Raw genomic sequence first — 52,672 nt, forward strand, 5'->3', positions numbered from 1 at the left:
GTTCCCGGTCGTGACGTCGCCGCACCTGCCGCTTGGCGTCTTCGTTGGTGTCCACCTCGCCTCCTTGGTGGACACCATCGTGGCCGTCGCCGACGCGTTACTCAAGATGGGTTCGCCGGACGCTTACCGCGAAGCGCCTGCTGTGTATCCTGCGCTTCGCGGGCTAGGCGCCGCGCCGCTGCGCGCGGCTTAGCTCGAACGTTAGGCCGCACGAGGGAGCCCACATTGCCCATCCGCACGCAAGTCGATGATCTGTCTTCTGCGGAGGCAAGGAGCCTTATTGCGGAGCACCTTGCAGGCATGCAAGAAAACTCTCCTCCAGGCCATGTATATGCCTTGGCCATCGAAGGCCTGCGCGCGCCAGACGTTACGTTCTGGACCGCATGGCAAGACGAGAGACTTTGTGGCTGTGGAGCGCTCAAGGAGCTCAGCGCAACCTCAGGTGAGGTCAAGTCAATGCGCACGCGCCCAGAGTTCCTTCGCCAAGGGGTAGGGCAGGCGGTTCTTGCTTCTGTCGTGGCGGAGGCCAAGTGGCGTGGCTACAGGCACCTCTACCTCGAAACAGGCACAGGCCCAGCGTTCGAACCAGCGCATGCGCTCTATGAGCGGAATGGCTTCGCTTGGTGTGGCGCCTTCGGCGACTACGCGGCCACGGAGTTCAACGTCTTCATGGTCAAAGAACTGTGAGGCGGTGTGTTCACTGGCACAGGCCAAAGAGTGCGGCCTAACACCTCGCTCAAGCGCCGACGGGCTACGGCAGGGCGGCTTGCCCGCGCGGCCGCCTTTGGTCATCATCGGCCGCACGGGCAAGCCGCCCTGCCGCAGCCCGCGGCTTAGCTCGAACGTTAGGCCTCATGAAGCCTGCATCGCGAACATCGGAAGATTGAGGAGATCTCCTTGGCAGAGAAGGAAGCTGGTGAAGATCCGAAAGGAATCGCAGGATGGCTCATTCTCGTCGTCATAGGTTTGGTGGTCAGCCCACTCAGAACACTTCACGCACTGTACGAGAATCATTGGTTGATTATTCGTGATGGCATCTGGCCGGTGCTGACTACCCCTGGAACAGAGCACTATCACCCCTTGTGGGCGCCACTGTTTGCCTTCGAAGTCTTTGCGAACGTGGGATCAGTTCTGCTCGCTCTCATAGCTCTTGCGCTCCTTCTCCAAAAGTCACGTCATGCCCCCAGACTTGCAATCGTCTGGTTAGGTTGGGGCGTGGTATTCGGTGTACTTGACTACGTAATTGCAGGGCAGATTCCAGCAGTGGCAGAGCAAAGTGGGTCTGAGGCGATTCGTGAGCTTTCCCGAAGTGTTGCCGGTGCGGCCATATGGATTCCCTACTTTCTCAGGTCTAGGCGTGTGAAGAACACCTTTGTGCAATGAGGCCTAACCCCTCGCTCAAGCGCCGACGCGCAACGGCACGGCGCCTGGCCCGCGAAGCGCCTGCTGTGTATCGTGCGCTTCGCGGGCCAGGCACCGCGCCGTCGCGCGCGGCTTAGCTCGAACGTTAGGCCTCAGAGGCCGCCCTGCTGCGTGGTACCTGCCTATGGTACTATTGCCGCATGAAGCGCGGTCACCAGAAGACACTTGAGGCTGTCTATTCCCGCCCCACCAGCGCGAACATTGCTTGGAAGGACATCGAAGCGCTCTTCAAGGCACTCGGTGCTGAGGTCTCGGAGCGCGAGGGGAGTCGTGTAGCGGTGGTTTTATTTGGTGAGGTGCGCGTTTTCCATCGCCCGCATCCGTCGCCACACACGGACAAGGGCGCAGTTGCAAGCGTTCGCAGGTGGCTTGAACAACACGGAGTTCGTCCATGAACATCATGACTGTTGAGGGGTACCACGCTCGGATCGAGTATGACGCCGAGACGGACCAGTTTCGCGGTGAGATCCTTGGTCTGAATGGCGGTGCGGACTTCTATGGCCGCAACCCCAAGGAACTTCGGTCCGAGTTCAAGAAGTCTTTGCAGGTCTTCCTGGAGGTCTGCAAAGAGAAGGGAATTGAACCTCGTAGGAACTACTCGGGCAAGTTCAATCTGCGCATCCCACCTGAGCTTCACGAACAGTTGGCAATCGTTGCGCAGGCCGAGGGTAAGAGCATAAACACGGTGGCTCAAGAAGCGCTGGCGCAGCGAGTGGCTGCGTGAGACTGAGGCCTAACACCTCGCTCGAGCCGACCCGCTCCGGCAGGCGGCGCAAGGCTGGCACGCGGCACACGGTGCATCATCACGTACCAGCCTTACGCCGCCTGCCTCCGCGCGCGGCTTAGCTCGAACGTTAGGCCTCACGGATTCCCAGACTAAGCGCAACACTCGTCAATGTACGCCTCCAAAGGCGTTTGGTAGCCCAGAATCTTTCTTGGCCTGTCATTCAAGGCTGATTCGATTTCGTCGCAGTGCTCCTGGGTGAGATCTCGGAAGCACATCCCTTTGGGCAAGTACTGGCGGATCAGTCCGTTGGTGTTCTCGTTCGTGCCGCGCTCCCAGGAGTGGTAGGGCTGGGCGAAGAAGAACTCGGTGCCGAAGCGCTCCTTGAGTTCGACGTAGCCATGGAACTCGGTGCCGTTGTCCAGTGTGATGCTGCGGATGTCCAGCGTACCCAGGAAGTCGAGTTCCTTGCTCAGGGCCTGGTTGACCTCGACGGCTCGACGAGCAGGCAGCTTGATGATGCGGGTGTAGCGGGTCTTGCGCTCGACCAGCGTGAGCAGGCAGTGGTGGCCATCGCGACCGATGACGGTGTCGCCCTCCCAGTGCCCGAAGGCCTGGCGGAGGTTGACGTCCATGGGGCGCATGGTCAGCGGAGGCTTGTCGCGCAGCTTGCCGCGGGAATCTGACTTGCGGTAGCCCTTGCGGTAGCGGCGGCTCAGGCGTCGGGTGCTGCGCCAGAGCTGGCCGCCGCGGCGCTTGTCCTTGCCGATCCAGCGGTAGACCGTGGAAGTGGAGATCAAGAGCAGTTGATCCAGAGCCAGGCGCCCGCTGATCTGCTCAGGGCTCCACCGATCGAGCAGCTTGGCGTGCACGAGCGCTACCTCATCATCAGCGAAGTTGGGACCACGGCGGCACTGGCGCAGCCGCGCCCGGGCGTAGCTGTGTGCCTTGGAGTAGCGGTAGTGGCCAGATGAGCGATCGGCGTTGCGGCGGAGTTCGCGGCTGACGGTGGCCACACTGCGCTGCAACCGCCTGGCAATGGATCGCAAGGACTTCCCCATGGACTTGTCCTGGCTGATCAGATACCGTTCTTCGAGGGTGAGATGGTTATACGACATGGTTGCAACCCCTTCTTGCCGGATGAGGAAGTGGCCAGTATTCCAGCTCACCCCCTTCTCGCTTCTGGTGTTGCACTTGATCTGACAATCCGCCCGGCACTAGACGCGCGGCGGCGAGCTCACATCATTCTGGAATGCCACAAGCACTCGGTCTTGTCTCTGTGATAGTACGCGAGTACGACGAGGCCATCGCTTTCTATGTAGGCGTACTGGGCTTTGAACTCGTCGAAGACACGGAGCTGCCCGAGCAGTCCAAGCGCTGGGTTGTTGTCAGGCCTCCAGGTGGTGGGCAGTGCGCTGTTCTCCTGGCTAGAGCGACAGACCCGGAGCAAGCGCGCCACGTGGGGAACCAGACTGGCGGCCGAGTCTTCCTCTTTTTGCACACAGACGACTTCGAGCGTGACTACACGAACTACAGCTCCAAGGGGGTTGAGTTCACGCGGGCGCCACAAGACATGCCCTATGGACGCGTGGCGGTCTTTCGAGATCTGTATGGCAATCAGTGGGATCTCCTGCAGCCACGGAAAGGGCGGCGTTGAAAGTGCCGCCTAACCCCTCGCTCAAGAGCCGACGTGCCACGGCAGGCCGTCTTGCCCGCGCGGCCGTGTTTGTTCATCATCGGCTGCGCGGGCAAGCCGCCCTGCCGCGTCACGCGGCTTAGTTCGAACGTTAGGCGGAACTAAGGCATCGTCATCCGCGATGCTCAAGAGTCTGCTCAAACTCCTTCCGGGCAAGTCGAGTGCCTCCGAGAAGACCCCAGATCTGGTCTTTCAGGTTTCCGCCCCCACGCATCTCGAAGAGCCGGATTCCTCGGTTCTTGACGTTGCGGCTTCTCTGATCGTCGTGGAAGGCCTTCCAGCGCCAGATTGGAGAGCGGTGGGATCCTGGGTTTCGTCAATCTCCGATCCTGCCGCTCAAGCGAAAGCCTGGTCCGACGCCGAAGTCGCATGGCTCGCTCACATGCAGGAGGCTCTAGGACCGCGTTACCACCTCGCCCAACACGAATACGCAGTCCTGCTGTCCCCGCTCGAGCCCAGAGTAGCCGCGGCGACGGTCCAGTTCATGACCAAGACGTTGTCACGCTGACAGGGCACTCATTCGTTCCGAGCGGGTCGGAGTGCCCGGACAGCGGCGAGTACATCCGTATTGGCACGATTGGAGTGCACGAACTCTCTTACCGGAACAGAGAAAGTGGCCGAAGCGGGGCAGTCGCATCGGATCTGTGGATTCGCAATGCTGACGATGGTCTTACCATCAGTTGGAAAAGTTCGCCGATTCCTTTGATAGCTGGTAGCAATGCGATCACTGTCACGATGAGCGATGGCAAGAGAACATCGGCGGCAACGATCGTAGTAACCCGGTAGGGATCCACGTTGCGACTGCGGCCTACCCCCTCGCTCAAGCGCCGACGCACAACGGCGTGGCGCCTGGCCCGCGAAGGGTCCGTTGTCTATCAAGTCGTTCGCGCGCGAGGTGTCGTGCCGCCGCGCGCGGCTCAGCTCGAACGTTGGGCCGCTGAGAACACCGCGCGTGCATCCGGAGATCAGACAGTCGCTGTTACACGGAAAGATCGGTGAGGCGGCGGTCTACGCGAAGTGCTGGATGCATGGAAATCCTGCGTACTTCTTGGGGGCGGGGCTCCTAGGCAACCTTGCTGGGATCGACCAGATCGTCCAGACAAGGGTTCCGAGGTTCAAGCTTCGGGTGCAGTCGTGTCAATCTTGAGCGTGGACTGATCAGCGCGGCCGGCTCGCCTGGTACGTGCACGACAATGGCACGGTGACTGCTGATGGAACTACCCTGGATCCTGACGAGATCGCCATGCGCATGGCGCTCGATCAGGCGCACAACGCGCTTCTTGTCGGCGAGGTGCCTGTGGGCGCGGTCCTGATGCGGCAAGGGCAGGTGATCGCCACCGGCTACAACAGGCCCATCACCACACACGACCCTACCGGCCATGCAGAGATCGTTGCGCTGCGGCATGGAGCCATGCTGCTGGGCAATTACAGGCTGCCCGAATGCGAACTTTTCGTGACGCTGGAGCCGTGCGCGATGTGTGCAATGGCGATGCTTCACGCGCGGCTCAAACGCGTGATCTTCGGCGCACCGGATCCGAAGACCGGCGCGGCCGGCGGTGTGTTGGACGTCTTCGCCGACCCTCGGCTCAACCATCACACGCAGGTCGTCGGTGGCGTTCTGGCTGAGCCCTGCGGCGCACTGCTGCGGGAGTTCTTTGCCGACAAGCGCGCCCGCCGCCGGTCCGAACGGCGACTTCCGGCCGCCGGTGCGCCGACGTCGATCCCTACTGGCGATGCCACCGAACTGGACAGCGCACCGTGAAACTTATTATTTTCTCGCCAGCCGGTGTGGTCCTCAAGGCGCCTCCGCTGCGTCTGGCCTGCCGGCGGCTTCAGGCGCTGGGGTTCGACGCCGTGCTGGACGAGTCGGCCTTGGCGCGGCATCAACGCTTTGCCGGTGACGACGACACCAGGCTGGCGGCGCTGCACCGGGTGGCCGAAGATGCGCCATCGGTGGCGATGGCGGCCCGTGGCGGCTACGGGCTGATGCGCCTGCTCGACCGCATCGACTGGCCGCTGATGGCGCGCAGTGTCGAGCGCGGCACGCGCTGGGTGGGGTACAGCGATCTGACCTGTCTGCAGATGGGGTTGCTCGCGCATGCGAAGCAGCCCAGCTGGGCCGGCCCCCTGGCTGCAGACGACTTCGGCCGCGCCGACGACGCTGGCGGCGTCGACGAGATCACGCGCGACGTCTTCTGCGAGGCGATGGGTGGCGAACTCGAGGCCATCGGTTTCCGCACCGATGCGGGGCGAGATGGCCTGGCGGTGCGTGGCACGTTGTGGGGCGGCAATCTGGCCACCTTGTGCAGCTTGCTGGGCACGCCGCACTTCCCGCGGGTCCGAGGCGGGGTGCTGTACATCGAGGAGGTCAACGAGCACCCCTACCGGGTCGAGCGTTGCCTGCTGCAGCTGCTGCAGGCGGGCGTGCTGTCGGCTCAGAAGGCGGTGCTGGTGGGGGCGGTCAGCGCCTGGAAGCCGGCGCCGACGGACCGCGGCTACTCGTTGGCGAAGGCGCTGGCCGCGGTGCAGTCCCGTACCAAGGTCCCGCTGTTGACCGGTCTGCCTTTCGGGCATGTGCCCACCAAGGTCTGCCTGCCTCTGGGGCGGCGGGTGGACCTCGTGGTGGAGGGGCGCCAGGCGCTGCTGGCCTGGGGACACGGGCGCTGAAGACATCGCCCAGGCCGGGCGCAGCGGCTTTGGCGCGCGCACCACGGTCGTGCGTGCGCATCCCTGTGTTACAGGGGTGTGTTGCGAATGGCCAACGCCTTGTGACCAGGGGTGTAGGGACTTGTCCCTAAACTCCGGTCCATCGGGTTCGGGGCGACGTCGCCCCTCGACGGTGTGATCCTTTGAAATCAAGGGGTTTGAGGCACTTCATCGTGCCTGTTCGATCCCTGGATGTCTGGCACGGGTAACCGGTCATGGATTTCCCGAAGAAGGGCGACAAAGCCGTTCCCGTGACAATCCGACTACATGTTTCGGGCGGACGGTCACGGTCGGTTCACAAAGCCGGCACGCGGATTGCTCCCGCAACTGGGTCTATCGCTCAACCTTCCTTCAGGAGTGTGGTTCATGTTCAAGAGGACGAAAGTCTCTGTCGGCGTGCTGCTCGCGATCGGCGGTGCCGTCGCAGTGACGTCGATGCCCGTCGTGGCGCAGGACGCTCAACGCGTCGAGGTCACCGGTTCGCGCATCAAGCGTGCCGACACCGAAGGCGCCCTGCCGGTTACCGTGGTCAGCCGCGAGCAGCTCGAAGCCAGCGGCGCGGTCACCGTGGCCGACTTCATGCGCACGGTGTCGTTCGCGTCGTTCGGCAACTTCCGCCCGCAGAGCGGCAGCAGCGCGCAGAGCTTCTCCGAAGTCAACCTGCGCGGCCTGGGTTCGCGCCGCACCCTGGTGCTGGTGGATGGCCGCCGCGTGGCCAAGTCGCCGAACGTGGGTGATGCCGCCGACATCAACTCGATCCCGATGGCCGCCGTCGAGCGCATCGAGATCCTGACCGACGGCGCCTCGGCGATCTACGGCTCCGACGCCATCGGCGGCGTGGTCAACGTGATCATGCGCAAGGACTTCGAAGGCGGCGTGCTGCGCTACGGCCAGACCAGCCCGTCCGTCAAGGGCGGCGACCGCGAAGAGATGTCCGCCGTGTTCGGCCTGTCCAGCGACCGTGGCCGCATGCTGATCGGCGCCTCGTCGAACAACCGCGAGATCATCTGGCAACGCGACAGCCCCCTGGGCACGGTGCGCGGCGCGTCGTCGTTCTCGAACAACTTCTTCACCGATACCGGCGCCTTCATCGAGGCGGTGGGCGGGCAGGCCACCTGCGAATCGATCGACGGCAACAACCTCTTCTACTACTCGGGTGGCCGCTGCCGCTACGACTTCTCCGGGACGGCGGCCGACGAAGCCGAAACCGGCAACAAGTCGATCTTCGGCCGTGGCGAAGTCACGATCAACGATGACTGGTCGGCCTACTTCAACGGCTCCGTCGTGCGCAACACCAGCTTCGGCCGCTATGCGCCGGTGCCGGGCTTCGTGCTGATCGAGCAGGGCACCGCGGCGTGGAACCTGATGAGCCCGGCCGCCCAGGCCGCCAACGCTGGCCGTGATGTCTACCTTGGCCACCGTTTCGCCGCTGGCGGCAACCGTGACACCGAGAGCGACGGCCAGCTGTACGACGTGCAGGTTGGCTTGAAGGGTGTGGTCGCGGGCTGGGATGTCGACTTCGGCATGCGCAAGACGGTCTCGCAGTACTACGAGATCGGCCGTGGCTACGTCGTGGAATCGCTCGCCCGTCAGGCCATCGTGGCCGGCGACTACGACATCCTGGACCCGTTCGGCGCCGATCCCCTGGTGCTCGCCGGCTTCACGACCACCACCGGCCGTGACAGCGTCTGGGACCAGAAGGAGTTCTACGCCAGCGCCACGCGTGACCTGTTCAAGATGGGTGGCGGCACTGCGGCCATCTTCCTGGGCGCCGAGTACCGCGAGGAGAACTACTCCGACATCTACGACAGCCTGAGCGAAGGCGGCGTGGTGCTGGGCAGCGCCGGCAACTCCGCTGGCGGTGGCCGTGAGGTCACGTCGCTGGCCGGCGAACTGCTGCTGCCGCTGACCAAGTCGCTGGAAGCAACCATCTCGGCCCGCTACGAGAAGTACTCGGACTACGGTTCGGACTTCTCGCCGAAGGTCGCGCTGCGCTTCCAGCCGATGTCGAACCTGACGCTGCGTGCCTCGTACGGCAAGGGCTTCTCGGCGCCGACGCTGCCCCAGCTGACGCAGAAGCCGTCGTTCAGCGCGGATTCGATCGTCGACGAGCAGCACTGCCTGGCCGACGGCAACACGCAGGCGGTGTGCGATGGCAACCCGTCGTTCCAGATCAACGGCCTGGTGATCTCCAACCCGGCGCTGACCTCGGAAAGCGCCACCCAGTTTGCGCTGGGCGGTGTGTGGGACATCACGCCGAACTTCAGCATCGACCTGACCTACTGGGACATCAAGATCACCGACGTGATCTCGAACGTCTCGGCCCAGACCCTGGTCAACCGTGACAACGGCAGCAGCTCGCTGCCGATCCCGGCCGGCCTGAGCGTCACCCGCGATCCGGCCACCGGCTTCATCACCCAGGTGGTGCGCGGTGCGACGAACGAGGGTGAACTGGTTCGCCAGGGCATCGACCTGAAGGCCGACCTGCAACACAAGTACAGCGGCCTGGGCACCTTCCGCCACAGCCTGGTGTACTCGCACCTGGTCAAGGCGTCGACCAATGGCGTGAGCTTCGAAGGCGAGTTCGGTGCTCCGAAGGACCGCGCGACCCTGACCAACCGTTGGCTGCTGGGCCCGTTCGCCACCACCTGGGCGGTGAACTACATCGGCAAGAACGGTGACGACGGCGTCGGTTTCGTCGGCAGCTACGTCACGCACGACCTGCAGGTGAAGTGGGACACCCCGGTCAAGGGCGTGAGCCTGACGCTGGGCGCGCTGAACCTGGGCGGCAAGCTGCCCCAGGCTGTGTCGGCGGACACCCGCCAGTTCAACTTCGACCTCTACGACCAGTACGGCAAGCAGTGGTACGGCCGTCTGGAAGCGAAGTTCTGATCTCGCTGATGGTGTGATGCCGCGGTGGCCACACGGCCACCACGGCACCCGGTCTGCAAGGCCGCGGCTGTTTCGACAGCCGCGGCCTTCTTCATTCAGGTGCCAGTCTGCGCCAGATCAGGCGGCCAGCAGGGTCCACCCCATCAGGTGCGGGCCCTCGGCCAGTGTGGCGGTCTCGACCTTTAGGCCGTGCCGCTGCAGGCGTTGCACCCAGCCCTGGAGCGCCGGCGCGTCCAGCGCACAGCGTCGAAGTTCCTCCAGTCGCAAGCGTGCATCCTGCAGGTGCTGCAGCCAGCGTGCATGGGCATCGTGGGCCACGGCCTCACCGCGCTGCCCCGCCAGCGCGAGCAGCTGGGCAGCGGCATCCTGGGCCTCACCGAGCACGTCCGCACCATCGGGTTGCGCGCGTCCACGGGCTGTCACGGCCGACTGCGCCGCGTTGAAGGCCTGGCGGGCGGCGTGGGCCGTGCTGTCCTGCGCCAGGCGTGCCCGTCCCTCGCGCGTGGCTGCCTGTGCCATCGGCCTCAGCATGGCGGCGCAGGCGGCCACCAGGCCGTCAGGGCCCAGCAGCATGGCGAGGTGCGCCAGTTCGATGGCTGCCAGCCGGACAGGGCGCGATTCGGCGTGATGGAGCACGAAGGCGATGCGGCCGCGGGGGGCGCGTACCCTCAGCACTTCATCCAGCGCCGCGTCGACCTCGGCGTACTCGATGCCGTACTGGCTGGTGACGAGGTCGACGCTGGCGGCGCGGAGCGGCAGCGCCTCCACCCGGGTGCCGCCATGAAAGGTCACGCGCCCGGGCGCGCCGGGGGGCCGTTCGCGCACCCAGGCAGGCGCCGTGGTGGCCAGGTCCACGGCGTGCAGGTCCACTGGCAGGTCGGGCCGGCTGTGCAGCAACAGGCGTGGCACGGCGCCCCCGCCGGTGGCCAGGTCCAGCACGCAGGCACCGCTGGGTGTCGTGGCGTGCATCGCCCGCCAGAAGGCGGCGATCTCACCGCCATAGTCACGCCCGAAGCTGCCGGCACAGCTGTGCCCGGCGCCGCTGGCCCAGTGGCGGGACCAGACGGCCTGACGCAGCTTCAGCGCGTCGGGCATGACGCCGCGGGCGCTAGCGACGCACCGATCACTTCGGCGCCATCCGGATCGCGCCGTCGAGCCGGATCACCTCGCCGTTGAGCATGTCGTTGGTGACGATCTGGTGCACCAGCTTGGCGTAGTCGGCCGGCGTGCCCAGGCGGCTGGGGAAGGGCACGCTGGCGGCCAGCGCGTCCTGCACCTCCTGCGGCATCGAGAACAGCATCGGCGTGCCGAAGATGCCCGGGGCGATGGTCATGTTGCGGATGCCGTTGCGCGCCAGGTCGCGCGCGACCGGCAGCGTCATGCCCACCACGCCGCCCTTGCTGGCGGCATAGGCCGCCTGCCCGATCTGCCCGTCGTACGCGGCCACGCTGGCGGTGCTGATCATCACGCCGCGCTCGCCGGTGGGTTCCGGGTCGTTCTTGCACATGGCCTCGGCGGCCAGGCGGATCATGTTGAAGGTGCCGATCAGGTTGACCGTGATCACCTTGCTGTAGACGGCCAGGGGGTGCGCGCCGTCCTTGCCGACGGTCTTGACCGCGGGGGCGATGCCGGCGCAGTTGACCAGGCCCATCAGCTTGCCCAGGCCGGTGGCCGCGGCCACGACGGCCTGGCCGTCGGCTTCCTGGCTGACGTCGCACTTCACGAACACGCCGCCGATCTCCTTGGCCACGGCCTCGCCGCGCTCGACCTGCAGGTCGGCCACGACGACCTTGCCGCCATGCGCGGCCAGCATGCGTGCCGTGCCTTCGCCCAGCCCGCTGGCGCCGCCGGTGACGATGAAGACCTTGCCTGCGATGTCCATGTGTGCTCCTTGCGTGTGACGTTGACGTAAACGTCAATTGTGCGGCAAACGACAACGCGGCCCGCAGGCCGCGTGGTTGGTCGGACAGGACGATTCAGCCGAGGGCGGCGAACGCCCGGGCCGTGATCTCGTCGACGCTGCCCATGCCGCTGATCTTCGCGTAGCGCGGCGCGCCGGCGTCGCCGGTGGTGGCCCAGGCCGAGTAGTAGTCCACCAGCGGGCGGGTCTGCGCCTGGTAGACCTCCAGGCGCTTGCGCACGGTCTCTTCCTTGTCGTCGTCGCGTTGCACCAGCGGCTCGCCGGTCACGTCGTCGACGCCAGGGGTTTTCGGCGGGTTGAACTTGACGTGGTAGCTGCGGCCGCTGGCCGGGTGCGACAGGCGGCCGCTCATGCGCTCGATGATGGCCGCGTCGGGCACGTCGATCTCCAGCACCACGTCGAGCTTCACGCCGGCGGCCTTCATCGCGTCGGCCTGCGGGATCGTGCGCGGGAAGCCGTCGAACAGGAAGCCGTTGGCGCAGTCCGGCTGCGCGATGCGCTCCTTGACCAGGCCGATGATGATGTCGTCGCTGACTAGGCCGCCGCTGTCCATCACCTTCTTGGCCGCGACGCCCAGGGGCGTGCCGGCCTTGACGGCGGCGCGCAGCATGTCGCCGGTCGAGATCTGCGGGATGCCGTACTTCTTGCAGATCATCGTGGCCTGCGTGCCTTTGCCGGCGCCGGGCGCGCCCAACAGGATCAATCTCATCTCGCTCCTCGCGTCATCTTTGGGGGTGGTGCGCGATCGCTCCGGCCCGCGACGTGCCATCGTGGCCGGCAGGCGCCTTCCGGCACGATCTGCTGTCTCCACAAGCAGAATAGCACGCACATACCTGCACCAGCCTGACGCGGCCTATGGGGTGCGGCGGCCTCCCCGCGAAGCCGCGGACGCGTGTCAATTGCGCTTCAACGGCCCCATTGCGCCCGCACGCGAGCCAGGTCCTCGGGCGTGTCGATGCCCGGGCCCGGCGCCAGCGGGCTCACGAGCACCGCGATGCGCTCGCCGTGCCACAGCACGCGCAGTTGCTCCAGTGCCTCGAGTTGTTCCGTGGGGGCCGGGGGTAGTGTCGGGAAGCGGCGCAGAAAGCCGGCGCGGTAGGCGTACAGGCCCATGTGCCGCAGTGGTGCGGGCTGGGGCAGGGCGCCGCCGCCGTCACGCCAGCAGGGGATGGGTGCGCGGCTGAAGTACAGCGCGCGGCCGGCCGCGTCGAGCACCACCTTGACCACGTTCGGGTTGCGGAACTCGTCGAGGTCGTGGATGGCGTGGGCGGCGGTGGCCACGGCGCATTCCGGGTGCTCGGCCAGCAGCCTGGCGCAGTCGCGCACCAGCGCCGGGTCGATCAGCGGTTCGTCGCCCTGCACATTGACGACCACGTCGTCGCCATCGAGCCCGAGTTGCTCGCAGGCCTCGGCCAGGCGGTCGCTGCCGCTGGCATGGTCGCTGCGCGTCATCACGGCCTGCACCCCGTGGGCCGCGCAGGCGTCGACCACACGCTGCGCGTCGGTGGCCACGACGACCCGTTCGGCGCCGGCAGTGGCCACGCGGTCGGCCACGCGGACCACCATCGGCTTGCCGGCAATGTCGGCCAGCGGCTTGTCGGGCAGGCGCGTCGAGGCCAGTCGGGCCGGGATCAGGATGCTGAAATCCATCACCAGACCATCAGGGCGTGGGCGCCTCGGCATCGAACTCCCAGGCCCGGGCCTCGGATTCCAGCATCACCGGAATGCCGTCGCGGATCGGGAAGGCCAGGCGGTCGGCGCGGCAAGCCAGTTCGGCCGGGCGCTGGGCCTCGTCCCGCAGCAGGGTCAGCGGGCCCTTGCAGATCGGGCAGACGAGCAGGTGCAGCAGTCGGTGGTCCATGGTCTTCAGCGGGTTTCGCCGGTGGATCTCGGGGTGGGTGCCAGACCGGCCAGCAGTTGGTCTACCAGGGCAGGCGGCAGTTGGAAGTCTAGTCCGACGACCCAGACGCGAGCCGGGCCCACGCGGGTCGGGTCGAGCTTGGCCGCGTCCTTCTCCGTGCAAAGCACGTCGGGTGTGCCTGGCGGCCAGAGCGGGGTGGACATGTCGGCGTGGTCGGGCAGCGGCTGAGTCGTGCAGGTCAGGCCCGCGGCCCGCAGCATGGTGAAGAAGCGCTCCGGCGAACCGATGCCCGCGATGGCATGCACTGGGCGGTGGCGCAGCGCCAGCAGTGCCTGCGGGTCCATCGGTGCGCCCGCGTGCCAATCGGCCAGCGACACGGCACCGGACAGGCTGCGCTGGGCCACCTCACCCGGCAGGTCGGTGCTGGGCGCGGGCGCGTTGTACAGCACCCAGGTGGCCGGGGGCAGTGTCGCTGGCAGGGGCTGGCGCAGCGGGCCGGCCGGCAGCAGGGCGCCGTTGCCAGCGCCGCGCTCGTCGAACACCCACACGGCCAGGTCGCGGGCCAGCGCGTGGTGCTGCAGGCCGTCGTCGGCCACCAGCACGTCGATCTCGGGTGCCGCGCTCAGCAGCGCATCGGCGGCATCTGCCCGCCGTTCGCCGACGGCCAACGGGACGCCGGTGCGGCGCCGGATGAGCCATGGCTCATCACCTAGTCGTCGCGCGTCCAGCCCGGCCTCGGCGACGACCACGCCCCGCGACTGGCGGCCGTGGCCCCGTGAGACCACGCCCGGGTGCCACCCGGCATCCTGAAGCGCCTGCACCAGCGCGATCACCGTCGGCGTCTTGCCGGCGCCGCCGACGATCAGGTTGCCGACCACGATCACCGGGCAGGGCGCGCGCCACGGGCGGCGCCAGCCCAGGCGCCAGGGCAGGGCGGCTAGGCCCGCCAGGCCGCAGTAGAGCAGGCTCAGCGGCCGCAGTGGCCAGGGGGGGGTGGGCCGGTCGAACCAGGCGGCGAGCAGCGCACGCTCCAGCGCCGCCCCGGGTGTGTTCACGTCAGGGTGTGCCGCCGGCCTGGGCGGCGAAGGTCAGGCGCACCAGGCCGGCACGCCGTGCGGCGTCGAGCACGTTCATCACCGACTGGTGGGCCGCCAGGGCATCGGCCGAGACGATGACCATCGCATCGCGGTTGCCGGCCGCCGCGGCGCTGAGCACCGCGCTGAGCTGCTCCACGCTGCGGCCGTCCACGAGCTCGCCGCGCACGCTGTAGCGGCCGTCGCCGGAGACCGCCACGATGATCTCGCCCGGCCGTTCGGGCAGCTTGTCGGCGTTGGCCGTCGGCAGGTTCACCTGCAGCTCCGTGAAGCGCGAGTAGGTGGTCGACAGCATCAGGAAGATCAGGATCACCAGCAGCACGTCGATGAACGGGATCAGGTTGATCTCCGGTTCCTCCGGGCGTTGGCGATGGAAGTTCATGCGCCGGTCGCCCCGTTACCGCCCGACGCGCCGCGCACCGTGAAGCGCAGCAGGTGCGGCAGCAGCCGCGCCGCTGCCAGCTCCATCGACAGCTGGAAACTGTCCACCAGGCCGCGGAAGTAGCGGTAGAACATCAGCGACGGAATGGCCACGATGAGGCCGAAGGCGGTGTTGTACAGCGCGATCGAGATGCCATGCGCCAGCTGCTGCGGGTTGGTGGTGCCGTCGGCACCCTGCGCACCGAAGATCTCGATCATGCCGATGACGGTGCCGAACAGACCCAGCAGCGGTGCCGCCGCGGCGATGGTGCCCAGTGCATTGAGGTAGCGCTCGGTGCGGTGCACGGCCTCGCGGCCCGCGTTCTCGATCGACTGGCGCAGCGCGTCCTCGCTGATGCGCGGCTCGGCGATCACGCTGCGCAGGCCGGCGGCCAGCACGTAACCCAGCGCGGAGTTCTCGGCCAGCTTGCCCACCACGTCGGCCGACGGCAGGCTGGTGCGGGTGACGCCCAGCACCTCGTCCAGCAGGCTGGGCGGGGCCACGCGCACCCGACGCAGTTGATACAGGCGCTCGAGGATCAGGGCGAGCGCGACGATGGAGCAGGCGATGAGCAGCCAGATCGGCCAGCCGGCGGCTTGTATGATGGAAAACAAGGGTCGGGTTCCGAGGATGCTGCGCAGGACGCGGACGATTATGGACGATGCCCCAGCGCATCGATCGCGGTGCCCGCCCGCATGATTCCAACGGTTTCCAATCCCTCCCAACGCATCCTCTGGGATGTCTCGGCCCTGCTGCTGGCCGTCGGCGACGCCTTGTCGGCCCGCTTCGGTGCCGTCAGCGTCCGCGGCGAGCTTTCCGGCTTTACGCGCGCGGCCAGCGGGCACTGCTACTTCACGCTCAAGGACGCCGACGGCGCCGCCGCCACGCTGCGCTGCGCGATGTTCCGCCGCGCCGCGTCGATGCTGGCCTTCGTGCCGGCCGACGGCCAGCGGGTGGAACTGCGCGGCCGGCTCGCGGTGTACGAGCCGCGTGGCGAACTGCAGTTCGTCGTCGAGGCCATGCAGCGCGCGGGTGTGGGCAGCCTCTACGAGCAGTTCCTGCGCCTGCGCGATCAGCTCCAGGCGGCCGGGCTGTTCGACCCCGCGCGCAAGCGGCCCATCGCAGCGCACCCCCGGGCGGTGGGCATCGTCACTTCGCTGCAGGCCGCGGCCCTGCACGATGTGCTGACCGCCTTGGCCCGCCGGGCCCCGCACGTGCCGGTGGTGGTCTACCCGGCCCCGGTGCAGGGTGCCGACGCGCCGGCGGCCCTGGTGCGCGCGCTCGCGGCCGCGGCCGCACGGCGCGAGGTGGACACGCTGCTGCTGGTGCGCGGTGGCGGCTCGCTGGAAGACCTCTGGGCCTTCAACGACGAAGCATTGGTGCGCGCCGTGGCGGCCAGCCCGATCCCGGTGGTCTGCGGTGTGGGTCACGAGACCGACGTGACCCTGTGTGACCTGGCGGCCGACCTGCGGGCGCCCACGCCCACCGCGGCCGCGGAGATGGCCTGCACCGCCCGCCAGGTGCTGCTCGACGCCCTCCAGGCCCAGGCCGAGGCCATGCGCCACCGGGTGGCCCGGCGCCTGCAGACCCAGGCCCAGCGGCTGGACCTGACGGCGCTGCGGCTGGCCCGGCCGGGGCGCGCCGTGGCGCGCCAGCGCCAGCGTGTGGACACGCTGGCGCACGCCCTGGAGTCGGCCTTCGCCCGCCGCGTCGACCACGCAGCCGCCGCACTGCCACGGCGGGCCGACCGGCTCCAGCACGCGGCGCGGAGCGCGCTGCACGACGCGCACCAGCGGCTCGACACGCTGGCCCAGCGCCTGCAGGCGCTGGACCCACGCGCCGTGCTGTCGCGAGGCTACGCCTGGGTGGAGGCGGGCGACGGCCGGCCGGTCACCCAGGTGGCGCAGCTGGATCCCGGGCAGACCGTGCAGGGCGTCTGGGCCGATGGCCGGGCGGCGCTGCAGGTGACGACGGTGACGCCGGGCCCGGGCACCTCACCTGCCCCCGCACCCCGCCGGAGAACGGGGTCTCGGGGCTCTGCCTAGAATGCATGATTCACCTCCGGAGGAACCCATGGAACACACCCTGCCCGCCCTGCCGTATGCCCTGGACGCCCTGGCTCCGCACTACAGCCGTGAGACGCTGGAGTTCCACCATGGCAAGCACCACAACGCCTACGTCGTCAACCTGAACAACCTCCAGAAGGGCACCGAGTTCGAGTCGATGTCGCTGGAGGAGATCGTCAGGAAGTCCAGCGGCGGCATTTACAACAACGCCGCCCAGATCTGGAACCACACCTTCTTCTGGCACTGCATGAAGCCCAACGGTGGTGGCGAGCCCAAGGGCGCGCTGGCCGCGGCCATCACCGCCAAGTGGGGCAGCTACGCCGCCTTCAAGGAGGCCTTCGTCAAGTCGGCGGTCGGCAACTTCGGTTCCGGCTGGACCTGGCTGGTGAAGAAGGCCGACGGTTCGGTGGACATCGTCAACACGGGTGCCGCCGGCACGCCGCTGACCACCGCCGACAAGGCGCTGCTGACGGTGGACGTGTGGGAACACGCTTACTACATCGACTACCGCAACCTGCGTCCGAAGTTCGTCGAGACTTTCCTCGACAAGCTGGTGAACTGGGACTTCGCCGAGGCGAACTTCGCCTGAGCTTCAGCCTGACCGGGCCGTTGCCCGGGCTCAGGAACCGAAGGGGGCACCGCGCAGGCGGTCCCCCTTTTTCAATCCGCGCTTCTTGAACCAGCCCTGGTTCATCTCCAGCGCGAAGCGCACCGGCTCGGGCGTGCAGTGCGAGGTCTCGTCCAGCGGCTGCATGTCGGCCAGGCCGACGATCCGGCCGTCGTCGCCGATGAAGGCGATGGTCAGCGGGATCAGCGTGTTGCGCATCCAGAAGCACAGCGGGGCCGGTGCGTCGTAGACGAACAGCATGCCCTCGTTGGCGCCCATGCTGCGGCGCTGCATCATGCCGATCATCTGCTGCGTGGGCGTGGTCGCCAGTTCGGCCTGGATCACGTGCATGCCGGCAGTCAGCGGGATGGTGGGCAGCTTCGGCTGCGGGCCGGTCTGCGCATGGCCGGCCAGCGGCACACATGACAGCAGCAGCCATAAAGCGGCAAAGGCGGCAGAAGCGGCGGACCGGGCGGTCTTGACATAGATCATGTCGGCGTCGGGGCAGGTGCGTACAGTGCGCAAGCATCGCACAGCCGCCGTGCCCCTCGGGCCCGGGCCGTGCCTGGCCCGATGAGCAGTACCACGCCCTTGCCCGCCACCCCCGTCGACCTGTCAGCGCCCAGCGGCGAAGCGGCGGTCGTCGACGACCCGCTGGCCTACGCCGAATTCACCCGCCAGCGCGTGGATGCGGCCGGGCGCACGGTGTGCGATTCGGGCCTGCAGATTGCCGGCATCACCTGTGCGGCCTGCAGCGGCATCCTGGAATCTGCTCTGACGCGCGTGGACGGCGTGCTGGAGGCTCGCGTCAGCGCCGCCAGCGCACGCGCCAGCGTGCAGTGGGACCCGGCGCGCACCCGGCCGTCGGCGTTGATCGCCGCCATCCGCGGCGCCGGCTACGACGCCGTGCCCGACGCGGCTGCGCCGGCGCGCGAACTGCGCCGGCAGGAGCACCGGCGCGCGCTGTGGCGGTGGTTCGTGGCCGCCTTCTGCAGCATGCAGGTCATGATGCTGGCCACGCCCAGCTACGTGGCCGAGCCGGGTGATCTGGCCGAGGACCTGCGCCAGCTGCTCAACTGGGGCCAGTGGGTGCTGACGCTGCCGGTGGTGCTGTTCGCCGCCGGGCCCTTCTTCCGCGCCGCCTGGCGTGGCCTGCGCCAGCGCCGCATCGGCATGGACCTGCCGGTGGCGGTGGGCATCGCCACCGCGTTCGCCAGCAGCATGGGCGCCACCTTCGTGCCCGGCGGCGCCTTCGGCCACGAGGTCTGGTACGACTCCGTCAGCATGTTCGTCGCCTTCCTGCTTGGGGCGCGCTACCTGGAACTGCGCACGCGCCACCGGGCGCAGGCCGACCTGGAGGCCAGCCTGGCCACGATGCCGGCCACGGCCCGGCGGGAGACGGCCGATGGTGCGCTGGAGACCATCAGCGTCCGGCGGCTGCGCCCGGGCGACGTGGTGCAGGTGCCGCTGGGCGAAGCCTTCCCGGCCGACGGCATGCTGCTGGGCGGTGCCACCGAGGCCGACGAGGCCCTGCTGACCGGCGAATCCACCCCGGTGGCCAAGGCGCCGGGCGCAGCGCTGGTGGCCGGCAGCCTGAACGTGGGTGCGCCGGTGCGGCTGCGCGTGGACCGAGTGGGGGCCGACACCCGCTACGAGGCCATCGTGGCGATGATGCGGGACGCGATGACGCAGCGCCCCGCCGCCGTGCAGGTGGCCGACCGCTGGGCCGGGCCCTTCCTGTGGGCCGTGCTGTTGCTGGCTGCCGGTGCCGCGGCGGTGTGGAGCCTCATCGACCCGGCGCGCGCGCTGCCGGTGGCGGTGGCGGTGCTGGTGGTGACCTGCCCCTGCGCGCTGTCGCTGGCGGCGCCGGCGGCGATGGTGGCGGCGGCCGGCGGGCTGTCGCGGCGCGGCGTGATGTTGCAGCGGCTGGATGCGCTGGAGTCGCTGGCCCGGGCCGACGACCTGTTCGTCGACAAGACCGGCACGCTCACCGATGACCGCGGGGCCGCAGCCAGCCTGGTCGCCCTGGCGCCGGAGGTCGACCTGCCGCTGGCCGAGTCCGCCGCGCTGGCGCTGGCCACGCGGTCCACCCATCCGTTGAGCGCCGCGCTGGCGTCGAGCCTGGCCGCCATGCCGCTGGCGATGCGGCGCGTCGAGGAAAGTGCCGGTCAGGGCCTGGAGGGCGAGGACGATCAGGGACGTCGCTGGCAGCTGGGCTCGGCGGCCTGGCTGGCGCCGGACATGTCGCTGCCCGACGACGCGCGCGCCGTGCTGGCGCTCGATGGCCGCCCGGTGGCCCAGGTGGTGCGACCGGAGACGCTGCGAGAGGACGCCGCCCCGGCGCTGGCGGCGCTGGCGGCGCAGGGCCTGCCGGCGACGCTGCTCTCCGGCGACCGGGACGCACGTGTCCAGGCGATGGCGGGCCGGCTGGGCATCACCCAGGCCGTCGGCGACGCGTCGCCCGAGGACAAGCTCGCCGCCGTGCAGGCCGCGCAGGCTGCCGGCCACCGTGTGCTGATGGTCGGCGACGGCGTCAACGACGCGCCGGTGCTGGCGCGTGCCGACGTGTCGCTGGCCATGGGTCACGGCGCCCTCGTGGCGCGGGCGCAGGCCGACGCCGTGGTGGTCTCCGGCCGCTGGCACGACGTGTTGCGTGCCCGCCTCACCGCCGTGCGCACGCTGGCCATCGTGCGCCAGAACCTCGTCTGGGCCGTGGCCTACAACGCCATCGGCATCCCGCTGACCGTGATCGGCTGGCTGCCGCCCTGGGCCGCGGGCCTGGGCATGGCGGCCAGCTCGCTCACCGTCGTGCTCAACGCGCTGCGCGCCGCACGCGACCCGCTGCGCTGACCCCATGGACATCCTTTACCTGCTGATCCCGCTGTCGGCCGTGCTGGTGCTGGCCATCCTGGGTGTCTTCGGCTGGGCGCTGTTCCGCGGCCAGTTCGAGGACCTGGAAGGCGAGGGCGCGCGCATTCTCGAATCCGAGAGTGCCACGGTTGATGCCGATCAATCGATGTTGCAGCGCACCGAAGAACAATCCCCTACTGCTAGAAACGTTTCCTCGTGAGGAGAGAGCTGATGTCAAACCGAAGCGTGGGGGCCGCGGCCCCGGTGTACACGGACACGGTGGTGCGATGGTTCGCACTCGCCGCCGTGCTGTGGGGCGTGGTCGGCATGCTGGTGGGCGTGATCATCGCCGCCCAGCTGACCTGGCCTGAGCTCAATCTGGGCATCTCGTGGCTGAGCTACGGGCGACTGCGCCCGCTGCACACCAACGCGGTGATCTTCGCCTTCGGCGGCTGCGCGCTGTTCGCCACCAGCTACCACGTGGTGCAGCGCACGAACCAGACGCCGCTGTTCCTCAACGGGCTGGCCAAGTTCACCTTCTGGGGCTGGCAGCTGGTGATCCTGGCCGCGGCGGTGTCGCTGCCGCTGGGCCTCACGCAGGGCAAGGAATACGCCGAACTGGAATGGCCCATCGACCTGCTGATCGCGGTCGTCTGGGTGGCCTACGCGGTGGTCTTCTTCGGCACCATCGGCATCCGCAAGGTGCGCCACATCTACGTGGCCAACTGGTTCTTCGGCGCCTTCATCATCGCCGTGGCGCTGCTGCACATCGTCAACAGCGCGGCCATCCCGGTCAGCCTGACCAAGAGCTACTCCGCCTACGCCGGCGTGCAGGACGCGATGGTGCAGTGGTGGTACGGCCACAACGCGGTGGGCTTCTTCCTCACGGCGGGCTTCCTGGGGATGATGTACTACTACATCCCCAAGCAGGCCGAGCGCCCGGTCTACAGCTACCGGCTGTCGATCGTTCACTTCTGGGCGCTGATCTTCACGTACATGTGGGCCGGCCCGCACCACCTGCACTACACGGCGCTGCCGGACTGGGCGCAGAGCATCGGCATGATCTTCAGCCTGGTGCTGCTGGCGCCGAGCTGGGGCGGCATGATCAACGGCATCATGACCCTCAGCGGGGCCTGGCACAAGCTGCGTGACGACCCGATCCTGAAGTTCCTGATCGTCAGCCTGTCGTTCTACGGCATGTCGACCTTCGAGGGGCCGATGATGTCGATCAAGACCGTCAACGCGCTGAGCCACTACACCGACTGGACCGTGGGCCACGTGCACAGCGGTGCGCTGGGCTGGGTGGGCCTGATCTCGATGGGCGCGCTGTACCACCTGATCCCGCGCATGTACGGCCGCACGGAGATGTTCAGCAAGCGTGCCATCGAGCTGCACTTCTGGATCGCCACCATCGGCATCGTGCTCTACATCGCCGCGATGTGGATCGCCGGCGTGATGCAGGGCCTGATGTGGCGCGCGGTCAACCCCGACGGCACGCTGGTCTACAGCTTCGTCGAGAGCGTCAAGGCCACGTTCCCCTTCTACGTGATCCGTCTGGCCGGCGGCCTGCTGTACCTCAGCGGCATGCTGATCATGGCCTGGAACGTGGTCATGACGGTCAAGAGCAGCAAGCCCGCAGTGGTGCCGGTGCCCATGGCCCCGGCCCACGCCTGAGGCGGGAGGAGTCCAGATCATGGCAAGCAATGTCAAGCCGAGCGGTCACGAGCGCATCGAGACCAGCAACTTCCTGATGATCGTGCTCATCCTGATCGCGGTGGCGATCGGGGGCATCGTCGAGATCGTGCCGCTGTTCTTCCAGCGCAGCACCACGCAGCCGGCGGAGGGCATCAAGCCCTACACCGCGCTGCAACTGGCCGGGCGCGACGTGTACATCCGTGAGGGCTGCTACAACTGCCACTCGCAGATGGTGCGTCCGTTCCGTGCCGAGACGCTGCGCTACGGCGCCTACTCGACCGCCGGCGAGTACGTCTACGACCACCCGTTCCAGTGGGGCAGCAAGCGCACCGGCCCGGACCTGCACCGCGTCGGCGGCCGCTACAGCGACGAGTGGCACCGCGTGCACCTGAACAACCCGCGTGACCTGGTGCCCGAGTCCAACATGCCGGCCTACCCCTGGCTGGACAAGGCCGCGGTCGACCCGGCCAGCATGGCCCCGCGCATGAAGGCGCTGCGCACCATCGGGGTGCCGTACACGGACGACGAGATCGCCAAGGCCGGCGACGAGGTCAAGGGCAAGACCGAGCTCGACGCGGTCGTGGCCTACCTGCAGGGCCTGGGCGTGGCCCGCTGACGAGGAGACCGTGATGGACATCAACGATCTGCGCAGCGTGGTCACCGTGATCAGCATGCTGCTGTTCCTGGGCCTCGTGGGCTGGACCTATGCACGCAGCCGCAAGGCTGCATTCGATGAAGCAGCGCAGCTGCCGTTCCAGGAGGAGGGCGAAGCCTCCCCCGTGGACACGGCGGCGCGCAACGAAGGGAGGGCGTCGTGAGCGACTTCTTCAACAGCGGCTGGTCGATCTTCGTCGCCGCCGTCACCATCCTCGGCCTCGTGGCCTGCCTGGCGCTGCTCATCATCGCCAGCCGGCGCAAGGTCATGGCCAACGACAACACCACCGGCCACGTCTGGGACGAGGACCTGCGTGAACTGAACAACCCGCTGCCGCGCTGGTGGATGTGGCTGTTCGTGATCACCGTGGTCTTCGCGGCCATCTACCTGGCGCTGTACCCGGGCCTGGGCAGCAGCCCCGGTTCGCTGAAGTGGTCCAGCACCGGCCAGTGGGAGGCCGAGCAGGCCAAGGCCAAGGCGGCCATGGAGCCCATCTATGCCAAGTACGTGGCCATGTCGGCCGAGGACCTGGCCAAGGACGCCACCGCCATGGGCATCGGCCAGCGCCTGTTCATCAACAACTGCGCGCAGTGCCACGGGTCGGACGCCCGTGGCAGCAAGAGCTTCCCGAACCTGACCGACACCGACTGGCTCTGGGGCGGCACGCCCGAGGCCATCGTCGAGACCATCACCAACGGCCGCCAGGGCAACATGCCCCCGATGGCCGCCGCGGTGGGCGGTGGCGAGGACGTGCGCAACGTGGCGCACTACGTGCTCAGCCTGTCCGACAGCGCGCACAACCCCGTGTATGCGCAACTGGGCAAGGACAAGTTCGCCGCCTGCGCGGCCTGCCACGGCCCGGACGGCAAGGGCAACCAGGCCCTGGGCGCTCCGAACCTGACCGACAAGGTCTGGCTGCACGGCTGGGGCGAGGCCGCCATTGCCGCGATGGTCAACAACGGCAAGGTCAACGTGATGCCGGCGCAGGCCAAGCTGCTGACCAAGGAGCAGATCCACGTGCTGGCCGCCTACGTCTGGCAGCTGTCGCGCAACACGACGGCCGTGGCCAGCAACTGAGGACGGCCTTCACGTGAGCAGTACCGCACCAGGAGCAGGGGAGGACGTCGCCGTCGAGGTGGTGTCTCTTTACCAGAAGCAGAAGAAGATCTACGCCCGCGCCGTCAGCGGCTGGTTCGCCGGCTGGCGCTGGGCCCTGGTGTGGGCCACGCAACTCGTGTTCTACGGGCTGCCGTGGCTGGAATGGAACGCGCGTCAGGCGGTGCTGTTCGACCTCGCCGCGCGCCGCTTCTACATCTTCGGCCTGGTGCTCTACCCGCAGGACTTCATCTACCTGACGGGCCTGCTCATCATCTCGGCCTACGCGCTGTTCCTGTTCACGGCGGTGGCGGGCCGGCTGTGGTGCGGCTACGCCTGCCCGCAGACGGTCTACACCGAGATCTTCATGTGGGTGGAGCGCAAGGTCGAGGGCGACCGCGCGCAGCGCATGAAGCGCGACGCCGGTGGCTGGACGCTGGACCGCCTGTGGCGCATGACCGCCAAGCAGGGCGCTTGGATCGCCATCGCCCTGTGGACCGGCTTCACCTTCGTCGGCTACTTCACGCCGATCAAGACGCTCGCCGCCTCGGCCCTGTCCTTCGGCTTCGGCCCCTGGGAGTGGTTCTGGGTGCTGTTCTACGGCTTCGCCACCTACGGCAACGCCGGCTGGATGCGCGAGCAGGTCTGCAAGTACATGTGCCCGTACGCGCGCTTCCAGAGCGCGATGTTCGACCGGGACACGATGATCATCAGCTACGACGCCGAGCGGGGTGAACCCCGTGGCACGCGTGGCCGAAAGACCGACCTGAAGGCAGCCAACCTGGGGCACTGCATCGACTGCGGCCTGTGCGTGCAGGTCTGCCCCACCGGCATCGACATCCGCAAGGGCCTGCAGTACGAGTGCATCGGCTGCGCCGCCTGCATCGACGTCTGCAACGGCGTGATGGACAAGATGAACTACCCGCGCGGCCTGGTGCGCTACGCCACGCTCAACGGCATGGCCGGCCACTGGACGAAGGCGGAGATGTTCCGCCACGTGCTGCGGCCGCGGGTGCTGGTCTACACCGCCATCCTGGTGCTGATCGTCGGCGCGCTGGGCGTGAGCCTGTGGCTGCGCGCGCCGTTCAAGGTGGACGTGGTGCGCGACCGCGCCTCGCTGGCCCGCATCGTCGACGACGGCTGGATCGAGAACGTCTACACGCTGCAGATGATGAACACCACCGAGCGGCCGCAGCGCTACAGCGCCGTGGCCACCGGGCTGGACGGCATCGTGCTCGACGGTGGCCGCGAGATCATGCTGGCACCGGCGGAGAACAAGTGGGTGCCCGTGGCCGTGCGCGTGCCGCCGGAGGTGGCGGCGCAGGCCGGTGCCGGCGCCCACAAGATCGTGATCCAGGTGAAACTGCTCGACGGCGACACCACGCTGGACGAGAAGACGACGTTCATGGTGCCGCGATGAGCGTGCCGGCGTCCAAGGAGAAGCAGATGAAGGTCCAGGCCCAGAGCGAGCGACGCCCCTGGTGGCGCGAGCCCATGGTGTGGCTGGTGATCGGTGGCCCGGCCGTCGTGGTCGTGGCCGGCATCACCACGGCGGTGATCGCCATCCGCGGCGCCGACCCGGTGCTCGATACCCGCCAGCCCACCGCCGTGCAGTCGCGCAACCATGCCGCCACGCCCGGTGGCGCGCCGGTGGCGCCCACCAAGCCATGATCCGCCGGCGCGAGCGCGTGATGGCCGTGCTCTGGCCGGCCTTCCTGATGGCCGGCGTGATGGAGATGCTGGTCTTTGCCTTCGTCGACCCGACGCAGCTGCACCTGTTCGGCGGGGCACCGCTGGACTGGTCGCCCACTGCGGTCTATACCGTGGCCTTCTTCCTGTTCTGGGGCGTGATCGCCGCCGCCGCGTCGCTGACGGAACTGCTGGAAGTCGGTGCCGAGGACCTCAACCGCGGCGAACTGCGCTGACCGGGGCGGGCGCCTTCAGCAGTTCGCGCCGTTGACCAGGCGCTGCAGACCGTCCTGGTCGAGGATGCGGATCTGGCGCTGCTTGACCTCCAGGAAGCCTTCGTCCTGGAACTTGGAGAAGGTGCGGCTCACGGTCTCCAGCTTCAGCCCCAGGTAGCTGCCGATCTCCTCGCGCGTCATGCGCAGGATCAGCTCGCTGGCCGAGAAGCCGCGGCTCTGCAGGCGTTGCGTCAGGTTCAGCAGGAAGGCCGCCAGGCGCTCCTCGGCCCGCATGCTGCCCAGCAGCAGCATCACGCCATGGTCGCGCACGATCTCGCGGCTCATGATGCGGTGGAACTGGCGCTGCAGGTCCGACACCTCGCGCGACAGGTCCTCCAGCTGGTGGAAGGGGATGATGCAGACCTGCGAGTCTTCCAGCGCCACCGCGTCGCAGGTGTGGCGTTCGGTGCCGATGCCGTCCAGCCCCAGCAGCTCACCGGCCATCTGGAAGCCGGTGACCTGGTCGCGGCCGTCCTCGCTGGCCACGCAGGTCTTGAAGAACCCGGTGCGCACGGCGTAGAGGGACTGGAACGCCTCGCCGCTGCGGAACAGCGTGTCACCGCGCTGCACGGTGCGGCGGGTGGACACCAGCGTGTCCAGCTTGAGCAGCTGGTCGTTGGACATGCCCACCGGCAGGCAGAGTTCGCGCAGGTTGCAGTTCGAACAGGCGACCTTGAAGGGTTCGAGGCGGAGCGGCGGCGTGGCGGTGGACATCGGATGATGATCGGTCAGGGGTTGCCCGCATTGTGGCGCGTCAAAGGCGCCGTCCGGACACCATAGAGCATTCGCACACTTGAGCCAAGTCAAGTTCACGCGAGCGGTCTTTGGCACAGTCGCGGCATGGACACTGCCGCCACCCCCGTTGCCGCCCAGGATCAGCCGCTGGTCATCCCCGACGAGACCCTGCGCCGTCTGGACGTGCCGGGGCCGCGCTACACCTCCTACCCCACGGCCGACCGCTTCATCGAGGCCTTCGGGCCCGACGCCTACCGGCAGGCCCTGCAGGAACGCGCCCAGGGCGCGCGCGTGGGGGGCGCTGCGCCGCTGTCGCTGTACGTGCACGTGCCGTTCTGCGAATCGGTCTGCTACTACTGCGCCTGCAACAAGGTCATCACCAAGCACCACGACCGGGCGGCCGAGTACCTGGACGCGCTGGACCAGGAGATCGCGCTGCACACGGCCGAACTGGGCACCGGCCAGCCGGTGTCGCAGCTGCACCTGGGCGGCGGCTCGCCCACCTTTCTGAGCGACGACGAACTGCGGCGCCTCATGGCCAGCCTGCGTGCGGCCTTCCGCGTGGTGGCCGGCGCCGAGATCTCCATCGAAGTCGACCCGCGCACCGCCAGCCCGGCGCGCCTGCGCGAGCTGGCGGCCATGGGCTTCAACCGCATCAGCTTCGGCATCCAGGATTTCGACCCCGACGTGCAGCAGGCCGTGCACCGGGTGCAGAGCTTCGAGAGCGTGCGCGACCTCGTGCTCGGCGCGCGCGAGTGTGGCTTCGAGTCCATCAACGCCGACCTCATCTACGGCCTGCCCAAGCAGACGCCGGCGTCGTTCCAGCGCACCATCGCCCAGGTCTGCGAACTGCGGCCCGACCGCATCGCGCTCTACGCCTACGCGCACCTGCCGGCGCGCTTCAAGCCGCAGCGCCGCATCCACGCCGAAGACCTGCCGCCGGCCGATGCGCGCATCGGCATGCTGGGCGCGGCCATCTCCGGTTTCACCGGGCACGGCTACACCTACATCGGCATGGACCACTTCGCGCTGCATGGCGACGCCCTGGCCGCGGCCAAGCGCCAGGGCCGCCTGCACCGCAACTTCCAGGGCTACAGCACGCAGCCCGACTGTGACCTCATCGGCCTGGGCGTGTCGTCCATCGGCCGCATGGGCGCCACCTACAGCCAGAACGCGAAGACGCTGCCCGAGTACTACGACGCCCTGCGCCAGGGCCAGCTGCCCACCGTGCGCGGGCTGGCGCTGTCGCGCGACGACCTCGTGCGCCGCGCCGTGATCATGGCGCTGATGTGCCAGGGACGGGTGGAGTTCGAGTCGATCTCGCTGGCGCACCTGGTGCGCTTCGAGGACTACTTCGCCGCCGAGATCGAGGCCCTGCGCCCGATGGTCGACGAAGGTCTGGTCGAGATCGACGACGACGGCATCAGCGTCACCGCCAATGGCTGGTTCTTCGTGCGCGCCGTGGCGCTGACCTTCGACCGCTACCTGCGCGCCGACCAGAACCGCGAGCGTTTCTCCCGCATCGTCTGACAGACTCGCAGCATGGAGTTCGCGCTGCTGCTCAGTGCGTTGGCCCTGGGGCTGGCCGGCGTGCCGCATTGCGTGGCCATGTGCGCCGCACCCTGTGCCGCCGTCACCGGCCGCGGTGCCACCGGCCCTACCGCCTGGACCTTCCACGCCGCGCGCACCCTGTCGTACGCCGCTGCCGGCGCCGTGGCCGCCGGCAGCATCGGTGCGCTTGCGGCGCTGGCCGCCTGGAGCCCGCTGCTGCGCCCCATATGGACCCTGCTGCACGCCGCGGCGCTGGTGCTGGGCCTGTGGTTGCTGTGGCAGGGCCGCCAGCCGGTGTGGCTGGAGTCGCTGGGCCGTGGCAGCGCCCGTGCCGCCGGGCCGGCGGCCGGCTGGCAACGGGTGCAGGGGCCGGCGAAGGCCGGGGCCGCCGGCCTGGCCTGGGTGGCCTGGCCCTGCGGGCTGCTGCAGTCGGCCCTGGTGCTGGCTGCGCTGGCCAACGGTCCGGCCGGCGGCGCGCTGGTGATGACGGGCTTCGCCCTCGTCACCGCGGCAGGTTTGATGGTGGGCCCCGCGCTGTGGTCCTGGTTCGGCGGTGGTGCGGTGGCGGCGCGCGTGTCGACCTGGGCGGTGCGCGCCTCCGGCGCCATGATCGCCGTGGCCGCCGGCTTTGCGCTGACGCACGGTGTGTGGGCCGACTTCGTGGCCTGGTGCACCACCTGATCGCCTGCTGCACCGGCAGCCGGGCCGGCGTGCGGTGAAGCCTTCAGGCCGGCACGGCGCGTCGCATACGGTAGGCCAGCTGGGCCCGCGTGAGCCCGAGCAGGCGCGCGGCGGCGGCCAGGTTCCCATCGGCGCGTGCCACGGCCTCCTGCATCAGCCGGCGTTCCACGTCGTCCAGCCGCAGGCCACCCGTGGCGGGCGCCAGCAGGTCCAGCAGCGCCGGTTCTGCCGGCGGCACGGCGGGCGCCTGCCTGCCGGCCACCCCGCTGCCGAGCGCGCCGCTGCCCTGCACCGACAGCAGGCCCAGCTGCGCGAACTGCTCGCGCCTGAGCATGTGCGGCAGGTCGATGACACCGCCTTCGTCGGCGCTGATCACGCCGCGCTCGACCATGTTCTGCAACTCGCGGATGTTGCCGGGGAAGTCGTAGGCCAGCATGGCGCGCACGGCGCGCGGCGTGTAGCCCAGCATCCGGCGTCCGTGCTGGTGGCCGTAGACGTGCAGGAAGTGGCTCATCAGCAGCGGGATGTCCTCGCGCCGCTCACGCAGCGGCGGCAGGTGGATGGGGTAGACGTCCAGCCGGTAGAACAGGTCCTCGCGGAAGCGCCCGGCCTGCACGGCGGCGCGCAGGTCCTCGTTGGTGGCTGCGACCAGGCGCACGTCGGGCCGCAGCGTGCGCGTGCCACCCACGCGTTCGATCTCGCCTTGCTGGATCGCGCGCAGGAGCTTGCCCTGGCTGGTCAGGCTCAGGGTCCCGATCTCGTCGAGGAACAGGGTGCCGCCGTCGGCACGCTCGAAACGCCCGGGCCGCGACTGGCCGGCGCCGGTGAAGGCTCCACGTTCGACGCCGAACAGCTCGGCCTCAACAAGCGTCTCGGGGATCGCCGCGCAGTTCACCGCCACGAACGGGCGTTCGCGTCGCGGGCTGATGCGGTGCAGCGTCTGCGCGAACATCTCCTTGCCGACGCCCGACTCGCCGGTGAACAGCACGGCCGCACGCGTCGGCGCCACGCGGTCGAGCATGTGGCAGGCCGCCTTGAAGGCCGATGAGACGCCGACCATGCTGGCGCCGTCATCGGCCAGCGGCGCACCCAGCACCGGCGCCTGCCCGTGGCTGCGCGTGGCCAGGAACTCCTGTGCGTTCAGGTAGCGCAGGTCTTCGGTCACGTCGCCCCAGGCCTCGGCCACCTTGCCGATCACGCGGCACTGCGCGCTGCCCATCGAGCGGCACTCCACCTCGCGGAACACCACCAGCCGCCCCATCAGCCCGGTGACGTAGCCGCTGGCGTACCCCAGCTGCATCCAGCACGCCGGCTCGGTCCCGATGCCGTAGGCGGCGATGTGTTCGTCGTCCTCGGTGGCGTGCTGCCAGAGGAACTCGCCGTGGTAGTGCCCGCGCTCGGGGTCGATCTCGTACTCCACCGGGATGACCTTGACCACACCCTCCAGCGCATGCAGCCGGGTGCCGGCCATGAAGACCGAGACCAGGTCACCGTCGGGCCAGCGTTCGCGCACCAGCCGCGCATCGCGGGCGCCCGACTCGTAGCCGGCCCGCGTGAGCAGCCCGCGTGCGCGGTCCAGGCCCAGGGTCTCGATCAGCTCACGCCGCAGGGTGCCGATGGCGGCCGTGTGCATCAGCACCATGCGCTGGTCGTCGAGCCAGATGCGCCCGTCGCCCGGGGCAAAGAACAGGCACTCGGACAGGTCGTCCAGCTGGGGGCGCAGGGTGGCCTCCGGCGGCAGCGGCGCCCCGCGCTGCATCAGCGCGCCCGTGCGACGTGAGGCCTCGGCCAGCGAAATTCGGTCGGAAGGCGGCGCGGTCATGGCTCAGATGGTCAAGTGGTGGCGGGCCGAGTGTGGCGGCGGTTGATCATTTCATCAATCCTGAGTCCGGGTCCGACCCGATGCGGCGCTGCGGCGCCGGCACGTCCGCGACATCCGGGAAAGCACGGAGCCGTCCCTCTGAAAACGGGTCGCCTGCAACGACGTTTTGTCGGATTGCCACTGGCAGCGGGCACGTGGGTTGCGCTGGAGCGGGCATCCGGCCCCCGTGGCCGTGCCACCGCCACCCCCAGGAGACCCGATGTCCGCGAACCCCCTGCTCGCCGCCGACTGCCAGGACGGCTGCTTCTTCGTCGATGGCCGCTTCGTGCCGGCCGACACCACCCGCGATGTGACCGAGCCCGCCACGGGCCAACGCCTGGGCCGCTGCGCCATCGCCGGCGCCGAGGCCATGCGCAGTGCCATCGCCGGCGCCAGCGCGGCACAGGCGGCGTGGGCGGCCACGCCGCCGCGCGAGCGTGCCGCGGTGCTGCTGCGCGCAGCGCAGGCACTGCAGTCGCACTTCGACGAGGGTGCGCTGGCCATCGCCCGCGAGACCGGCGGCATCGTGCCCAAGGGCCAGCATGAGATGCGGGAAGCCGTGGTGATCTGCCAGATCGCCGCCGGCCTGCCGCTGCAGGCCCAGGGCCAGGTGCTGCCCAGCACGCCTGGGCGGCTGTCGCTGGCCACGCGCGTGCCGCACGGCGTGGTCGGCGTGATCTCGCCCTTCAACTTCCCGCTCATCCTGGGCATTCGCGCGGTGGCGCCGGCGCTGGCGCTGGGCAACGCGGTGGTGCTCAAGCCAGACCCGCGCACCCCCGTCTCGGGCGGCACGATCATGGCCGAGGCCTTCGCCCGCGCCGGTCTGCCGGCCGGGCTGCTGCAGGTGCTGCCGGGTGATGCCGAGGCCGGCGAGGCCCTGGTCACGGACCCGCGGGTCCCGATGATCGCCTTCACCGGTTCGCCCGCCGTGGGGCGGCGCATCGGCGAGCTGGCGGGCCGGCACCTGAAGAAGGTCTCGCTGGAACTCGGCGGCGCCAACAACCTGGTGGTGCTGGACGATGCCGACCCCGACGCCGCCGCCAGCGCCATCGCCTTCGGCGCCTGGTTCCATCAGGGCCAGATCTGCATGGCCAGCAACCGCGTGCTGGTGCACGAGGCCATCGCCGGGGCCATCCGCGAACGCCTGGTGGGCAAGGCCACGCACCTGCCGGTGGGCGACGGCGCCAGCGGGCAGGTGGCCCTGGGCCCGATGATCGACGCCAGGCAGCTGCAGCGCTTCGACCAGATCGTCAAGGACACGGTGGAGCAGGGCGCCCGCCTGGAAGCCGGCGGCACCCATGAGGGCCTTTGCTACAAGCCCACGGTGCTGTCGGGCGTGAAGCCCGGCATGCGCGCCTTCGACGAGGAGCCCTTCGGCCCGCTGGTCAACCTGGTCACGTTCCGCAGCGACGAAGAAGCGGTGACGCTGGCCAACCAGAGCCAGGGCGGCCTGGCCGCGGCGGTGATCGGCCGCGACGTGGCCCGGGCGCTGGCCATCGGCCGGCGGCTGAACGCCGGCATGGTCCACATCAACGACCAGACCGTCAACGACGAGTGCACCAACCCCTTCGGCGGCCCCGGCCTGGGTGGCAACGGCAGCGCCGTGGGCGGGCCGGCGGACATCGACGAATACACCCGCTGGCAGTGGGTGACGGTGAAGGACGCGCCGCCGGCCTTCCCCTTCTGACCCCCCACCCATCGACTCCCCACCCATCCCGCAGACCACGGGCCACCTCCGCGTGGCGCAAGGAGACACCATGAACCGCACCCCTTCGACTTCGCGCCGCCGCCTGCTTCAGGGCGGCCTGGCTGCCGCCGCCGTCGGCGGCTTTCCTGCCCTGTCGCGTGCCCAGGCCGGCAGGCTGCGCGTGGGCTTCGTCAGCCCGCAGTCCGGGCCGCTGGGCATCTTCGGCGAGGCCGACGGCTGGGTGCTGGACCGCGTGCGCCAGGCCAGCGGTGGCCAGGTCGAGGCCGGTGGCAAGCGCTATGCGCTGGAGTTCATCGTCAAGGACACGCAGTCCAACCCGGTGCGCGCCGCGGCGGTGGCCAAGGAACTGATCAATGCCGACCGCGTGGACCTGGTGCTGTCGACGTCGACGCCGGAGACCGTCAACCCGGTGGCCGACGCCTGCGAGGCCGCCGGCGTGCCGGCGCTGTCGACGACCGCGCCCTGGGAGGCCTTCTACTTCGGCCGTGGCGCCAAGCCGGGCCAGCCGTCGCCCTTCAAGTGGGCCCACCACTTCTGCTTCGGCGTGGGCAATTTCGCCACGCTGTACGCCGACCAGTGGAGCAAGGTGCCCACGAACAAGAAGGTGGGCATGCTTCTGCCGGCCGATGCCGACGGCAACGCCATCCGCGGCCTGCTGATCCCGGCCCTGCAGAAGGCCGGCTTCACGGTGGTGGACGCCGGGCCGTACCAGAACGGCGTGGCCGACTTCTCCGCGCAGATCCAGACCTTCCGCCGGGAGGGCGTGGAGATCTTCAACACCTTCCCGTTCCCGCCGGACTTCGCCGTCTTCTGGCGCCAGGCAGCGCAGCGCGGTCTGGCGCGCCAGCTCAAGATCGTGCAACTGGCCAAGGCGGGCTTGTTCTCGGCCGAGATGGAGGCCCTGGGCCCGCTGGGGCGTGGCCTGCACGCCGGCGCCTACTGGCACCCGGCCTTTCCCTTCGCCAGCCCTTCCACGGGGTTGAGCAGCCGCGAGCTGGCCACACGCTGGGAGGCCGAGCGCGGCAAGGGCTGGACGCAGCAGATCGGCGCCACCGCCTCGCTGTTCGACGCTGCCCTGGCGGCCCTGCGCGCCACCGACGCGCCGGGTGACCGGGCCGCATTGGCCGCAAGCCTGGGCAGGCTGAAGGCAGAAACCACCGTGGGCACGGTGGACTTCACCGCCGGCCCGGTGCCGCAGTGCGCCACCACCGGCCTGGTGGGCGTGCAGTGGATGCCGGCGCCTGCCGGGGCGAAGAACCGGATGGAGCCGGTGATCGTTGCCAACGCCGACAACCCGCGCGTGCCGCTGCAAGGCACCATGACGGCCTACCAGCTGCCGTGATGCGTGCCGCCGACGGCACCGCGGTGCCCCTGCTGCAAGGCCTTGGCCTGCGTAAACGCTTCGGCTCGCTCGAGGTGCTCTGCGGTGTGGACCTGACGCTCCGGGCCGGCGAGGCCCTGGGTGTGGTCGGGCCCAATGGTGCGGGCAAGACCACGCTGTTCGGCGTGCTGGCCGGCGCGCTGCCGGCCAGCGCAGGCACGCTGCACTTCGACGGCCAGGACCTGGCCGGCTGGCCGGCAGACCGGCGCTGCCGGGCCGGCCTGGCCCGCACCCACCAGGTGCCGCGGCCGTTCCTGGGCATGACGGTGCTGGAGAACGTGCTGGTGGGGGCGCAGCATGGCGCCGGCCTGCGCGGCGCCGCGGCCACGCAGGCCGCGCTGCAGGCGCTGGACCGCGCCGGCATGGCCCCGCTGGCGGGGCGTCCGGCCGCTGCGCTGGGCCTGCTGGACCGCAAGCGGCTGGAGCTGGCCCGTGCGTTGGCCACCCGGCCGCGGGTGCTGCTGCTCGACGAGATCGGCGGCGGGCTCACCGAGGCCGAACTGGCGCAGCTGGTGGCGCTGCTGCGGGCGCTGCGCGGCGACGGCCTGACGCTGGTGTGGATCGAGCATGTGCTGCATGCGCTGATGGGCGTGGTCGACCGCCTGCTGTGCCTGGACGCCGGCAGCGTGCTGGCCGAAGGCGACCCGCAGGCGGTGATGGCCGACCCACGGGTGCGGGCGGCCTACGTGGGCGGTGCGATGGATGCGGCAGCGGAGGTGGCGGCATGACGGTGCTGGAGATCCGGGCCCTGGAGGGGCGCCACGGCGACCTCGTCGCCGTGCGCGGCGTGTCGCTGGCGCTGGCGCGCGGCGAGGTGGTGGCGCTGGTGGGCGCCAACGGCGCAGGCAAGAGCACGCTGCTGCGCACCCTGGCCGGGGCGCACCCGGCTGCAGCGGGGCAGGTGGTGCTCGAAGGTGTGGACGTCACCGCCTGGCCGGCCCACCGCCGCCTGCGCCAGGGGCTGGCGCTGGTGCCCGAGGGCCGCCGCCTGTTCGGCGACATGAGCGTGCGCGACAACCTGCGCGTGGCCGGCGAGAACGGCCGCCGCGGGCCGTGGACACTGGAGACGGTGCTGGCCGCGCTGCCCGCACTGGCGCCGCTGCTGGGCCGCCCGGCGGCGGCGCTGTCGGGCGGGCAGCGGCAGGCGGCGGCCATCGGCCGCGCGCTGATGGCCAATCCCGAGCTGCTGGTGATGGACGAGGTCTCGCTCGGGCTGTCGCCGCTGGCGGTGCAGTCGCTGTACGACACGCTGGCGGCGCTGCGCGCGCAGCGCCGGGTGACGATGCTGATCGTCGAGCAGGACCTGGCGCGGGCCCAGGCCTTCGCCGACCGCCTGGTCTGCCTGCGCGAAGGCCGGGTGGTGCTGGACGCTGCTGCCGACATGCTGGACCGCGACCGCATCACCGAGGCCTATTTCGGCATGGAGACGTCCTCATGATCGATGCCCTGATCCAGGGTGTGCTGCTCGGCGGCCACTACGCCATCCTTGCCGCCGGGCTGTCGCTGATGTTCGGCGTCATGCGCATCATCAACCTGGCGCACGGCGACCTTGCGGTGCTGGGCGCCTACTGCGTGCTGACGCTGACGCCGCACGTCGGCGGTTCGCCCTGGCTGGCGCTGGTGGTGGTGCTGCCGGCGATGGGGCTGCTGGGCGTGCTGCTGCAGCGAGCGCTGTTCGCCCGCACGCTGCGCGCCGGCATCCTGCTGCCGCTGCTGGTGAGCTTCGGCCTGGGGGCGCTGATCCAGAACGCGCTGTTCGGCGGCGTGGGCTCGGAAGCGCGCTCGCTGGCCAATCACATCGGCGAACTGGCCTGGGCCGCATGGAGCCTGCCGGGCGAGGTGCTGCCGGACCTGATGCTGGGGCAGCTGCCGGTGCTGACGCTGGTGCTGGCAGTGGGCGTGCTGGCCGCGCTGCAGGCGCTGCTGAGCTTCACGCCGCTGGGGCGCGCGATCCGCGCCGCCGCCAGCGACCCCGAGGCCGCCACCCTGTGCGGGGTGGATGCTGCCCGCGTGCACCGCGCGGCTGCGGCCATCGCCGTGGCGACCGCGGCACTGGCCGGTGCGCTGCTGGCCATGCGGGCCACGGTGGAGCCCTTTGCCGGGCCGATGCTGCTGATCCAGGCCTTCCAGGCGGTGGTGATCGGCGGCATCGGCTCGCTGTGGGGCACGCTCGGCGGCGGCATCGCGCTGGGCGTGGCGCAGAGCCTGGGGGCGCAGTTGTCGCCGCAGGGCTTCCAGCTCGCCGGCCATGCGCTGTTCCTGGCCGTGCTGGGGCTGCGCCTGTGGCGGCAGCACCGCCATGCGCTGGGGCTGCCGGCGTGGCCGCGCGTGCCGCAACGGGAGGCCCGCACATGACGACCCCCACCCACACCGGCACGAAGCCCTTGCCCCTGGCGGCACTGGGCGCCCTGATGCTGCTGGGTGCGGCCGCGGTGCTGCCGCTGGTGGCCGGTGCCTCGGTGGTCGACAAGGCCACCACGCTGCTGGTCTACCTGCTGCTGGCCACCAGCTGGAACCTGCTGGCCGGCTACGCGGGCCTGGTCTCGGTGGGGCAGCAGGCCTTCTTCGGCCTGGGCGGCTACTTCGCGCTGCGCCTGGTGGACGGCGGCGTCGATGCCTGGCCGGCCCTGCTGCTGGGCGCGGCCGGTGCGGCGCTGGCGGCCTGGCTGTTGAGCTTCTACGTGCTGCGCCTGAAGGACGGCGAGTTCGCGGTGGCGACCTGGGTGCTGGCCGAGGCCATCCGCATCCTCGTCATGCTCGACCCACTGGTGCAGGGCGAGACCGGCACTTCGCTGATCGCGCTCAATGCCGTCGAGCCCACGCTGCGCCGCAACCTGGCCTATGCGCTGGCGCTCGCGGCGCTGGCGGGCGTGAGCCTGCTGCTGTGGTGGCTGCTGCGCAGCCCGACCGGCCTGGCCGCGCGGGCGCTGGGCGACGACGACGAGGCGGCGGTGTCGCTGGGCGTGCGTGCCATGCGCACGCGGCAGCTGATCTACGTGGTCGCGGCCCTGGCCGCCGGCCTGGCCGGCGTGATCTGGCTGGCCAGTGCCATCACCTTCCTGCCGCGCACCAACTTCGGCGTGCAGTGGTCGGTGCTGATGCTGTTCATGGTGCTCGTCGGTGGTCTGCGCAGCATCGAAGGCCCGTACATCGGCGCGCTGCTGCTGTTCCTGCTGCAGGAGACGCTGGGGCACCTGGGCGCCTGGTACCTGGCCGGTCTGGGCGCCCTGGCCGTGGCCTGCGCGCTGTGGCTGCCCGACGGCCTGGCCGGTGCACTGCGGCGCTGGCGGGGCCGGCCCCTGATTTCCCTGGGCGGGCATCTGCCCGCCTCAACCCCCGTCGCTGTCGAAAGGAGACACACCCCATGAGCACCCTGCTGGGCAAGACCATCGTCGTCACCGGCTGCAGTTCCGGCATCGGCGCCGAGACCGTGCGCCTGCTGCGCACACGCGGCGCCCGCGTGATCGGCATGGACCGCCATGAACCGCTGTTGTCGCTGGACGGCTTCGTCAAGGCCGACCTGTCGGAGCAGGCGGCGATCGACGACGCCGTCCGGCAATTGCCCGAGCGCATCGACGCGCTGGCCAACGTGGCCGGTGTGCCCGGCACGGCGCAGGCCGACGCGGTGGCGCGCGTGAATTTCCTGGGCCTGCGCCACCTGAGCCTGCGCCTGCTGGAACGCATGGGCGAGGGCGGCAGCATCGTCAACGTGTCCTCCATCCTCGGTGCCGAGTGGCCGGCGCGGCTGGAGGCACACCGTGCCCTGGCCGAGACGCCGGGGTTCGAGGCCGGCCTGGCCTGGCTGGCGCGCCACCCGGTGGCGCAGGAGACCTGCTACCAGTACTTCAAGGAAGCCCTCATCGTCTGGACGCTGACGCAGTCGCAGAAGATCTTCCTCCGGCAGGGCGTGCGCATGAACTGCGTCGCGCCGGGCCCGGTGCTCACGCCCATCCTCGGCGACTTCGTCGCCATGCTGGGCGAAGAGCGTGTGCAGAAGGACGCCCACCGCATGAAGCGCCCGGCCCTGGCCGACGAGGTGGCCCCCGTGATCGCCTTCCTTTGCAGCGACGACGCACGCTGGGTCAGCGGCATCAACCTGCCGGTGGACGGCGGGCTGGCCTCCACCTACGTCTGAGGGGATCGATCGTGCCGGAGCACCGTAGCGCCGATCCCTCCACCCGCCGCGCCGTGGCCGGTGGCCTCGTCGTTGGCAGCCGCGAGCCCGACGGCACCCTGGCGTGGCGCGGCGTGCCCTACGCCGCTCCACCCACGGGGGCGTTGCGCTGGCGCGCCCCGCAGCCCGTGGCGCCCTGGGCCGGCGAGCGGCCCGCGCTGGCCCAAGGCGCCATGGCGCCGCAGGTGGGCGGCCTGCTCGCCGGCCTGCCGCCGGCGCAGCACGGCCAGGTGGTGGGCGACGAGGACTGCCTCACGCTGAATGTCTTTGCGCCCGCGCCGGGCGGCGAGCCGCGCCCGGTGATGGTGTGGATCCACGGCGGCGCGCTGTCGGTGGGCACCTCGGCCACCTACGACGTGGCCCGCAACCTTGCCCGTGAGGACGGGGTGGTGGTGGTCACGATCAACTACCGCCTGGGCGTGCTGGGCTGGTTCGCCCACCCGGCGCTCGCGGCCGATGCCACGCCCGAGGAACGGTCCGGCAACTTCGGCCTGCTCGACCAGATCGCCGCGCTGCGCTGGGTCCGCGAACACATCGCCGTGTTCGGCGGCGACCCGGGCAGGGTCACCGTATTCGGCGAATCGGCCGGCGGGCAGAGCGTGCTGCTGCTGCTGGCCAGCCCGCTGGCTGCGGGGCTCTTCCACCGTGCCATCGCGCAGTCGCCGGTGGCCGAGACCTTTGCGTTCGACGCAGCCGTGCATGGTGAGCCCGGCGCCGTGCTGGACAGCCGCCGCTGCGGCGCACTGGAGGTCACCCGGCGCGTCCGCCAGGCCGCGGTCGACCGAGGGGAGCCCGGGCCGGCCGACGAGGCCGCCTTCCTGCGTGGCTGCACGCCGGCGCAGTTGCTTGGCGCGTGCCGACCCGGCAGCGTCGGCATCTCGCTGTCGCCGCGGCCCGCGCGCGACGGCGTCGTGCTGCCCATGGAACCGCTCGCGCAGGTGTTCGCGTCGGGCCGCTGGAACCGCATGCCGGTGCTGCTGGGCAGCAACCGCGACGAGATCCGTACCTTCGTGGCCGACAAACCCGAGCATGTGCGACTGCTGGGCGGGAAGCTGCCGCTGCTGCGCAACCGGGCGGCCTACCTGGCGGAGACGTCCACCTTGTCCGCCGCCTGGCGGGCACTGCATGTGGACGCGCCCGCCGACGCCATGCTCGCCGGCGGCCACGCCGACGTCTGGACCTACCGTTTCGACTGGGACGAGGCGCCAGCCGTGCCCTTCGTGCGGCCGGACCTGCTGCTGGGCGCCGCGCACGCGATGGAGATGCCCTTTGTCTTCCGTGACCTCGCCGGCGAGATGGACCTCTTCAAGGTCTTCACCCGCGGCAACCGGCCTGGCCGCGGGGCCGTGGCCGCCGCCATGGGGCAGGCCTGGACCAGCTTCGCGCGCGACGGCGTGCCCCGCCTGCCCGGCGGCGCGACGTGGCCGCGACGTCAGACGGGCGAGGGCGCCGACAGCCTGCAGATCGACACCCCGCGCGGCGGCGGGTTGCGCATGGCCGCACTTCGCCGCCGCATGGCCGAGATCAAGCAGGGCCTGCTCGAGGCCGCGTGGCCGCCCCACTGGCGGTGTCGCATCTACGCCCGCATGCTGCTGTGGTCGCCGCTGTTCGAGGGCCATGGCAGCGCCGCGGAGTACGCCGCCTGGGCACGGGCCCTGGGTGTCGACGCCGCCCCCGAGGCCTTCCGTCCGGGCATGGAAATCTGAGGGTGGTGCGGGACGGGCGGGTCCGCGACATGCGCCAGCGCGCGCCGGGCCTCTCGGCGTGCTTCCGTCATGTGGAATGACCGTCCGAACCGTGCAATCTGTCAGGCGTCCGACAGCGTCCGCCGTAGAATCTTTCGCGTCCGGCGAGACCCCCTCGCCCCCTGGAGACAAGCGTCCATGTACCAGCACATCAAGGTGCCCGCAGCCGGGCAGAAGATCAGCGTCAATGCCGACGGTTCGCTGAACGTTCCCGACGAGCCGATCATTCCCTACATCGAGGGCGATGGCACCGGCCTGGACATCACGCCGGTGATGCTGAAGGTGGTGGACGCGGCGGTGGCCAAGAGCTACGGCGGCAAGCGCAAGATTCACTGGATGGAGGTCTATGCCGGCGAGAAGAGCACGCGCGTGTACGGCCCGGACGTCTGGCTGCCGGAAGAGACGCTGCACGCCGTGCGCGACTACGTCGTCAGCATCAAGGGCCCGCTGACCACGCCGGTGGGCGGCGGCATCCGCAGCCTGAACGTGGCGCTGCGCCAGGAACTCGACCTCTACGTCTGCCTGCGCCCGATCCAGTACTTCAAGGGCGTGCCCAGCCCGCTGAAGGCGCCGGAGAAGACCAACATGGTCATCTTCCGTGAGAACAGCGAAGACATCTACGCCGGCATCGAGTACGAGGCGCAGACCGACAAGGCCAAGAAGGTCATCAAGTTCCTGATCGAGGAGATGGGGGTCAAGAAGATCCGCTTCCCCGAGACCAGCGGCATCGGCATCAAGCCCGTGTCCATCGAAGGCACGGAGCGCCTGGTGCGCAAGGCCATCCAGTACGCCATCGACAACGACAAGCCCAGCGTCACGCTCGTGCACAAGGGCAACATCATGAAGTTCACCGAGGGTGGCTTCCGTGACTGGGGCTACGCACTGGCGAAGAAGGAATTCGGCGCGGTCGAGATCGACGGCGGCCCGTGGTGCAGCTTCAAGAACCCGAAGACCGGCAAGGACATCGTCATCAAGGACAGCATCGCCGACGCCTTCCTGCAGCAGATCCTGCTGCGCCCGGCGGAGTACTCGGTGATCGCCACGCTGAACCTCAACGGCGACTACGTCTCCGACGCCCTGGCGGCCCAGGTGGGCGGCATCGGCATCGCCCCGGGTGCAAACCTGAGCGACAGCGTCGCGATGTTCGAGGCCACCCACGGTACCGCGCCCAAGTACGCGGGCAAGGACTACGTGAACCCGGGCTCCGAGATCCTCAGCGCCGAGATGATGCTGCGCCACATGGGCTGGACCGAGGCGGCCGACCTCATCATCGCCAGCATGGAGCGCTCCATCGCCAGCAAGAAGGTCACCTACGACTTCGCGCGCCTCATGGACGGTGCCACGCAGGTCAGCTGCTCGGGCTTCGGGCAGGTGATGATCGACCACATGTGACCTCGCTCCACGGCGTCCCATGACGCCCCGTAAGCCCCTGATTTTGTTGAAGAAATCAGGGGCTTCGTCTTTTCAGCACGTCTCACGGCAGACCACGAAATCCCGCCCTTTTGGCGTACCTAAAGGCGGGTGGAGAGGAGAAAAACCCTCCAGATTCCTCCATTTGGAGGGGCCGCCAACTGCCCTTGTGAGACCCTACATGAGACTCTGCAACTACTCCCTGACCCCAACCCGGATCAGCAGCGCGAAGCCACGCTCACGACTGTATAAGCTCACTGACGGTGGGGGCTTGTTCGTCGAGGTCAGCGCCGCAGGGCTGAAGACTTGGCGCTACCAGTACCGATTTGGCGGAAGCCGCCGAGAGATCACGATCGGCAAGTTCCCGGAGGTCGGCGTCGCCGATGCTCGAGAGAGGCACTTTGAGATGCGGGCGATGCTTGAGCGTGGCATCGACCCGCTCGATGCCCGTCGGCAGCAAGAGAGTGCACGGCGCGAGCGATCTGCAGAAGCACGAGCGGCTGGCGACGATTTCGAGTCGTTCTCGCGCCGCTGGATCCGGGAGCGCTTGGCGACCAAATCGGAGACCTACCGACGCCAGGTCGAGTCAAGACTGGAGAGGTTCGTGTGGCCTGGGATCGGCAGCAAGCCACTCAGCGCCGTTCGCCCGGCGGACGTCCTGGAGATCATCGAGGCTCGGAGAGCCACGCCGAAGACAGCGGAAGGCGTCAGGCAACACATCCAGCAGATCTACAACTACGCGATCCAGAAACTGCTGGTCGAGGTCAACCCGGCCTTGCCACTGCGAGGCGTGATCGAGGTGCCTGCTGCCGAGCACCACCGGCATCTGACCGAGCCAGAACTCGGAGCCTTCTGGCGGTCGGTGGCGAAACAGGGCGCGCACTTCGTGACCATCGGTGCCACACGGATGCTCATGTACACGATGTGCCGCAAGTCAGAGGTGCTGCGCGCTCGGTGGCGCGAGTTCGATCTCGAGCGGGCCCAGTGGGACATCCCGGCCGAGCGCATGAAGATGAAGGCGCCGCACCGTGTCTACCTGTCCCGGCAGGCACTCGAACTCCTCGGGCTGCTGAAGGCGTTCGGGTCGGAGCCGCAGGCATACGTGTTCCCGTCGGTTCTTCGTGCCGCGGTGCCGCTGGGCGACGCTACGCTGAACCACTTCTTCAAGCGACTCGACTTCGGCGTTCCGGACTTCTCGCCCCACGGGACCCGAGGCACGGCGGCGACGCTGCTTCGCGAGCACGGATTCAGCCGCGAGGTGGTCGAGCTGCTTCTGGCGCATGCCGAGCGAAACAAGGTGACGGCCGCGTATCACCATCATGAGATGGCTGACGAGCGGCGGCGTGCGCTTCAGTACCTCGCGGATCAGATAGACAGGCTCGCTCAAGCTGCCCACCACGGGTCGACAGTCGCTGAAGCAAGGGACTCGACAACTGCAGCCGCCTGAGACGGAGCACTGTCGCAACTTGAAACGGGCCTCTGGCTGTGCGGTAGATCGAGTAGTACGCTGCGCCAGGGCACTGGTTCTGCCTTGGACTGTCACAACCCCCATGCGAAAGACCATCTTCGTTGCGCTAGTTCTACTTGGCTGCGCGGCTGGCCTACTGGCCTCCATGAAGGACGATTGGGCCACGCGAGTCGTGCTGTCCATGATCGGCGCACTGGTCGGAGCCGCGGTGGGAGGTGCGCTGACTCATCGATCCGGCACCAAGGGTCGTTCGGAGCTGGACGACTCCATTCCCGGGATGGGAACTTCGACGGCCGACATTGCGGCCAACTACTGGCGAGACAGGGGCCAGCCGCCGCTGATGAAGCCGCCGTTGCGGCCGCCGGATTACCACATCCACGACCCGGACCGGCTGGCATGACTACCTTCGCTTCAGAAGGTCCTTCACCGCATCGGCTGCGCCCTCGGCGGACTCTTTGGCATCTGCAGCTACTTGTTTGGCGGCGCGTTTGAGCAGTGATTGCCCCGCGACCAGTGTTCCGTCCTCGCTTCGCCCCGAGTCCGCAGCAGAGCCCAACGCGCCGCTCTGTTGCTGAACGCCTTTGCGGATCGCCTGGCCGCGCCGTGAAACTGCGTCACGGACTGTGTCAGGCATGCTCTGTGGAGGGGCTGCGCCAGCTGGTAGACCGGGCTGGCGAGCGACTGCAGCATCACCGGTGCGTTTCGCTCTCTCGATGTCTGGGCCCTCTGCCAGCTGACTGGCCTGCCGTGCATGCTGGGTCCTGAGGGACTCAAACGACAGCGGCACGGCAGTACCGTCAGAGAGGGTCCGGTTCGGTCCGAGTGACTGCCTGGCAAGCTCGGCCTCCATCAGGGCACGGGCAGCGGCACTCGTGCCACCGTACTGCTCGGCGTACCGTGTGAACATGGCGAGGTTGTGCGGGTCCTGGGCAATGTCGAGCGCGATCACCTCACCCCGTTCATAGGCTGCGCTCACGCGCTCCGCATAGGCGCTCCGATCTGAGAGACCGGCCTCGGCGCGCGAACTCCGGGTAGAGCTCGAGTTCAAGCGTGAAGACAGTTCCCGTGCCTCGCGGGCGTCAGATGCGACAACCGACGCGAAGCTTGAGTCGCGGGACACTCGGTCGCCGAACTGCTTGAACTCGGCCAACTGCTCCGAGGTCAAGGCGCCCAGTACCCTCTGCTGGTCTGCCGAAAGCCCCGCCAGGTATCCCTTCTCTGCGTTGGCAGTTGCTCGAGCGCCGGCAACTGGTGTGGAGACACCGAGATGACCAGAGGCGCCGAAAGCGATTCGTGCGACTTGCGACTGGCTCATCCCCGTGCTGTCGGCGACGCTCCTCGTGATCTGGTCCAACCGGTTCAGCGTCTGCCCCAACTGCTCGAAGCTGCTGGATGTAGACCCCGTGCTGCTTCGCGATGACTTCAGCTTTGCCAAGCCCTTGGTGAATGCCTCGGACAGCACCGCCGAACGTTCGGTGCTGGCGGCAACGGCTTCGCTTCGGGCTGCGTCGACTTGGCGGCTGGCGTCCTGGACATCCTGCTCGCTCACGCGCATCGAGACGACCCGGGACGCGTAGCCCTGGTTGCGCAGCAGGCTGACGGCGGTCCGGCCGGTCAGCATGTTCGACGAGAAGGTGTTGCCGCTGATGTCGTTCTGCCAGTTGCTCATGAACGCGGACGTCCGGTTCGGCGCGAGCCGGATCTGGTCCATGGAGACATTGCCCATGCTCAGATTGCCCGCGGCGGCACCTGCCGTGGCGCCGGCCACCATCGACTGCAGGCCTGAGAGACCGCCCACCAGCGCGGTGCCAAAGGTCTCCATCCGCTTGAGCGCCGCCCAGGCGATGAACGGGATGCTGATCGCCAGATAGCCGACCACGGCCTCGCCGGAGATCGCCCGGGAGTAGATCGTCGATGCCGTCTGCAGCGACAGGGCCTTGGCGCCGCTGCCCAGGTCAGCCGCCGCCGCGAGGTCGTAGACGGCGTAGATCGACGCCATGTAGTTGAGCACGGCGTACAGCGGTGGCCAGAGCTGGATCCAGATCAGCACCGCCGCATAGCCCTTGAACGCTAGCATGGTCTCGCGCCCGCTGGTCAGCAGCATCAGCAGGACGAGAAGGGGGAACAGCGCGTAGGTGATGGCCTCGATCACGTTGCGGAACACCGGCAGCGCCTGCTCGGCGACCTTGCCGGCGTTCAGCCAGGCTGCGTTCTGCTGCGCCACGGACTGCGCCCGCCCGACGGCCAGCACCATGGCCGCAGGGTCGTTCACCTTCTGACCGATGATGTTGCTGGTGTCGTTGATCGCATTCAGCACCGCGTTCTGGCGGATCAGGTCGGCCGCCGTCGCGGCCGCGGTCGCGATGCTGTTCTTCAGGTAGGCCTGCTGGATCTGCCCGGCGATGGCGGCATTGGCGGCCGCCGCCGGTAGCGTCGGATTGAGCTGGAAGGCGAGCTTGCCCTGGATGCGAGTCAGCTGCGCCGGCAGCCGGCCGTTGAGGTTCGTGTAGGCGTTCGGGCAGGTGTCGACGGTGATCGAGCCGCCGGCGCTGGTCAGGGTCGTGAAGCGGGCCGGGTTGGGCGATGCCATCAGCGCCCACACGTCGTCCGAGCTCGAGAACGTACCCGGATCGACCGTGCCGTCGATCAGGTCGTACATCGTGCAGTTGTGGATGAAGTTGACCAGGTCCGTGCGGAAGTTCGGATCCTGGAAGGCGACGCCTCCGGTCTCCCGGATGAGGCGGTTGCCGAACATCAGGCCGTTCTTCGCGTAGCTCAGTTCGCTTGGCAGGGCGCCGACACCCGGGATGACCTGGAAGGCCGTCTCGAACAGGCCCGTGAGCGTGTGCCCGACCGTGCTGGTGACGCTGCCCAGGAAGGCGACGCCGAACGGGACGTTGGCCACCACCTTCACGGCAGATCCGCCAGTCTTGTCGACGACGCCCACAGTCACCCTCGGCACGATGAGGACGGAGAACACCAGCAGTACCGTGGCCAGCCACTTCCACCCCTGCAGCTTCTCGGGCGCGAAAGCGTAGGCCACCAGCGCCGCGATGAACCCGCAGAAGGCCACGGCGGCGACCGCCGCCATATAGTCGCCAGAGCCGTGGATGGCTGCCGCAGCGTTGAAGATGCCGAACAGGCTGTCGGCGTTCTGGTAGGCGTAGATCTCCCACATGCGTCGCTCCTGGGGATTGGCCCGCCTCCGGGTTGCCGGCGCGGCGCCTGAGGCAACAGTCCTGCCGACTGATGTGTCAGCGGGCCTGGAAGGCCGCCTGCTGCCCCAGCATGTCCATCACGTGCTGGGGCATGCTCGACCGCAGCTGCCGCTCGAGCTGCTCCAGGTGGCTGGACACCGCCCGGAACGAGCCGACCTTCTGGTACAGCAGGTTCTTCTCCTGCGACAACTGCAGCAGCATGGCCTGGGCCCGCTGCCTCACCAGGTTGGCGCGATCCCGCTGGGTCTGCTGAAGGGTGTAGTCCTTGTCGAGGGCTGCCATGCCCACGCGCAGGTTGCGCTCCAGGAAGACGTAGGCGTAGTCGGCTGCGATCACGTCGCGGTACTGGGCGATCAGGCTGTCGGACAGTCCGGAACCGGGGATCGTCGCGCCGATCGAGAGCATCTTGTAGACCGGCTCGGTGGTCTGGTTGACGAAGCCGACCTCGGCCGAGTTATTCGGGATCGCCGTGCGCGTGGCGATCTTGTCGGCGATCGAGCGCATCATGGTCTCGACGCGGGCGGTGAAGGGCGTGTGGGTGTAGCTGGTGTTCAGTGTCACCACGTCGCAGTCGGTGTAGTTGTTGCACCGGAGCAGGTGCTGCGTGACGTTGGTGCCGGTGCCCGCCGCCTGGCCGTACAGCAGCTGGCTGATCGAGGTGATCGTCGGCGCCACGGGCTCGGGGTCGCGCGCCGCATCCTCTGGGTAGAAGATCACTGTGCCGACGATGCTCATGATGAGCTCGCGCTCCTGGTCGTCGAGGTAGGTGCCGGTACGCTGCAGTGCCTTCCAGGTCAGGTTGCCGACGAAGGGCGCCTTGTTGCGGATGTTGGCGTCGCCCGAGGATCGGGCCGAGGCCAGGATGCCGGGGCGGTCGGTCGCGCAGCGGCGGCGCGCGGCATCCCGATCGGTCTCCAGGCCCATTTCGATGGCCAGGTCGGAGCAGGCCTCCTGCGAGCTGAAGCCTGCCGCCTCGGCGGCCGTGCTGACGATGGCCTTTGCGGTCTCGCAGGAGTTGATGCGCGCGTTGTTGATCCAGGTCTCCAGGCCCTTGGCCCACTTGGTCAACCCGCCCAGCAGCGGCGAGACCGACTCCAGCGCGAGCTGGAAGGCGATGCCCGGCAGCGCGGCCGTGATGTTACGCAGCATGTTCTTGAACTCGGCCGCCGAGATGTGCGAGAAGGAGCCGCCGAACACGTCGATGCCGCCGCAGCCGGCGCGGGCGCTCGGAAACTGGATCGCCGCGAGCTGGTAGACCTTGTTCGGCGCCCGCATGAACAGGCTGCCACCGGTGTAGGTGTTGAAGGTTTGGCCGCGGAACGCGCCCGGTGCGGTGTAGTTGCCGATGGCGCCCAGGCTGTTGAACATGTTGTTCACCTCGGCGTTCAGGTCACCGGCCCGCAGTGGCGCGGGACCCACGGCGAGCGCCGCGCAACACAGGGCGACCACCACAGCGCGGTGCAGGGACTGGTCGGCGTCGGTACGCTTCATCGGGGGCTCCTTTGGCCTTCTGTCTGCGCTGGTACGGGCTAACCGCCTCAGCGCTGATGGGTCAAGCGGGCCTGGGCCTGCAGGCCGCCAGTCCCGCCCAGGACCGGTGTGGCGGCGCTGTCGGGTGAGGCCGCGACCATCGAGATGCGCTCGACCAGCTGCGCCTCGGACAGCACGCCGAAGCCGATCGGGGTGATCTTTCCGGTGAAGGGCTGGGCGAGGTAGACGGCGGGAACCTGGCTCACCTGCAGCGTGGTGGCGATCCCGTTGTCCCGCCGGGCATCCGCGAAGCCGGGAATCGGGCCACCGTCGACGCTGATCGCGACCACCTTGATGCCGTGCCTGGCCTGAAAGGCCTCGAGCGTCGGCGCGAAGGCATGGCAGTAGGGGCAGTCGCTGCGGAAGAAGAACAACAGGACATGGTCGCGACCCAGGGCGCTGATGGACTGGCTGCGCTGGGCCGTCTGAAGCTGGTCGAACACCTCCAGCGCCTTCGCGTTCACCGGGCGTCCCTGGAGCGTGGGGTCGAGCTCCGGACTGGCCCATGCGATGCGCTGCGCCACGTCGGCGAAGGTGGATGCGCGCGACACCACCTGGGCCTCCAGCTCCATGTAGCGGCGTACGTTGGATTCGGTCGGCCGAATGATGGCGATGTGCCGGCGCTCCTCGAGGGCCTTCTGCAGGCGCTCGAACTCGACGATCTCGGGGGGCTTGGGGGGCGAACGCCGGGGTGCGATGGCGGCGCTCGATGCCGATGCGGGCTGCCGCGGTGCGGAAGCCGGAGATTCGGGCGGCGGGATCTCCGGCTCCTCGTAGAAGTGCCAGCCGCGCCAGTTGTCGGACCAGTAGGGCCGTCCGGGGTCTTGCGGCTGCGCCAGGGTGACCGTCCCGCTGCCAAGCATGACAACGAGACAGAGTGCGAGCCGAGCTTGGCGCGAGGCAGGGCGGCGCAGCGTCATGGGCGCCGCCTCATGTCCATCAAGACGGGCGACCGCGGCGGCTGGCCGTCGCGGCAGTAGTTTATGCCGAAGTCGATGGTCTGCCGCCGGGGTGCCTGCACGCCGCCAGCGCCGTAGTTGGGCAGCTGCACGCCGTCTTGCCAGAAGCGCACGTTGAGGCGACTGCAGCCTGGCTGGGCGTAGCGCTTCTCGGTGCTGACGTCGATGTAGATCGGCGTCGTGGCGTTGAAGCGCTTCGAGATCGCCTCGGCGACCTCGCCCACCAGGACCCCGTGGGCCTTGCCGTCGGGTGCGTCCAGGGCCGACAGCATCAGCTGATTGGCATCGCGGACGGGCAGTCGTTCCTGAGCCGTGGAAGTGCTGGCAAACAAGGCGCAGGCGGCGCCGAGCAGAACGGTGATGGCCTTCATTGGCACTTCCCCTGGCCGTAGTAGCACGTGGGCACGCGGCTGGCGCTGCCGGCCTGCAGCGCGTTGACATTCGGCAGGGTCGGCACCAGCGACGCGTAGAACTCCGACAGGTCCATCGCCGCGAAGTTGAGCGTCTGCAGCTGCGCGACGGTGAAGCCGGAGCAGTCGGCGTTCTGCGCGCCGCCCCAGCCCTTGCCGATCTGCGCGCGGCCCTGTTCATTGACGATGCGCGCCAGCATCGAGTTGAAGCAGCACTTCGAGGTGGTGTGTTCGACGCAGGACACGCACACGCCCAGGACCCGGAAGCACGATGAGCACCAGGTGCCGATCGTGTGGCACAGCCTGGCGCCTTCCTTCATCGCCAGCTTCCCCTCGTCCTCGTTGCATGACATCATCGAGAGGACGATGTAGATGATCACCGCGATGGCCAGCGTCCAAGGGTCGAAGGCCACGACTAGGCTGTCCCCGGCATACACGGCCACCGATCCGGCGGGCAGGGCGGCGCCATTCACCGCCACCGTCACGCCATAGGTCGTGAACGTGCCGCTGAAGCCGCCGCCCATCAGCAGCGCCGAGATGCCCTGGTAGATGAACTGCTGGTTCTGCGAGTTCATCAGCACGTCGAAGACCAGACGCGAGCCGCCGCCGAAGATGCTCTGGTTCGTCATGCCGGCGCCGGCGCCGTCGGCGTAGCAGCAGTTTTTCAGCAGGCGGTCGCGGCAGCGGTTCTCCTCGCCCTTGAAGACCTGCATTCGGTCGGCGTCCAGGTAGATGCCTGCCTCGCGCCCGGCCTCGAGCATCGACATGCTGCGCGCAGAGTCGGGGTCGTTCGGCGCGCCGATGTCGAAGCAGTTGCCGCTCAGGCAGAAGACGTTGGTCGGACAGTTGCTGCTGGTGGTGACGGTCGCGGCCGGCACGGGGCAGCTGTAGCCGTCCTCGAACACCTCGCACACGCCGGTGAGGGCGTTGGTCTGCCGGCAGGTCGACGACTGCGGCGTGCATCCCGCGGTCACCAGCGGCGCGCACTGGTCGGCCGACGCGCCGCCGCTGCACGACATCGTGCTCCGGTACTCCCAGCAGTCGCGGGTGACGGCCACGCCGTCGACGACCTTGGTTGCCGGGCCATCGGTGCAGACGGCGGGCGTCGTGGTGGTGCAGCGACCACCGGCGTCCAGGGTCGGGCACTGGTCGTCCCAGCGGTCGGTCTCGGTGACGGTGGTGGCTGGCCGCGTGTAGGACAGCCGCATCGTCGGGATCGGGCCGAAGGCGGGGTTGGGCGCCCAGCCGATCACGGCCCGGTCGGCGTCGATGTTCCAGTAGGTACCGGCCACGGTGCCCGTGATGTCGATGCCGGCGTAGGGCGTCCAGCCGGGAGCGGGCGCGTAGCACTTGGTGCCGTCCAGGGCGGCGGTGGTGCAGCCGCTGTCGCCCTGGCAGATGGTGTCCTGGATGTTGTCGCCGCTCTGCGTGCCGGCGCGGCAGGCGGCGTAGACCTTGCGGAATGGCTCGACGCTGGTGCAGCTGTAGCCGGAGTCGCCGCCACCTGTACAGACCTCGGCGCGCTCCGGGGCCACCATCGCAGTCAGGCTGCAGGTCGATCCGCTGCAGCTCTTGTCAGCCACCCAGACGGCCGTGCGGATCGGCTGGCCGTCGATCATCGAGTAGGTGGTGTCAATGACCGACACGATCTGCGGGAAGACGACCGGCGTCGTCATGTCCACGTCGAAGAAGCTGAGCGGATTGCCGTCGTGGGTGACGCGGAAGTGCTGCGCGGTGACGGCGCGGTCGGGCAGGCACTGCACGTCAAGACCCGTGCGGCCGGAGCCGGCGTGGGCGAACCAGTCGCCCGGGTTGCAGCTGGTGGTCCGCGTCGTGCTGACGGTCAGGCTTCGGCTGCAGCTGTAGTTGCCGACGCCGACGTAGCGCAGGCAGCTGCGTGGCTGCATGCCGGCGGGCACCGGGGTGACCGTGGTGGTGCACCCGCTGTAGTAGGCGGCCAGGCTGCCCAGCTCGGCCGACGGCGTGCGGCCGATTGCGCGGGCGGCGGCAACGGCTGGGTCATCGGCGCCGATCGTCGGGCGCGGCGTGTTGGCCGAGGAGAAGGCGCCACGCTGCGCCTGGCAGAGCGGGTCGGAGGGGGTCAGTGCACAGGTAGACAGCCTCGCGTTGCCCTGTGACGACAGGTTGGGCTGGCGGTAGTAGCTGCGCTCCGGTGGCGTGGTCGTGTAGCCCGGGACCACGGCGGTGGCCCCCGGGGTGGTGACGTTGCCGCGGGCCACTGGGTTCGCGGCCTGGCCGGCGGCGACACCTTCCTCGTGCGGACCGGCCACGGCGGCGGTCTGCGTCGTCAGGAAGCAGGCGGCGGTGATGCAGGCGACGAGGCGGCGCCACGGCGAGGCGCGGCTCGCCGTCAATGGCGTCGGAGCAGGGCAGTGGCTACTGGGGGCGGGCGGGGTGGGGAGAAGCACGCCCCATGGTCAGGGGCAGTCCGGGCGGTGTCTCGGGGAAACGGTGGGTCAGAGAGTGGGTTTTCGAGGCTGGCTAGGTGGGCCTTGGCGATTGGCTGCACCGCGTTGAGACCGGCCGTTGGCAAACAGTTGAGCTACTCACACAGACGGCCAACAGCGGCCGCTCGACTCGGCCGATCGAACAACAGCAGCGCCGCGGTTGCCTTCCTTCGCCGCCACGGCTCCGATGACCCCTTTTCTGGTGGATCGCCGGCAGCGACGGTCGTCGCCCGTACCAACGGGTGTAGGGCTGAGGTGCTTTGACCTTTGGGCCTCTGATCGACCCGCGATCTTGCCCCTTTCTCACTCCCGCCAGGCTTGTTGGTATGCTGAAATGCATGCGCGAGAAGTACATCTCGGTCGACATCGAATCCTCCGGCCCCATCCCCGGCGAGTACAGCCTGCTGACCATCGGTGCTTGCCTGGTCGATGATGACTCGACGACCTTTGCGGCATCGCTCAAGCCGCTGAACCGAAACGCGGTGCCGGAAGCGATGAGCGTCAGTGGCCTCTCACTTGACGAACTCGAGCGCACTGGCCAGCCCCCGGCTGAAGCCATGGCTGCGTTTGGCGAGTGGATCGCTCAAGCCACGCAGGACGGGACGAAGGCAGTCTTTGTCGGATTGAACGCTCCGTTCGACTGGAGCTTCGTCAACTACTACTTTCACCGCTTCGTGGGTGACAACCCCTTCGGATTCACTGCGTTGGACATCAAGGCGCTGTACATGGGCGCAACCGGGTGCACCTGGGACCAGACGGGCTCAAGCAAGATGGCCAAGCGGCTGAGTCCGAAGCGCACCGGGACGCACGATGCGCTTGAGGACGCCTTGTATCAGGCTGAGCTCTTTCGCCTGACTCGCAGCATCTCTAGTCGCTAGCCTCGCTGAGCTGCCTCGACCGGCACCTGCTCCATCGGAAGAAGCCGCCCTTCAAGCCTGGCACTCGGGGATGCAGACTCCTGCACCCACACGCGCAGGCTCCGGGAGGACCTCAGGTTGCCGACGATCATGAACACGATGCCGGCACGCATGTCCGAAGCTGCACCTGCATGGTCCTCCGCGAGACGGCGGTCCAGCTCAGAGGGGACGGGTTCGGGCTCCGGATGTGTATGCCAAAGCCCAACAAAGTGCAGGCCACGCTCGAACTGCGTCCTGCGTTCAGCAGCCATTCGCTGCGCGTCGAACGTGACCCTGGCGTATGAAGATTGAAGCGGCTCAAGCTGAGTGGCCGCGTCAATCACGATACGGGTACTAGACAGGTCCCGTGAGTAGAGTTGGCCGATTCGCTCGCGCGACGTGCGGCCGCGCTGCGCCTGCCCCATCAGGAAACTGACTACGCTTGCCTCAAGCACCAAGGACCAGCTCGCGCCCGCCAAGTGGTAGGTCAGCTCAGTCGCCATCGGGCTCGATGACATCGCGGAAGTTGCGTTCAATCTCCATCGCGCCGCTCGCAGAGCCCAGGACTGCCACCACTGTACGCGGCTCACTTCGAACTGGAAGGCTGTCGAAGAACTCGCGAGAGCGAATGCGCGACCACACCTTTGGCAGAGCGGCCGCACCGTCGATGATGTCCAGGACTTGTCAACGCCGAAGTAAATCTGACCCACTTTGCCGGGTTGTCGCCGAAGTAAATCTGACCCACCCAGGCACGATGGATCGCGCTGCTCGGACGCGCAGGGCGTAGCCCGAAGCGGCCGAGCAGCGC

Annotated in this window: 53 protein-coding genes; 35 read left to right on the forward strand and 18 right to left on the reverse strand. The window is 68.8% G+C overall.

From position 1 onward, the window contains the following. The 5 genes from ENE75_RS25540 to ENE75_RS23630 all read left to right on the forward strand — a co-directional run. Positions 1-193 (forward strand): hypothetical protein (locus ENE75_RS25540; RefSeq protein ID WP_233259251.1); only part of this gene is annotated, 193 nt, incomplete at its 5' end. A 32-nt stretch (positions 194-225) separates the two neighbouring features. Further along, a complete protein-coding gene (locus tag ENE75_RS23615; protein ID WP_233259252.1) occupies positions 226-687 on the forward strand; it encodes a GNAT family N-acetyltransferase in 462 nt (153 codons plus the stop codon). Positions 688-897: 210 nt separating this feature from the next. Continuing rightward, on the forward strand, positions 898-1,383 hold the full coding sequence (locus tag ENE75_RS23620; protein ID WP_158289074.1) for a DUF2569 domain-containing protein: 486 nt from the start codon (positions 898-900) through the stop codon (positions 1,381-1,383). A gap of 179 nt (positions 1,384-1,562) precedes the next feature. Beyond that, positions 1,563-1,817, forward strand: a complete 255-nt coding sequence (locus ENE75_RS23625; protein ID WP_128201348.1) for a type II toxin-antitoxin system HicA family toxin — start codon at positions 1,563-1,565, stop codon at positions 1,815-1,817. Next, the gene (locus tag ENE75_RS23630; protein ID WP_128201349.1) at positions 1,814-2,146 is read left to right on the forward strand and encodes a type II toxin-antitoxin system HicB family antitoxin; all 333 of its coding nucleotides are present in this window, start codon (positions 1,814-1,816) and stop codon (positions 2,144-2,146) included. Before ENE75_RS23625 ends, ENE75_RS23630 begins: the two co-directional genes overlap by 4 nt. Before the next feature lie 152 nt (positions 2,147-2,298). On the opposite strand, the gene ENE75_RS23635 is transcribed toward ENE75_RS23630, so the two are convergent. After that, a complete protein-coding gene (locus ENE75_RS23635) occupies positions 2,299-3,264 on the reverse strand; it encodes an IS30 family transposase (protein WP_445677793.1) in 966 nt (321 codons plus the stop codon). Positions 3,265-3,398: 134 nt separating this feature from the next. Between ENE75_RS23635 and ENE75_RS23640 the strand changes: the two genes are divergently transcribed. The 5 genes from ENE75_RS23640 to ENE75_RS23660 all read left to right on the forward strand — a co-directional run bounded on the left by ENE75_RS23640 (position 3,399) and on the right by ENE75_RS23660 (position 9,440). Continuing rightward, positions 3,399-3,803 (forward strand): VOC family protein, encoded by a 405-nt coding sequence (locus tag ENE75_RS23640; protein ID WP_128201352.1) that lies wholly within the window; start codon positions 3,399-3,401, stop codon positions 3,801-3,803. A 160-nt stretch (positions 3,804-3,963) separates the two neighbouring features. After that, positions 3,964-4,350, forward strand: coding sequence for a hypothetical protein (locus tag ENE75_RS23645; protein ID WP_128201354.1), 387 nt, complete (start codon positions 3,964-3,966; stop codon positions 4,348-4,350). Positions 4,351-5,085: 735 nt separating this feature from the next. Beyond that, positions 5,086-5,604: a tRNA adenosine(34) deaminase TadA gene (gene tadA, locus ENE75_RS23650; protein ID WP_128201437.1), complete on the forward strand. Its 519-nt coding sequence runs from the start codon at positions 5,086-5,088 to the stop codon at positions 5,602-5,604. Then, positions 5,601-6,509 (forward strand): LD-carboxypeptidase, encoded by a 909-nt coding sequence (locus tag ENE75_RS23655; protein WP_128201356.1) that lies wholly within the window; start codon positions 5,601-5,603, stop codon positions 6,507-6,509. The genes tadA and ENE75_RS23655 overlap by 4 nt, the downstream gene beginning before the upstream one ends. Positions 6,510-6,914: 405 nt before the next feature. Beyond that, positions 6,915-9,440 (forward strand): TonB-dependent receptor plug domain-containing protein, encoded by a 2,526-nt coding sequence (locus tag ENE75_RS23660; protein WP_158289075.1) that lies wholly within the window; start codon positions 6,915-6,917, stop codon positions 9,438-9,440. 117 nt (positions 9,441-9,557) lie between these two features. Here the strand turns inward: ENE75_RS23660 and ENE75_RS23665 are convergent, their stop codons facing one another. The 8 genes from ENE75_RS23665 to ENE75_RS23700 all read right to left on the reverse strand — a co-directional run bounded on the left by ENE75_RS23665 (position 9,558) and on the right by ENE75_RS23700 (position 15,351). Beyond that, positions 9,558-10,535, reverse strand: coding sequence for a class I SAM-dependent methyltransferase (locus tag ENE75_RS23665; RefSeq protein ID WP_128201360.1), 978 nt, complete (start codon positions 10,533-10,535; stop codon positions 9,558-9,560). A 28-nt stretch (positions 10,536-10,563) separates the two neighbouring features. Then, the gene (locus tag ENE75_RS23670) at positions 10,564-11,322 is read right to left on the reverse strand and encodes a 3-hydroxyacyl-CoA dehydrogenase (RefSeq protein WP_128201362.1); all 759 of its coding nucleotides are present in this window, start codon (positions 11,320-11,322) and stop codon (positions 10,564-10,566) included. Between the two features lie 94 nt (positions 11,323-11,416). Beyond that, positions 11,417-12,070, reverse strand: a complete 654-nt coding sequence (gene adk, locus ENE75_RS23675) for an adenylate kinase (RefSeq protein WP_128201364.1) — start codon at positions 12,068-12,070, stop codon at positions 11,417-11,419. Positions 12,071-12,267: 197 nt separating this feature from the next. Continuing rightward, positions 12,268-13,011 (reverse strand): 3-deoxy-manno-octulosonate cytidylyltransferase, encoded by a 744-nt coding sequence (gene kdsB / locus ENE75_RS23680; RefSeq protein ID WP_128201366.1) that lies wholly within the window; start codon positions 13,009-13,011, stop codon positions 12,268-12,270. Positions 13,012-13,021: 10 nt separating this feature from the next. After that, positions 13,022-13,222, reverse strand: coding sequence for a Trm112 family protein (locus tag ENE75_RS23685; RefSeq protein ID WP_128201368.1), 201 nt, complete (start codon positions 13,220-13,222; stop codon positions 13,022-13,024). A 5-nt stretch (positions 13,223-13,227) separates the two neighbouring features. Then, positions 13,228-14,277 (reverse strand): tetraacyldisaccharide 4'-kinase, encoded by a 1,050-nt coding sequence (lpxK, locus tag ENE75_RS23690; RefSeq protein WP_128201370.1) that lies wholly within the window; start codon positions 14,275-14,277, stop codon positions 13,228-13,230. Position 14,278: 1 nt separating this feature from the next. After that, positions 14,279-14,698 carry an ExbD/TolR family protein gene (locus ENE75_RS23695; RefSeq protein WP_128201372.1) on the reverse strand — a complete coding sequence of 140 codons (420 nt, stop codon included), beginning with the start codon at positions 14,696-14,698 and terminating at the stop codon, positions 14,279-14,281. Then, positions 14,695-15,351 carry a MotA/TolQ/ExbB proton channel family protein gene (locus ENE75_RS23700; protein WP_128201374.1) on the reverse strand — a complete coding sequence of 219 codons (657 nt, stop codon included), beginning with the start codon at positions 15,349-15,351 and terminating at the stop codon, positions 14,695-14,697. The genes ENE75_RS23695 and ENE75_RS23700 overlap by 4 nt, the downstream gene beginning before the upstream one ends. 81 nt (positions 15,352-15,432) lie before the next feature. Here ENE75_RS23700 and xseA point away from each other — a divergent pair, with 81 nt between their 5' ends. Both xseA and ENE75_RS23710 read left to right on the forward strand, forming a co-directional pair. Further along, positions 15,433-16,782, forward strand: coding sequence for an exodeoxyribonuclease VII large subunit (gene xseA / locus ENE75_RS23705; protein ID WP_128201376.1), 1,350 nt, complete (start codon positions 15,433-15,435; stop codon positions 16,780-16,782). Positions 16,783-16,810: 28 nt separating this feature from the next. After that, complete coding sequence (locus ENE75_RS23710; protein WP_128201378.1) at positions 16,811-17,392, forward strand: superoxide dismutase; 582 nt, start codon at positions 16,811-16,813, stop codon at positions 17,390-17,392. Between the two features lie 30 nt (positions 17,393-17,422). Here ENE75_RS23710 and ENE75_RS23715 read toward each other — a convergent pair whose 3' ends face one another. After that, positions 17,423-17,902, reverse strand: coding sequence for a DUF192 domain-containing protein (locus ENE75_RS23715; protein WP_128201439.1), 480 nt, complete (start codon positions 17,900-17,902; stop codon positions 17,423-17,425). A gap of 99 nt (positions 17,903-18,001) precedes the next feature. On the opposite strand from ENE75_RS23715, the gene ENE75_RS23720 reads away from it, so the two are divergent. The 9 genes from ENE75_RS23720 to ENE75_RS23760 are packed head-to-tail and all read left to right on the forward strand — an operon-like array spanning position 18,002 to position 25,630. Next, positions 18,002-20,260 (forward strand): heavy metal translocating P-type ATPase, encoded by a 2,259-nt coding sequence (locus tag ENE75_RS23720; RefSeq protein WP_233259253.1) that lies wholly within the window; start codon positions 18,002-18,004, stop codon positions 20,258-20,260. Positions 20,261-20,264: 4 nt separating this feature from the next. Continuing rightward, positions 20,265-20,480, forward strand: coding sequence for a cbb3-type cytochrome oxidase assembly protein CcoS (gene ccoS, locus ENE75_RS23725; protein WP_128201383.1), 216 nt, complete (start codon positions 20,265-20,267; stop codon positions 20,478-20,480). Between the two features lie 11 nt (positions 20,481-20,491). Then, complete coding sequence (ccoN, locus tag ENE75_RS23730) at positions 20,492-21,934, forward strand: cytochrome-c oxidase, cbb3-type subunit I (RefSeq protein ID WP_128201385.1); 1,443 nt, start codon at positions 20,492-20,494, stop codon at positions 21,932-21,934. Between the two features lie 19 nt (positions 21,935-21,953). After that, complete coding sequence (gene ccoO, locus ENE75_RS23735; protein WP_128201387.1) at positions 21,954-22,571, forward strand: cytochrome-c oxidase, cbb3-type subunit II; 618 nt, start codon at positions 21,954-21,956, stop codon at positions 22,569-22,571. A gap of 13 nt (positions 22,572-22,584) precedes the next feature. After that, complete coding sequence (locus ENE75_RS23740; protein WP_128201389.1) at positions 22,585-22,773, forward strand: cbb3-type cytochrome oxidase subunit 3; 189 nt, start codon at positions 22,585-22,587, stop codon at positions 22,771-22,773. Then, entirely contained in the window at positions 22,770-23,687 is a 918-nt protein-coding gene (gene ccoP, locus ENE75_RS23745; RefSeq protein WP_128201391.1) for a cytochrome-c oxidase, cbb3-type subunit III, read from the forward strand. Before ENE75_RS23740 ends, ccoP begins: the two co-directional genes overlap by 4 nt. Before the next feature lie 13 nt (positions 23,688-23,700). Then, on the forward strand, positions 23,701-25,125 hold the full coding sequence (gene ccoG / locus ENE75_RS23750) for a cytochrome c oxidase accessory protein CcoG (RefSeq protein ID WP_233259254.1): 1,425 nt from the start codon (positions 23,701-23,703) through the stop codon (positions 25,123-25,125). After that, complete coding sequence (locus tag ENE75_RS23755; RefSeq protein WP_233259255.1) at positions 25,122-25,376, forward strand: FixH family protein; 255 nt, start codon at positions 25,122-25,124, stop codon at positions 25,374-25,376. The genes ccoG and ENE75_RS23755 overlap by 4 nt, the downstream gene beginning before the upstream one ends. Next, positions 25,373-25,630, forward strand: a complete 258-nt coding sequence (locus ENE75_RS23760) for a hypothetical protein (protein WP_128201393.1) — start codon at positions 25,373-25,375, stop codon at positions 25,628-25,630. Before ENE75_RS23755 ends, ENE75_RS23760 begins: the two co-directional genes overlap by 4 nt. Before the next feature lie 15 nt (positions 25,631-25,645). Here the strand turns inward: ENE75_RS23760 and fnr are convergent, their stop codons facing one another. After that, a complete protein-coding gene (gene fnr, locus ENE75_RS23765) occupies positions 25,646-26,383 on the reverse strand; it encodes a fumarate/nitrate reduction transcriptional regulator Fnr (RefSeq protein WP_128201395.1) in 738 nt (245 codons plus the stop codon). A 126-nt stretch (positions 26,384-26,509) separates the two neighbouring features. Here fnr and hemN point away from each other — a divergent pair, with 126 nt between their 5' ends. Beyond that, a complete protein-coding gene (gene hemN, locus ENE75_RS23770) occupies positions 26,510-27,934 on the forward strand; it encodes an oxygen-independent coproporphyrinogen III oxidase (RefSeq protein ID WP_128201398.1) in 1,425 nt (474 codons plus the stop codon). 12 nt (positions 27,935-27,946) lie between these two features. Continuing rightward, the gene (locus ENE75_RS23775; protein ID WP_128201400.1) at positions 27,947-28,636 is read left to right on the forward strand and encodes a sulfite exporter TauE/SafE family protein; all 690 of its coding nucleotides are present in this window, start codon (positions 27,947-27,949) and stop codon (positions 28,634-28,636) included. A gap of 43 nt (positions 28,637-28,679) precedes the next feature. Here the strand turns inward: ENE75_RS23775 and ENE75_RS23780 are convergent, their stop codons facing one another. After that, entirely contained in the window at positions 28,680-30,458 is a 1,779-nt protein-coding gene (locus ENE75_RS23780) for a sigma-54-dependent Fis family transcriptional regulator (RefSeq protein WP_128201402.1), read from the reverse strand. 259 nt (positions 30,459-30,717) lie between these two features. Between ENE75_RS23780 and ENE75_RS23785 the strand changes: the two genes are divergently transcribed. The 11 genes from ENE75_RS23785 to ENE75_RS23835 all read left to right on the forward strand — a co-directional run bounded on the left by ENE75_RS23785 (position 30,718) and on the right by ENE75_RS23835 (position 42,783). Then, positions 30,718-32,184: an aldehyde dehydrogenase family protein gene (locus tag ENE75_RS23785; RefSeq protein ID WP_128201404.1), complete on the forward strand. Its 1,467-nt coding sequence runs from the start codon at positions 30,718-30,720 to the stop codon at positions 32,182-32,184. A 70-nt stretch (positions 32,185-32,254) separates the two neighbouring features. Next, positions 32,255-33,547, forward strand: coding sequence for an ABC transporter substrate-binding protein (locus ENE75_RS23790; protein WP_128201406.1), 1,293 nt, complete (start codon positions 32,255-32,257; stop codon positions 33,545-33,547). Continuing rightward, entirely contained in the window at positions 33,547-34,314 is a 768-nt protein-coding gene (locus ENE75_RS23795; RefSeq protein ID WP_128201408.1) for an ABC transporter ATP-binding protein, read from the forward strand. The genes ENE75_RS23790 and ENE75_RS23795 overlap by 1 nt, the downstream gene beginning before the upstream one ends. Continuing rightward, complete coding sequence (locus tag ENE75_RS23800) at positions 34,311-35,024, forward strand: ABC transporter ATP-binding protein (protein ID WP_128201410.1); 714 nt, start codon at positions 34,311-34,313, stop codon at positions 35,022-35,024. The genes ENE75_RS23795 and ENE75_RS23800 overlap by 4 nt, the downstream gene beginning before the upstream one ends. Further along, positions 35,021-35,941 carry a branched-chain amino acid ABC transporter permease gene (locus ENE75_RS23805; protein ID WP_128201413.1) on the forward strand — a complete coding sequence of 307 codons (921 nt, stop codon included), beginning with the start codon at positions 35,021-35,023 and terminating at the stop codon, positions 35,939-35,941. The genes ENE75_RS23800 and ENE75_RS23805 overlap by 4 nt, the downstream gene beginning before the upstream one ends. Beyond that, complete coding sequence (locus ENE75_RS23810; protein ID WP_128201416.1) at positions 35,938-36,954, forward strand: branched-chain amino acid ABC transporter permease; 1,017 nt, start codon at positions 35,938-35,940, stop codon at positions 36,952-36,954. Before ENE75_RS23805 ends, ENE75_RS23810 begins: the two co-directional genes overlap by 4 nt. Then, positions 36,951-37,721 carry a coniferyl-alcohol dehydrogenase gene (locus ENE75_RS23815; RefSeq protein WP_128201418.1) on the forward strand — a complete coding sequence of 257 codons (771 nt, stop codon included), beginning with the start codon at positions 36,951-36,953 and terminating at the stop codon, positions 37,719-37,721. Before ENE75_RS23810 ends, ENE75_RS23815 begins: the two co-directional genes overlap by 4 nt. A gap of 11 nt (positions 37,722-37,732) precedes the next feature. After that, positions 37,733-39,466, forward strand: a complete 1,734-nt coding sequence (locus ENE75_RS23820; RefSeq protein ID WP_233259256.1) for a carboxylesterase/lipase family protein — start codon at positions 37,733-37,735, stop codon at positions 39,464-39,466. A 177-nt stretch (positions 39,467-39,643) separates the two neighbouring features. Next, positions 39,644-40,897, forward strand: a complete 1,254-nt coding sequence (icd, locus tag ENE75_RS23825) for an NADP-dependent isocitrate dehydrogenase (protein WP_128201419.1) — start codon at positions 39,644-39,646, stop codon at positions 40,895-40,897. A gap of 199 nt (positions 40,898-41,096) precedes the next feature. Beyond that, the gene (locus tag ENE75_RS23830; protein WP_128201421.1) at positions 41,097-42,362 is read left to right on the forward strand and encodes a tyrosine-type recombinase/integrase; all 1,266 of its coding nucleotides are present in this window, start codon (positions 41,097-41,099) and stop codon (positions 42,360-42,362) included. A 103-nt stretch (positions 42,363-42,465) separates the two neighbouring features. Next, complete coding sequence (locus ENE75_RS23835) at positions 42,466-42,783, forward strand: hypothetical protein (protein ID WP_128201423.1); 318 nt, start codon at positions 42,466-42,468, stop codon at positions 42,781-42,783. On the opposite strand, the gene ENE75_RS23840 is transcribed toward ENE75_RS23835, so the two are convergent. The 5 genes from ENE75_RS23840 to traN form a co-directional block, all read right to left on the reverse strand. Beyond that, positions 42,784-45,561, reverse strand: coding sequence for a conjugal transfer protein TraG N-terminal domain-containing protein (locus ENE75_RS23840; RefSeq protein WP_128201425.1), 2,778 nt, complete (start codon positions 45,559-45,561; stop codon positions 42,784-42,786). A 76-nt stretch (positions 45,562-45,637) separates the two neighbouring features. Continuing rightward, positions 45,638-47,092, reverse strand: coding sequence for a conjugal transfer protein TraH (locus tag ENE75_RS23845; protein ID WP_128201427.1), 1,455 nt, complete (start codon positions 47,090-47,092; stop codon positions 45,638-45,640). Positions 47,093-47,139: 47 nt separating this feature from the next. Then, positions 47,140-48,051 carry a conjugal transfer protein TraF gene (traF, locus tag ENE75_RS23850; protein WP_128201429.1) on the reverse strand — a complete coding sequence of 304 codons (912 nt, stop codon included), beginning with the start codon at positions 48,049-48,051 and terminating at the stop codon, positions 47,140-47,142. After that, a complete protein-coding gene (locus ENE75_RS23855) occupies positions 48,048-48,461 on the reverse strand; it encodes a hypothetical protein (RefSeq protein WP_199232405.1) in 414 nt (137 codons plus the stop codon). The genes traF and ENE75_RS23855 overlap by 4 nt, the downstream gene beginning before the upstream one ends. Continuing rightward, the gene (gene traN, locus ENE75_RS23860; RefSeq protein ID WP_128201431.1) at positions 48,458-50,875 is read right to left on the reverse strand and encodes a type-F conjugative transfer system mating-pair stabilization protein TraN; all 2,418 of its coding nucleotides are present in this window, start codon (positions 50,873-50,875) and stop codon (positions 48,458-48,460) included. The genes ENE75_RS23855 and traN overlap by 4 nt, the downstream gene beginning before the upstream one ends. A gap of 431 nt (positions 50,876-51,306) precedes the next feature. Here traN and ENE75_RS23865 point away from each other — a divergent pair, with 431 nt between their 5' ends. Continuing rightward, entirely contained in the window at positions 51,307-51,846 is a 540-nt protein-coding gene (locus tag ENE75_RS23865; protein ID WP_233259257.1) for a 3'-5' exonuclease, read from the forward strand. On the opposite strand, the gene ENE75_RS23870 is transcribed toward ENE75_RS23865, so the two are convergent. Next, positions 51,843-52,367: a M67 family metallopeptidase gene (locus tag ENE75_RS23870; RefSeq protein ID WP_158289076.1), complete on the reverse strand. Its 525-nt coding sequence runs from the start codon at positions 52,365-52,367 to the stop codon at positions 51,843-51,845. The two genes, ENE75_RS23865 and ENE75_RS23870, sit on opposite strands and share 4 nt — an antisense overlap. Positions 52,368-52,672 lie beyond the last annotated feature (305 nt).

The organism is Rubrivivax albus (assembly GCF_004016515.1).
In the GTDB taxonomy this organism is placed as follows: Bacteria; Pseudomonadota; Gammaproteobacteria; order Burkholderiales; family Burkholderiaceae_C; genus Rubrivivax; species Rubrivivax albus.

What these genes read in the sequence shown, in the direction of transcription:
- ENE75_RS23625 (WP_128201348.1), top strand. Translation starts at nt 1,563, where the DNA reads ATGAAGCGCGGTCACCAGAAGACACTTGAGGCTGTCTATTCCCGCCCC.
- ENE75_RS23630 (WP_128201349.1), top strand. Translation starts at nt 1,814, where the DNA reads ATGAACATCATGACTGTTGAGGGGTACCACGCTCGGATCGAGTATGAC.
- ENE75_RS23635 (WP_445677793.1), bottom strand. Translation starts at nt 3,264, where the DNA reads ATGTCGTATAACCATCTCACCCTCGAAGAACGGTATCTGATCAGCCAG.
- ENE75_RS23640 (WP_128201352.1), top strand. Translation starts at nt 3,399, where the DNA reads ATGCCACAAGCACTCGGTCTTGTCTCTGTGATAGTACGCGAGTACGAC.
- ENE75_RS23645 (WP_128201354.1), top strand. Translation starts at nt 3,964, where the DNA reads ATGCTCAAGAGTCTGCTCAAACTCCTTCCGGGCAAGTCGAGTGCCTCC.
- tadA (WP_128201437.1), top strand. Translation starts at nt 5,086, where the DNA reads ATGCGCATGGCGCTCGATCAGGCGCACAACGCGCTTCTTGTCGGCGAG.
- ENE75_RS23660 (WP_158289075.1), top strand. Translation starts at nt 6,915, where the DNA reads ATGTTCAAGAGGACGAAAGTCTCTGTCGGCGTGCTGCTCGCGATCGGC.
- ENE75_RS23665 (WP_128201360.1), bottom strand. Translation starts at nt 10,535, where the DNA reads ATGCCCGACGCGCTGAAGCTGCGTCAGGCCGTCTGGTCCCGCCACTGG.
- ENE75_RS23670 (WP_128201362.1), bottom strand. Translation starts at nt 11,322, where the DNA reads ATGGACATCGCAGGCAAGGTCTTCATCGTCACCGGCGGCGCCAGCGGG.
- adk (WP_128201364.1), bottom strand. Translation starts at nt 12,070, where the DNA reads ATGAGATTGATCCTGTTGGGCGCGCCCGGCGCCGGCAAAGGCACGCAG.
- kdsB (WP_128201366.1), bottom strand. Translation starts at nt 13,011, where the DNA reads ATGGATTTCAGCATCCTGATCCCGGCCCGACTGGCCTCGACGCGCCTG.
- ENE75_RS23685 (WP_128201368.1), bottom strand. Translation starts at nt 13,222, where the DNA reads ATGGACCACCGACTGCTGCACCTGCTCGTCTGCCCGATCTGCAAGGGC.
- ENE75_RS23695 (WP_128201372.1), bottom strand. Translation starts at nt 14,698, where the DNA reads ATGAACTTCCATCGCCAACGCCCGGAGGAACCGGAGATCAACCTGATC.
- xseA (WP_128201376.1), top strand. Translation starts at nt 15,433, where the DNA reads ATGATTCCAACGGTTTCCAATCCCTCCCAACGCATCCTCTGGGATGTC.
- ENE75_RS23710 (WP_128201378.1), top strand. Translation starts at nt 16,811, where the DNA reads ATGGAACACACCCTGCCCGCCCTGCCGTATGCCCTGGACGCCCTGGCT.
- ENE75_RS23715 (WP_128201439.1), bottom strand. Translation starts at nt 17,902, where the DNA reads ATGATCTATGTCAAGACCGCCCGGTCCGCCGCTTCTGCCGCCTTTGCC.
- ccoS (WP_128201383.1), top strand. Translation starts at nt 20,265, where the DNA reads ATGGACATCCTTTACCTGCTGATCCCGCTGTCGGCCGTGCTGGTGCTG.
- ccoN (WP_128201385.1), top strand. Translation starts at nt 20,492, where the DNA reads ATGTCAAACCGAAGCGTGGGGGCCGCGGCCCCGGTGTACACGGACACG.
- ccoO (WP_128201387.1), top strand. Translation starts at nt 21,954, where the DNA reads ATGGCAAGCAATGTCAAGCCGAGCGGTCACGAGCGCATCGAGACCAGC.
- ENE75_RS23740 (WP_128201389.1), top strand. Translation starts at nt 22,585, where the DNA reads ATGGACATCAACGATCTGCGCAGCGTGGTCACCGTGATCAGCATGCTG.
- ENE75_RS23755 (WP_233259255.1), top strand. Translation starts at nt 25,122, where the DNA reads ATGAGCGTGCCGGCGTCCAAGGAGAAGCAGATGAAGGTCCAGGCCCAG.
- ENE75_RS23760 (WP_128201393.1), top strand. Translation starts at nt 25,373, where the DNA reads ATGATCCGCCGGCGCGAGCGCGTGATGGCCGTGCTCTGGCCGGCCTTC.
- fnr (WP_128201395.1), bottom strand. Translation starts at nt 26,383, where the DNA reads ATGTCCACCGCCACGCCGCCGCTCCGCCTCGAACCCTTCAAGGTCGCC.
- hemN (WP_128201398.1), top strand. Translation starts at nt 26,510, where the DNA reads ATGGACACTGCCGCCACCCCCGTTGCCGCCCAGGATCAGCCGCTGGTC.
- ENE75_RS23775 (WP_128201400.1), top strand. Translation starts at nt 27,947, where the DNA reads ATGGAGTTCGCGCTGCTGCTCAGTGCGTTGGCCCTGGGGCTGGCCGGC.
- ENE75_RS23780 (WP_128201402.1), bottom strand. Translation starts at nt 30,458, where the DNA reads ATGACCGCGCCGCCTTCCGACCGAATTTCGCTGGCCGAGGCCTCACGT.
- ENE75_RS23785 (WP_128201404.1), top strand. Translation starts at nt 30,718, where the DNA reads ATGTCCGCGAACCCCCTGCTCGCCGCCGACTGCCAGGACGGCTGCTTC.
- ENE75_RS23790 (WP_128201406.1), top strand. Translation starts at nt 32,255, where the DNA reads ATGAACCGCACCCCTTCGACTTCGCGCCGCCGCCTGCTTCAGGGCGGC.
- ENE75_RS23795 (WP_128201408.1), top strand. Translation starts at nt 33,547, where the DNA reads ATGCGTGCCGCCGACGGCACCGCGGTGCCCCTGCTGCAAGGCCTTGGC.
- ENE75_RS23800 (WP_128201410.1), top strand. Translation starts at nt 34,311, where the DNA reads ATGACGGTGCTGGAGATCCGGGCCCTGGAGGGGCGCCACGGCGACCTC.
- ENE75_RS23805 (WP_128201413.1), top strand. Translation starts at nt 35,021, where the DNA reads ATGATCGATGCCCTGATCCAGGGTGTGCTGCTCGGCGGCCACTACGCC.
- ENE75_RS23810 (WP_128201416.1), top strand. Translation starts at nt 35,938, where the DNA reads ATGACGACCCCCACCCACACCGGCACGAAGCCCTTGCCCCTGGCGGCA.
- ENE75_RS23815 (WP_128201418.1), top strand. Translation starts at nt 36,951, where the DNA reads ATGAGCACCCTGCTGGGCAAGACCATCGTCGTCACCGGCTGCAGTTCC.
- icd (WP_128201419.1), top strand. Translation starts at nt 39,644, where the DNA reads ATGTACCAGCACATCAAGGTGCCCGCAGCCGGGCAGAAGATCAGCGTC.
- ENE75_RS23830 (WP_128201421.1), top strand. Translation starts at nt 41,097, where the DNA reads ATGAGACTCTGCAACTACTCCCTGACCCCAACCCGGATCAGCAGCGCG.
- ENE75_RS23835 (WP_128201423.1), top strand. Translation starts at nt 42,466, where the DNA reads ATGCGAAAGACCATCTTCGTTGCGCTAGTTCTACTTGGCTGCGCGGCT.
- ENE75_RS23840 (WP_128201425.1), bottom strand. Translation starts at nt 45,561, where the DNA reads ATGTGGGAGATCTACGCCTACCAGAACGCCGACAGCCTGTTCGGCATC.
- ENE75_RS23845 (WP_128201427.1), bottom strand. Translation starts at nt 47,092, where the DNA reads ATGAAGCGTACCGACGCCGACCAGTCCCTGCACCGCGCTGTGGTGGTC.
- traF (WP_128201429.1), bottom strand. Translation starts at nt 48,051, where the DNA reads ATGACGCTGCGCCGCCCTGCCTCGCGCCAAGCTCGGCTCGCACTCTGT.
- ENE75_RS23855 (WP_199232405.1), bottom strand. Translation starts at nt 48,461, where the DNA reads ATGAAGGCCATCACCGTTCTGCTCGGCGCCGCCTGCGCCTTGTTTGCC.
- ENE75_RS23865 (WP_233259257.1), top strand. Translation starts at nt 51,307, where the DNA reads ATGCGCGAGAAGTACATCTCGGTCGACATCGAATCCTCCGGCCCCATC.
- ENE75_RS23870 (WP_158289076.1), bottom strand. Translation starts at nt 52,367, where the DNA reads ATGGCGACTGAGCTGACCTACCACTTGGCGGGCGCGAGCTGGTCCTTG.